The following is a 57,262-nucleotide window of genomic DNA, read 5'->3' as shown; positions in this document are numbered from 1 at the left end:
AAATGCGCGGCCAATTCGGGGCAAATCGGAAGGCAAGACAGGGGGTCGTCGCTACCGCAGCGGAAATGGGTAATTCGCCTTTGAAAGCGAGTTCATATTATGGCAGGGCCATATATGCCCATCCTTCAGGTCGCGGTGGCGGAGACAAACCTGCTGATCGGCAGTCAGCTTCGGATAGTGAACGAGTAGGGAACTTGGAAAAGGCTAGTGGGCGCGAATAAAACTGGGCGCGTAACCGGATCATTACTAGGCTGTTCCGGCGACCACTTTTCAATTTGGCGAGACAGCGAGTGAGTGGGGCAGTTATTCGCTCCACTCGGCGGTGAATAAAGGGGCTGGGCGGCCCTGGCTTCGCTGAAATCTCTGTGGGAGGACCACGGAACTATTCAGCAATAATTGGGAGCCTCCTCGCCCGAGATTCCCGGCTGCGGGTGGGCGCCCCCCGGCCGCGATCCTTAGTGGGGCCGGGGATCCCAAATCAGGCGCAAACTTCCGCAGTTTGCTTTGGCCGATCATTTCGAGCGGCGTCCCCTCGGAGTAGGCGGCGTCGAGACGTTTCTGGATACCATCGCGCATCTGCTCGGGGCGTAATGTCCTGCCCGGTTCGATTCCAGCTCGCAACCGGGAACAGTGGATCGGTACAGTTGCAGGCATAGTGGGCTTGCCTTGCTCGGCGCACCGGGCGGCGCTGAGCTGGTGGCCAGGGCCGCGGCTTCCTGGTGCGACTCCTGATAACGACGGATCCATTCCGCCTTCGCCGGGCCCGTCTCGGCATCGTAGCTCTTGCCGTAGTGCAGCGCGACCCATTTCGCGACGGCATCCTGGCCAACCGGTTCGCCGCTGATCCCCAGGATTTCGCACACCGTCCGGAACTATGTCCTGCGCAGAACTATGTCTGGTCACAACGGCTCAGGCGGTGACGCAGGACATGCTGGTCAACTTTACCGAACATAGCAATCATCCTTGTAGGGCATTCCGCCCGCAAGGAGAACATCTTGGAACCGACCATTGAGGGCGCGATTGCGCTCGCTCGAAGTGCAACAGGACCGCTGTCACCACACCTCGAAGCATTCATCAATTCATTGATCGAACAGCAATACTCGGTCATAAGCGTGCGCGCAAGGTCCTGGCACGCAGCGGTTTCCGATGCTTGGCTCGCCGAGCATGGCGTCGGCCTAACAAACGTGAGCGATGCACACATCGACTAATTCCATCGCCGTAGCTATCGACCACGAAGCGACTGCCGGGCTGCGCCCGCGCAACTGGGGCAAGCTGCTGCGCGTGGCGCAGCGCTGGCACGACCGCGAACTCTGCGAGCGCACCATCCACGCCATCACCTGCGCGCGTGCCGATACGCTGGCGGGCGATATCGACGCGTGGAAGGCCATCGCCGCCGATGCGCCGGTCAGCCGGCAGTCGGCGCTGGCGCAACTGCTGGCTGCGGCACGCTATCGCGCGCCCGCTAGCGCGCCTCGCTGCAAGGTACTGCTGGTTGCGTCCGCAGCCGATCGCCTGGTCGATCCGATGTGTTCCACACGCATCGCGCAGGCCTGGGGCGCGCCGCTGCTGACACACCACTGGGCCGGCCACGACCTGCCCCACGACGATCCGCAGTGGCTGTGCGACGCCGCGGCCCGGGTCATGCTAGGCGTCGGCTAAGGCCTGCTCGACCGGCATGGTGCTGGTCAACAGCGACGCGGCGGCATCAAGCCGCTCCGCCGAGCCGAACAACCGCGCACTGATCAGGCCGGTCTGCAACGCGCCATACACCGCTTGTGCCAGTTGCGGCGCCGGTTCCAGGTACGGCGTCTCGCGCTGTGCCGCGGCGCGCTCGAACAAGTGTGCCAGCCATTGTTCGTTGAAGCGGACGTAGTCCTGCATCACCGCGCGTACCGCCTCGGGCAGCGCCAGCACGTCCGCCGACAGCATCGCGACCAGGCAGGCCTGGTCAGTGCCGGCGCCCGCACGCAGTGGCGCCAGGTACTGCCGCGCCTGTTCCGCCGGGGGCAGGCTGGTGTCGATGGCGCCCAGGCGCCCCTGCATGCGCGTGCTGTACTCGCGCACCGCTTCCAGCACCAGGTCGTCCTTGGACGGGAAGTAATAATGGATGCTGGAGGTCTTTACCCCGACCAGTTCGGCCAGGTCGCGGTAGCTGAAGCCGTTGAAACCCCGACGCCGGATTAGCACCAGCGCATGTTCAATCAGCTGCTCGCGTACGGATCGGGTTTTCATGGGACCAGCTCCTCGTCTTGCCGGCAATTCAGGCCGGCAGCGTTTGTGCGATCAGCGTAATGAGGGACCCGCTTACAAGGCAAAGCCCCACCCATCCGCCCAGGATCAGCGCAGTGTCAAGCCAACGCACGATCAACTCCTTGAGTCGGGCCGCATGCTGGCGGCCTGGCAGATTCAGATGGCCGGCACCAGGCCGGCCGGCTCTCACGCGATGGCGCCGTCGGTGTACGGGTCAATGCTGCGGCCCGGTTCCGACGACACGCCGCTGCGGTCCAGGCCTGCAACCGTGCGGGCACCGTCGGTGTACGGGTCAGCCTTGCCGACACGTGCGTCATCGGTGTACGGGTCGAAGCTGCGGGCCGGTTGCGAGGACACGCCGCTGCGGTCCAGGCCTGCCACCGTGCGCGCGCCGTCGGTGTACGGGTCGAAGCTGCGGGCCGGTTGCGAGGACACGCCGCTGCGATCCAGGCCTGCGACCGTGCGCGCGCCGTCCGTGTACGGATCGGGCTTGCCGACGCGTGCGCCTTCGGTGAACGGGTCGAAGTTGCCGGTACGGGCGCCTTCGGTGAAGGGGTCGAAATTGCCGGTGCGGGCACCGTCGGTGAAGGCATCCGCCTTGCCGACGCGGAATTCATAGCCGTACTTGTCGCCGGTGAAGGTGCTGTCCTTCACGCCGGCGGCGTTGGCCACGCCACCAGCAAAGGCGGCAGCAAGGGTGGCGGCGGTGATCAGGGTCTTGGCGAACTTGGCATTCATGATGGGCTCCTGGGGGCGATGTTGTGAATCGCGTCAATCGGTATCAGTGGCTGTGGCAGTCGCTTTCTTCATTCCGCATCTACTAGTAGATAGATAACCGGTCCTGAAAAAATGACCTCCTTCGGTCATGCAATGGGATCGTCGCTAAGCCGCGCTTTGTTGCTGCTTGGTGGCGCTGCGGCGCTTCCATGCCCTGAATACTATCTACCACTAGGTAGATAGTCAAGGAAAAAGTTTTCTAATCGACCGGATTAGGGACCGCAGCGTCCCTGCTATCTCTTTGTTTTTATTGCGTTAATTGAGGGACGAAGCCGTGGCCCGCGAGCCGGATCGCGCCCGATAAAAAAGCCGTCATGCAGCGTAAGCCACATGGCGGCTTTGAGCGCGCCACTGATATGCGCGAAAAACTCAGCCGGACACGGCCGCCATCAAAGTATCGGCCGCGGCCTCGACCCGATCGGAAGTCCCGAACAGCCGCGCCGCGATCAGTCCGCTCTGCAGCGAGCCGAACACCACTTGCGCCAGGCGCGGCGGCGGCACCGGGAACGGCGTGCTGCGCTGCGGTTGCGCGCGTTCCAGCAAGCTGGTCAGCCACTGCTCGTTGAGCAGGAAAAAACCCTGCAGCAGCTTGTGCACGGATTCAGGCAGGCACAGCGTCTCGGTGGACAGCATGCCGCACAGGCAGATCTGGTCCGAACCGCAGCTGGCACGGAATGGCGCCAGGTAGATCGCCGCCTGTTCGGTAACTGGCAAGGTGGTGTCGATGGCGCGCATGCGCTCGGACATGCGCGCGCTGTACTCCTTCACCGCCTCCAGGACCAGGTCGTCCTTGCTGGGGAAGTAATAGTGGATGCTGGACGTCTTGACCCCGACCAGTTCCGCCAGGTCGCGGTAGCTGAAGCCGTTGAAGCCACGGCGTCGGATCAGGACCAGCGTGTGCTCGAGCAGTTGCTCGCGTACGGATTGCGTTTTCATGAAAAACAGTTTATCTACGCGAAGATAGACGCTCAAGTCGAAATGCCCCGAGGCTCGGGTAATTCCCTAGCAATCGGGGCATGTGCTTTAGCCAGGCAGGACCTGCGCGGCGAAGGTGATCATCGAGCCACTCGTCACGCAAAGCACAAGCCATCCGCCAAGCAGCAGGATGCTGTCACGCAAACTCATGATGGACTCCATCGGGCAGCGCTCACCGGGAGCGCCACCGTAAAGGGTTGGGCCGCCGGCCTCAGGGCCGGAAGCGATCAGGCCAGGGCACCGTCGGTGTACGGGTCAGCCTTTCCTACGCGTGCACCGTCGGTGTACGGGTCGAAGCTGCGGGCCGGTTGCGACGACACGCCGCTGCGGTCCAGGCCAGCGACGGTGCGGGCGCCGTCGGTGTACGGATCAGCCTTGCCAACACGCGCACCGTCGGTGTACGGGTCGAAGCTGCGGCCCGGTTGCGACGACACGCTGCTGCGGTCCAGGCCTGCAACCGTGCGGGCGCCGTCGGTGTACGGGTCGAACTTGCCGACGCGCGCGCCGTCCGTGAACGGATCGAACTTGCCGGCGCGGGCGCCTTCGGTGAACGGGTCGAAGTTGCCGGTACGGGCACCGTCGGTAAATGCATCCGTCTTGCCGACGCGGAACTGGTAACCGTACTTGTCACCGGCGAAGCTGCTGTCCTGCACACCCGCGGCTTGCGCGACACCGCCGGCAAGCGCGGCGGCAAGGGTGGCGGCGGTGATCAGGGTCTTGGCGAACTTGGCATTCATGGTGGGCTCCTGGATGGCGATGTTTCGGGATCGCGTCAATTCGGTATCAGGGCTTCCGGCAGGTCTCTTTTCACGATCGCATCTACTAGTAGATAGACGTTCGGGGCTAAAAAAAGACCACCTTGCGGTAATGCAATGGGATCGCCACTTATCCGCCCGTTCTTGCTTGCTGCTGGCGGTGCAGCGGTTCCATGGACTGAATGCTATCTACTACTAGGTAGATAGTCAAGGAAAAAGTTTTCTATCGGTGTGATAGCGGCCGACTAAATGTACGGCGTCACTCCGCATAAACCGGCTACAGATGCTCGGGATGAACTTTCCTTCACCCGCGCGCCCGCAGCCTGCCTGAAGGGAAGCCTTTCTCGCCCAAAGTTCATGTCCGCAGCCCACCAACCAGACTCGCCTCCGCCCGGCTCCGCTCCACCGCGCACCGCTGGCATGCCGCCGCCGCGGGGGTCGCACTCGCGACAGGTGTTGCGCGGCATCTACCGGGTATGTCCTCCCGGACATAGCCGGAAGAGCCCCCGATCCAGTCGACCGCGTCACCCCCGTTCACCTCTTCGTCGGTCAGCACCTGTGGCCAGTCGTGCACAACAGTTTGCGCAGCCGCGGCGAGTTTGCGCAGCGCCTCCAGCCGCGATGCTTGAACGACGACCCAGCCAGACGTGCTGATACTGGCGTGTTCGATCTCTTTCAGTTCCATCTGTGCCTCCACAAATCGTTTGTTGGTGGAGTCCATCCTATGGATCGGCCGGGTACCCGCGCAAACCCGCCACGTATCCGACGCACCTGATGGTGGGAACCTGATCCCGATGTGAGTAGCTGCGCCCCCGATCGTACCGATGCCGACACTGCCGTTAGGGCTGCACGCCGAGCCGCGCGCCCAGCTCATGCGCAGTGACTTCGGGTAACTACGGTCTGCGGGGATGCAGGGGGCTCCTCAGAAAGGCGAAGTCGAAGGGTCAGGTTTGGCGGACAGCGTCGATTCCGGTGAGGCCGGTTGGCCGGACCTGTTGCAGCAAAGGGTGAGCGCATCGGGGGCCGCGCTCTTGGAAGCGCTACACGCGCTGCCGCCACCTAGTGACCGCGCCGAGACCTGGCGCGAAGCGAGCATGTTTCGCAAAGGCGGGTTGCAACGAAATATTTGCAGGGTTTCCGGCGCGATAAATAGGCTGGTTTTGTCGATTAAACCACCGGGGAGTCCCCATGCAACCTATGTACCAAACCCAGACCTTCGCCCTTGTCAGCTTTCTCCTTATCGCTTCGACTGTGGTTGCGCCATTGGCGGCATACCTCGGTAGCCACCTCAAGCAGATGCTTGGCGAGGGTGAGGCATTCGAAGGCGAGCAAGCGGCCCACGTTGTTTCCGCCTTTCTATTGGCGCTGCTGACAACGGTTGGGTACTGCGCCGAGTCCGTCGCGCCGCCGGCCTGGGTAGGTGGGTTGTGCGTGGCCACTGCCTATTCGCCGGTTCTCTGGATGGTCGCACGGGCAGTCCGCAGTTCCCGCACCACCTCCACGCGCCGACCGCTTGCGGCGCTCTGATCCGTCGGGTGGCCCGCTGCGGGCGGCACCTCCCTCATTCACACAAGAAGATTCCTGCGATGACGACTGTATTCGAGAGCCACGGGCGGGCGTGCCCGAACTGTGGCCGTGACGATGACCTTCGCGTTGGCCACCTCTGTCGTACAACCCATGCCGGGCGGCGTCACCCTCCAGGGCGTCTCGGCATGGGATCCGGATGCCGACATCACCTGCGACTACTGCGAGCATTCCGGCTCCGTCGCCACGTTCAGCGGCAGGAAGGCCCACTTGGCGAACGAGTTGCGCAAGCTGCGTGACCTCGTCGAGAGGACGATGTGGGATCACGTCTACAACGAGCGGGAAGGGATCATGCCCGGCCCGGACTGCGAGTACACGGCGGCGGTTGCCGGCATCGACGCGCTGCTGGCAAAGCCGGCGGCCGTGGATCCTCAAACCTGCACGGGAGGCTGATCGTGAGCGAGACCTCCTCAATTCGATGCGCCACGCCGCGGTGCGTTAGCGAGATCCAGCAGTTCGGCGAGCGATACCACTCCATCTACCCGGTGTCCGTTGCGCCTGACCACGTTGCGGGCGCGACCGACCATTGTTCCCGGTGCGGGGGCTTTCGCGTTGCCGGCGGCTGGTGTCATGTGTGCAAGTGTTGCGGCACTGAAGTCCAGCCCGGCGAGCTACGCGGGTTGTTTGTCCCCCACCGGTGCCCAGCCTGCGATGCCGCACTTGTGGCGGAGCAACGTGCAACGGGGCAGATCTGCCGAGGCTGCAAGACAGTGATCGCGTATTGCTGCTGTTGAGAGCGCAACTGGAATCCCTGCAGCGCCGTACAGTCGCGCGGACGACGTCGGCGCCCATCCCAACATAGATTGGCTGTTGGAGGAGCGGCAGCAACTTCAGAGCCGAATTCCAGGCAGCGCACATGCTGCTAGGCAAAGCGGGAGGCTTTTCAAGGCCAACGCCTCATCGCCCAGGCCAGCGATAGCCGTGTCGGCCAGCGGCATGGGCAGGGGCGGCAAAGGGAGCAGCAAACCCAGAGGCGGGAAGCCCGTGGGGTTTGCGGGGTTCTACGGCAGATTGGTAGTTTGACTGTATTACTCATAAGTCAGGAACTTAGCGGACAAATGGTCTATGCTTGAGCGAAAGTCATTGAAGGGAGCGCTCATGAAACGGGACGGTCGCAGCCTGGCTCACAACACGCTTGAAGAAATGCGCATCCTGGCGGTGCAACGCATGGCCGAGGGGGAGCATCCGGATGATGTCGCGGCATCGCTTGGGATGAATCGGTCGTGGGCGTACAAGATTCGCGCCCAGGCGCGCGGCCGTGGTGTACGGGCGCTGCGCTCGACCAAAGGCACGGGTCGCCCGCGCACGCTCACGCCCGCGCAGGAGCAGCGGGTGCTGCGATGGATCAACGGCAAGAATCCGATGCAGTACGGGTTCGATTTCGGGCTGTGGACGCGCAACCTGGTTCGCGAACTGGTGCAGCAAAAGTTCGGCGTGACGCTGAGTCTGGCCTCGATCGGCGCAATGCTGGCACGCCTGAACCTGACGCCGCAAAAGCCGCTGCAGCGCGCTTACCAACGCGATCCGGAGGCAATCGATCGCTGGCGGCACGACACGTATCCGGCCATTGCCAGGCAGGCTCGTGAGCAGAAGGCGGATATCTTCTTCTGGGACGAATCGGGCTTTCGAGCTGACTCGGTGCATGGCAAGACCTGGGCGCCGCGCGGCGAAACGCCCGTAGTCGAGCGGCCGGGCCAGCGGCAAAGCATGAGCGCGGCGTCCGCCGTCAATTCGAAGGGTGCCTTCTGGTTTGCCACGTACGAAGGCGGGCTCAGCGGTGAGTTGTTCGTCACGCTGCTCAAGAAGCTGATGTTCAATCGAAAGAAGGCGGTACATCTGATCGTCGACGGATTGCCAGCGCATAAGAAAGCCATCGTCAAGGACTACGTTGCCAGTACGCAAGGAAAACTGACCTTGCATTTCCTGCCCGGTTACGCACCGGACCTCAATCCGGATGAGTTAGTGTGGAGTCACGTCAAGCGCAGCGGCGTCGCGCGCTCCCCTTTGCAAAAAGGCGAAAAGCTGGGCCCGCGAATTCATGAGCAGCTTGCACAAATTAGACGCAGCCCGAAGCTCGTGCGCTCGTTCTTCAGGCACCCATCTGTCCGCTATATTTCTGACTTATGAGTAAGTCGGCAGCCCGAATAACCGTTACGTCAGGGGGCGGCGACCAATTTGGTCAACAACAAGAAGAAGATGAACAAGAACACGATTTGCTCGGCGGTGCTCGCCACAACCGTCTTTTGGTCGGGGGTCGCCGCCGGTGCGGCCGCCGACGTTCCGCTGCCAGCGGCTCAAACCCCTGAAGCCTTTGCCTTCCGCGCTCCGCAGGCGAGCGTGCCGGAGCCCACCTATGCGGTAGGATCCGGTCACCTCGCGTTGTTCAGGGCAGTCAACGCATTGCGCCAGAAGCTCGGTGTAGGGCTGCTCGCGCAGGATATGGCGCTCGACACCGCCGCCCAGGCACACGCGGTCTATCTGAATACGCACGCAGCACAACCAAACGCCTGGCGACCAGGGCTTCTATGAGGCCACACCGCTGCTGCGGGCGCGCAAGGCCGGTGCCGCTGCCTCCCAACGGGTGGGCGAAGTCGTCGGGGCAGCACGGGGGCCGAACGACTTCATCACCGTGTACGTCTATACGCCTGAGATGTACCCCACCAGCGTGCGCGCGCTGGGCTGCGGCGTGGCCGGGATCTGGCCCAAGTTCGCCGCCATCATCGGGCCCATGGCGGTGACCCGGCTGATGGGCGACGGGCATGTCGACGTCGCGTTCTACGCGCTCGCGGCGGTGCCGCTGGTCGCGGCGCTGGCGGTGGCACTGTTTGGCATCGAGACGCGCGGCAAGGTGCTGGAAGAACTGGACGCCTAGCGCGGCGGAGCAATTTGTCCTTGTTCGGGGGCCGGCACCCGGTGCAAACCGGGGCGTCCGGCCCTCGGCCCGTGCGCTTCGATCTCAATCTTATCTTATCTGGCATTGTCCAATGAGCCAGAAGCGAACGATGCACGACGACGGAGGCGCAATTAATGTGGCCGACGGCGGGGGCGACATCGTCAAGACAATGAAGGCGACCGAGCTTCGATATGGGCGTGACTGGTTGAGTGCAGTCAGGCTTGTTTGCTGACTGGCCTGGCTTGCAGTTCTCCGACGGCAGTCTGTTCATCAAATCAAGATGGAGCGCGGAATTTGGCTGATCCTTGGCGTCCAGCGAGGGGGCTGGCCGAAAGTACGGTCTGCAGTCGGGCTACAGCACTCTCGACTTCGACCACCTTCCCCAGCTCGACGCCGCGTTCAAGCCCAGAAATCATTGCAGAGAGGACCGCGCGCGCTTCGAAGCGGGCGAAATAGGAAGGCGATTCCGGGTCGATGGGCGCCGTAACGACTTGCTTCCTGCCGCTGAGCGGCTCACTGAAAGTTGCACATCGTCCGCAACTTGGCGGTAATCAGTCACTCGCTGGCGACGCGCGAATGCCCGTTCATAGCATAGCTTTCCGGTCGCTACGTGCACCGCGCCGACCGATAGGCGTACGCCGTTGCTGTTGAGGCGATCGAAATCCACCAACTGCTCCAAAGTGGCCTTCAGGGCTGAGGTGTCATACAGGCTCACAGCTTCGGAAACGCTTCCGAAGGCGAAGAGCGGCATGCGAGGGGTAAAGAAGCCAGGGCGTCGAATCATCATTGACTGCCAAGCACTCACCAGGCTTGCCCATTGGCGGTTGGGGATCGACATGCCGTCCCACCCTCCGATCCCCGAGTCGGCCCCTTGTCGCCAGAACTCGTGCAGACGTTCTGTGTCCCGTCCAGGGGGGGCTGCCGGCGATGATCGCGCCGGTAATGGCGCCGACCGACGTGCCTGAGATCCATTCTGGCGCGATGCCGGCTTCCTCCATGGTTTGGAACACGCCTGCTTGGTAGGCGCCGAGCGCACCACCTCCCTGGAGGGTGAGAGCTATCCGCCAGGACTGCGCGGAAGCGAGTGGTTCGTCCCCACCTCCGGGAGAAGTTATGTAGTCTGCCATTGCCTTCCGAACCCCCTGGGAACCGTGATACGAATATAGACCTTCCCGGGTCAGCAAGGGTCGCAGGATGCCGGTGGGATCACCGTGCCGGACGTGTTCCCAAGCGATTCGAGTTCCTCCGCGGATCGGTCTACTGCAGAGGTAGGGTTCTGCGGTTTGACAAGACCGGAGCGAATGCGGAGGAGGGCCGCCTTCCTCTGCGGCAGCCGGATTCGACATGCGCAGTAGGCATGCGTCGTGAGCCGACAGCGTCGGCACATGGCTCCAGGCGCAGAGCCGGAATCGCTATTCCACATGGGCATAACAGATAGTCCGTGGAACGCGCTTCCGCCGGTTTTGGCCTGCAGATAGTCTTCGAGGCGTACCCCTTATCGAAACTGACAGTTGGCGAACGCGAGTTTGCGTAAGGGGAAGAGTAACGATGACATGGAGCTTGTGATGGGCGTGCGAAACAAAGTGGTGGTGGCAGGAGCGAGCGGATTGATCGGCGTTGCCGCCATCGAGTCCTTTCTGAATGCGGGCTGGGATGTGGTCGGTATTTCCCGACGCAAACCGGTGCTTCCGAGCGGTCGGGACTTCGAGTTCGTCTCGGTTGACCTGCGCGACGAGAAGGCATCGAGGGAGGCACTTTCTGGTCTCGGCGGCGTCACGCATGTCGCCTACGCCGCGATCTATGAGAACGCCAAGGATCTCGTGGGGGGCTGGTCGAATGCCGAGCAGATTGAAGTCAACAATGCGATGCTGCGCAACGTGGTGGAGCCCCTTGTGGCCGGGAAGTCGAGCCTGAAGCATGTGTCGATCCTGCAGGGCACGAAGGCGTATGGCGTCCATCTTCATCCGATCGCCGTGCCGGCGCGCGAGAGCGATCCTCGCGACGATCATGCGAATTTCTTCTTCGACCAGCAGGACTATGTCCGCGATGCGGGTGCGAAGCACGGGTTCACCTATACCGTGCTGCGGCCGCAACTGGTGACGGGTAAGACGCCGGGTGCTCTGAACGTGCTGCCGGCCATCGGCGTGTATGCGGCGATTCGGCGCGAGAAGGGCGAGCCGTTCAGCTTCCCTGGAGGCCCGGCCTTCGTATGGGAGATGGCGGATGCCGACCTGGTGGGCAAGGTGATGGCGTGGGCTGGACAAGCTCCGCAGGCGGCGAACGAGATCTTCAACATTACCAATGGAGATGTGTTCGCGTGGCGGCATGTCTGGCCCGCGCTGGCCAAGACGCTTGGCGTGGCAACGGGTCCGGATGAGCCGATGAGCGTGGCTCAGTACATTCGGGACAACGCTGATGTCTGGGCGAAGATCGTGGCCAAGCACGGTCTGGCAAGCGGGGATCTGGCGGCCTTCGTTGGTCAGGGCGACCAGCACGCGGACTTTGCGTTCGCCTATGGTGCCTCGGCCGGTCCGGTTGCCTTCGTCAGCACCATCAAGCTGCGCAAGGCTGGCTTTGGCGAGGTGGTTGACACCCGGGACGCGTTCAGCGACGCGCTGCAGTTCTTCATCGACCAGAAGCTGCTGCCGCCCGCGGTCTGACATCGGGTCGCCTGCTGCGCCACGCAGTGCGTTCCAGCGCCGGGGCGCGGGAACGGGAGTATCGGAGGGGTACCGGCGTCGGTACCCCCCTTGAATCCCAGAAGAGCAGAAGTTGGCGAGAATCCCCCACGATTGCAGATGCCCGGCGATGCCGATCCCGTTATTGGTCTCGCCACGCGGCGTGCGTCCACGGACAGACATGAAGTCTGGATCCGGAATGATTCCTGAGTTCCTTCGAACAGCTATCGGCCAGCCTGGCCCGCTTCAGCGGTGCGCGCGCTTGATTCGCACGCAACTCCTGGTTACAGCAGTTGCTGCCGTGGCGGCAGGCAGCTTGGCCAACGTTAGTGAGGGGCAAGCCGCGCCATTGGCGACTGTGCCTCTGGTCTTGCTATATAACAGCAGAGGTGCGCTGCAACCGCTGGCGAAAGCTGACGGGAAACCGATGGTGGTGAACCTCTGGGCTACCTGGTGCCCCCCTTGCCGCGCCGAGATGCCGGCGCTGGCACAGGCGCAAAAGGAACACCCGGAAATCAACGTTGTCTTCGTCAATCAGGGAGAGTCGCCAGAGGTGGTGCAAGAATTTCTGGCTGAGACTCGCGTGCATGTCCGGAACCTTATGTTTGACGATCACCAGCTGCTTGTGCGTGCCGTAGGCGTGAAGGCATATCCTGCCACGCTGTTCTACGATGCCCTGGGACGCCTCGTGAAATCCCACTACGGTGGCTTCTCGCGGACGACGTTCGAGGAGGCGCTTCGAGCGGCCTTTCCGACGATATCTGGCGGCTGAGGCGCACCGAACCGGTCTCAGTCTCGAGATTCGCGGCGATTGCGGCGGTACGAGATCCGCATTTCGATGTGTCCGGCGCGTCCATGGATCAGCAAATCAACCCTGCTTCGCCGAGCACGCTCGGTGGCGGCGGAAATCGCTTCGTCCTGCTTGCGAAACATCTCGCGCTCTCTGGCCCACGCTGTCTCGACAGTCCATTCATCGCGAGCTGGTACCACGTAGATATTTGCGGACATGATTCTCAGTATCTCGTCGTCCGGATTGGCCTTTCTCGGCTCACCGTTTCGTGCCAGGCAGGAACGCGGGTCCCTGAGGCGTAGGTACGAACTGATCCGCGGAGGCGAATCAGTGGAGTGGATGAATGGTCCTCCGTAGTGGGCGGCTGGCAGTTGGCGAACCGCTTTGCCGTTGCCCCGGGGCCAGGTCCGTCGGGGCCCTGCACGGGTGAGGTTGTTCAGTTGGAAGTCTAGACTTTTTTGGCGGCCGATCGAGAGCCTTCGCCACTACCGCCAGCGATTCGGCACGCGGCTCCAATGGCTAGCCGACGGGGCTGCGCGACAACCCGTCGGCACAACCGGCGAGCTCGCTCGCCAGCAAATACCCTGAATAGAAATAGCGAACTCGCCGGGCAACATCGCGGTGGACTTGCCCGCCGGTACCTCATGCTACCGATTCGAGGACTCGGTCGATTTCCGAGCGCGAGGTCTGACGTTGGAGCCTCTCGCTCAACTGCGCCACAGCGAAATAAAAAAAGCGCGCGTCTTGGCGGGAAGGCTCGGCTGTGAGGCATACATGACGTTGACGGGGATTGCCGGGGACTCATATTCGCGCAGCACAAGCTCCAACTCTTGGTTTACCACCGCAGATGTAACTTGGTGCGAAAGGACGTGTGCCAGACCCATCCCACCGAGTGCGGCCTCAACTGCTGCGTCGGCTGTATTGACTGAAAACCTCGGGCGTATTGCAACGCGGAGGGATTTGCTGCCACCATTTTCTGCGAACGTCCATGCGGGTTCCGAAGGTAGCGAATCCATGTCGATGCAATCGTGGGTCGCGAGATCGCCCGGCACCAGTGGACGGCCGCGGGCATGGAGATAGGTTGGGCTCGCGCACCCGACCCTGAAAACGCTGCCAACGCCCGTCGCTATCATGCTGCTGTCGGGTAGCTTGCCGATCCGTACCGCAACGTCGATGTGATCGTCGACCAAGCTTAGGATCTTGTCCGACAATAGCAGTCGCACATGAATTTCTGGAAAAGCCGTGAATTCCTTGATCACCGGTAGCACGTGGAGCCGACCAAAGAGCAAGGGGGCTGTGACAACGACATCACCGCGCGGAACGCCGTGCCCCTCCGCGGCCAGTGTCTCGGCCTTGGCAGTTTCCGAAAGGATTTCCTTGCACGTAGTAGGCAGCGCCCACTTCAGTCAGCCTCAAGGAACGCGTTGAGCGTTCGAGCAGCCGCGCATTAAGGTAGCGTTCGAGTCGAGAAACCCGGCGGCTCACCGTGGCGAGCGGGATTCCGAGCTTGCGGCTCGCGGCAGAGAACCCTCCCTCGTCGACCACGGTGGCCAGTACTTTCATGGCATCTAGTCGGTCCATATGCATTCGTGCTTGTCAGTCGCAACGTGGCGATCCTTCTTCTTTCGAACGGGAAGGAACAGTATTGAGACCGGGTGTCTTTCCGCGCCTTCCGCCGTTGTGGCGTTGACAGCGGAGAGGCGGGCGGAACCGGGGTGGGCAGAACGGATGTCGCGTGCCTGTCTCCCCGGCGGTGGCGTTAGTTTGCCGGGGGGAAGTCCAAATCCGTGTCATTGACTCGATTGAATGTGTTAGTGAACACCGTTAGGGCGATGGTCAGCGAGATGTCAGCGAGTTGGGTATCGGTGTATCCGGCGCTGCGAATGGCAGCGAATTCGCTCTCTTCAATGGTCCCGCTGGTCTCGTTGATGACGGACACAAACCGAATCAGTGCATCGCGCTTGGCGTCACCTGTCGGACGGCCCTTGTGGATCTGGCTGACGGTGTCGGGGGACAGGCCCACCATTTTGCCCAGCATGACGTGCGCCGCAATGCAGTAGTCGCAGCCGGTATGCTCGCTTACGAGCAGCTTGATCGTCTCGAGGTCTTGCTTGCTCAGGCTGCCAGAGGCGAGAGCGCCTTCGGCGTTTAGTACTGCTTGCAGTGTCGCCGGTGCGACATGGCCTGCGGCAGCGAACAGGTTCGGGACACTACCACCGGTCAATTTCTTGACCTGGGCATAGACTTCTGCGGTGGCACCAATTGCCGAATCGACTGCGGGTACGGAAAGCGGCTCATCATTGACTCCTGTGGAGGTCGGTTTAGGAGTCTCTACGCTTGCGTGGCGAGCTTGTAGAGTCCATTTATTATCAATAATGTGCTTCAAAGTATCGCTTTGGTCTGGATGTTCTCCTCGGAAGATTGATCGGTCACGTTGCTCCATGTCATGACCGTGGTCGGTCGGCGCGATGTCTTGTGGGAGTGCTACGGCTGGCCGTCTATGAGGGATCTCGACTGGCGGGAGTCGACGCACATAGCGCACGAGGGCTCCGAGGTGATTCCACTAACGAGCCCGCAGGCATCGCCGTGCTTGGGGTGCCATCGACATTGGCCTGATACGCGGCTCGATGCTGACGACACGCCAGCTGGACACCAGGGATTTGTCGGATGCAGAGGCCTCACCTCGCCGTCTCGGCAACCTGTAACGAGCCCGAGACACGACGGTCCGCTCCGAATTTTCGGAAGCGCCGCAAGGTGTCGTGCGTGACATTCACGAGCCAATTCCAGGAACGCTTCGAGCATGCTTCTGACGATTTGCAGCTTGCGATTCGAATGAGCATTGCAGCGAACACATTGCGGCATTCCATGATGGATAGGGCGGTGGCTAAGGCGGTTGGCTATCGGCCCGTCACAGTTCTCCTCCACCTGCGCCGGTATGAATACGGGCTGGGCACTGGCGCGGGGCGTTGGGTCGCCCCCTCAATTGGAAGAACGAGTAAAGGCAGTTACATCCCATAGTCGCCTAACCAGTTACCGCCGAAACAAAGACGGCGAGCGGGCCGCCCCGAGTGCTCCCAAACTGGCCCCGACTGACTAGATAACGTCGTCGAATAACTGTAATTCCACTTGGGAATACCGACCCTTTGGTGTGTGGCGCAGCCGATACATTGACGCGCCAGTTTTCGATGGTTGGGTTACCTTGATCTTGCTACAGTAAATTCACCGCCTTCCTCGTGAATTGCAAATGTGCGGAACGAGGCGGTCACCAAGAGATTTCCAGCATGGAGTGACATCATGGATGCCACAGACCGCAATATCCGGCCGCCGCAAGACGACAGATGGAACCAAAGGTTTCCGGTCCTGACCTCAGAACAGATTGCAAGGATGGGCCGGTACGGGTCGGCACGCAGTTTTCCTGCGGGACACGTTCTATTCCGTCAGGGTGACAGAAACATTCCCACGTATGTCGTACTAAGCGGATCTCTTGCGGTCGAGCGTGGTAACGCTGTCGATTCCCATAGTTTGGGCACTCGGGGCCCCGGTATGTTCACGGGCGATATCGGTTCGCTCGTGGGACGCGCGGCGGTTGCGACGGTCTGTGTGGAGACGGACGCCGAGTTGCTCGTGATAGAGCCAGAAGGTATGCGCACGCTTGTGATCGCCGAGGCAGATCTGAGCGAGATCATCATCCGTTCGTTCATTCTTCGACGGGTTTCGTTTATGGAAGACGAAACGTCCGGTGGCGTCGTAGTCGTCGCCTCCAAACAGACCGCGGGAGCATTGCGCCTCAGGGAGTTCCTGTCGAGGAACAGCTATCCTGCCTTGTATCTGGACGTCGACCAACACGTCGAGGCGCAGGCGCTAATGGCGCGCTTCCGAATCACCACGGACGATCTGCCCGCGGTCATCACGCCAGATACGGATGTGCTGTGTCGGCCGTCGAACCGAGAGCTTGCCGACGCGATTGGACTGAGTCCCGAGCCATTGCACGGCAGGCGCTTCGATCTGGCTGTGGTTGGTGCTGGCCCCGCAGGTTTGGCGGCCGCTGTCTACGGCGCATCCGAAGGTCTTCATGCTGTCGTGTTCGACTCAACGGCCCCAGGCGGGCAAGCGGGAACGAGTTCGAAGATCGAGAACTACTTTGGTTTTCCAACGGGAATATCAGGCAGGGCGTTGGCGGGCAGGGGGCTGGCGCAATCACGAAAATTCGGCGTGGAAGTTGCAGTGCCGGTCGCCGTTGCCGCATTGCGAACCGCAGGCAAGGACTTCCTCCTCGAAATGGACAACGGCGAATGCGTGAACGCACGCGCCGTTGTAATCGCAACTGGGGCCCGGTACAGGAAGCCGGACCTGGCCAACCTTGCGGGCTATGAAGGAAGGGGCGTGTATTACAACGCGTCGTTCACGGAGGCGACCTACTGTGCAGGTGAGGAGGTCATCGTGGTCGGCGGGGGAAACTCTGCAGGCCAAGCAGCTGTGTTTCTCTCGGGACACGCGCGGCACGTGCATATTTTGGTTCGGTCGAAAGGGCTGGCGGCAAGCATGTCGCACTACCTCATCCAGCGTATCAACGCGTCACCCCGCATCACGCTTCACGTGGAAACGGAGATCGATGCCCTAATTGGTCAAGGACGGCTAGAAGCAGTTCACTGTCGGAGTGCTCGGGGTGAGGGGCGCACCTTCGACGTTGCTCACGTCTTTCTGTTCCTTGGCGCCGAACCTTGTACTGGCTGGCTTGGTGACTGCGTCGCCCTTGATGAAAAGTCTTTTGTCCTCACTGGAGCGCAAGTGCCGGAGTCGCGCTGGAAACTTGAGCGCCCACCTCTGCCAATGGAGACCAGCTTACCAGGAGTGTTTGCGGTCGGTGATGTCCGAAGCGGTTCGGTCAAGCGGGTAGCAGCAGCGGTTGGAGAAGGTGCCGCCGGAGTGCAGGCGCTCCACCTGTATTTTGCATAGTCGGTTGGGCGAAACCGGCATCTGCGTTTGGTGGAAGGGATACTTATGTATGGATGGCAAAAAGGCGCCGCTTGGCCTAGCATCCCGAGTGGCTCGCAGTAGCGGGTTCTTTCATCACTGGTTGAGCCCGCCTATCGGCGGGCTCTTTTTTGCCAGGTAGGCGACTCAGTATGCGATATCGTAGGGATGATCACACGTTGGGTTAAGGAAGCCCAGTGCGTCCTGGAGGAATCCGACAAAGGTAGCTTGACGTCGGAAGGGGCGGTGTTCTTCGGACGCTGCCTAGGAATTCTTGCTGAACTCAGAGATGCTCAAGCTGAGCTGCAGGCGTCTGCTGGTGGTTCGAACGGGAAGCTAAGGATTGGCGCGCCCGTTGGTTTGGGGAGGGCAATATTGACTCCCCGGTGCTAGAGTTCCAGCGCCGTTGTTATGACGTCAGGATTGAGATGTTCCTGTCGGACGCCTTGGCTGGTCTTGAGGATATGGGGCTTGACTTTGCAGTTCGCATCGGCGAGTTGGTCCCGCACCGGTTGGGAAAATTCCGCCTAGGAACCACCAGATGGGTTGCTTGCGCCAGTCCGGAGTACCTTCGTCAGCGAGGCGCCCCGAGATTCCCGGACGATTTAGTAGAGCACGATTGCGTTGCTTATGTTTCTCCGGCTTCCGGGCGGCCCCATGACTGGCAATTTTCACCTGGGAAGGATTCTTGGTCGTTCAAAGTTGGGAAGACTGCTCGGCAGGTGCTGGATCATTGCGACGCGCTCGGGGATGCCGCCGTGGCCGGCGCGGGAGTCATCTATCTGCACGACTACGCGGTTAAGGTGCACCTCGACGACGGCACTTTGGTTCGAGTGCTCGAGGATTTTCACACGCCAGGAAGGTCCATTCACGCCGTCTATCCCGCTCAGCGACCCCTGTCTAAAATGAGTGAGACTCTTGTCCAGCATGTGATTTCGCGCTTGGACCGGCTTGCGGCTGGCCCGCAGAAATACCGACTGGTTTGCACGATCGGATTCCCGAATATCCGACAGCGACCGGCGCCGCCGTGTTCTAGCGGCGCCGGGGAGTTACCGTGGTTAGACTTGCGCCAGGCCGCCGTCTACGAAAAGCTCGATTCCGGCAACGTAGCTACTATCGTCGGACGCGAGGAAAAGAGCGGCGGCTGCCAGCTCCTCCGGCCGACCGACGCGGCCGAGCGGGGTTGCAGCGGCGAACTTCGCTCGAAGATCATCGGCTTCCGCAGGCGTTGATACCTGGCTTTCGATGATAGGCGTGTCGATTGCGCCGGGGCTGATTGCGTTTACCCGGATCCCCCGCCCCTTCAGCTCGATCGTCCACGTCCTCGCCAACGATCGGACGGCCGCTTTCGCCGCGCTGTAGGTATCGTGCGCGGGGATGCCCATCACGCCTGCAACGGAACTCGTGAGAATGACGCTGGCGCCATCCTTCAGCAAAGGAAGGGCCTTCTGGACGGTGAAGATCACCCCCCGAACGTTGACATCGAAGGTCCTGTCGTAGTGGTCTGGTGTGATCTCTTCAAGGGTCCGGTGTTCGATCGACCCGGAATTTGCAAAAAGGATATCGATACTGCCGCGCGTGTCGCGGACCGATGCGAAGAGCCGATCAAGGTCTTCGGCCTTGGTAACGTCCGCCTTGATGGCGGTGACATTGCGACCAATGTCCTTAGCCGCGCGGTCGAGCTCTTCCTGTCGCCGGCCAACGATGAAAACGTGGGCGCCTTCCTCGACAAAGCGCTTCGCCGTGGCCAAGCCAATGCCGCTGTTTCCGCCGGTAATGACGGCAGTCTTGTTCAGCAATCTGTTCATGGGGAACTCCTTATGGATTGTAAGGTGATTTGAAAACTTGGCTGTAGGGTAGGGTGTGCCAAGAAAATTAGGCTGCGGGGACGAGCGCCTCAACCTTACCGATTGCCGTGCCAACGGCAGGCCGATGGTGCACAGCTTCGTACCAGCGCTTCACGTTAGGCGCGTCGTCAAGCGACAGATCAGGAAACCCTCGGCGCCAGACCCAGCCGAAGTGCGCGATGTCGGCGATCGAGAATTCGTCGCCTGCGACGAACTCGCGCACCTCAAGAACGCCGTCGAGAAGGGTTAGCTGGCGCTTGGCTTCCGTAACGAATCGATGTACAGCGTGCGGAACGGGTTCGGGAGCGAGCTTCTGAAAGTAGCCGGCCTGACCGAACGCCGGGCTTAAGCCGGACGCGTGGGCGAAGAGCTGCTCAAAGGCCCTAGCCCGTCCGAGTGCATCCCGGGGGAGTAGCTTGCCGTGCTTCTCAGCCAGGTGGACCAAAATGGCCGCGGATTCGCTTAAGACGAGTGTGCGGTCGGTATCGACAAGCACAGGCACCTTGCCGTTCGGATTGAGGTCTAGGAATTCTTCGCTTTTCTGCTCTCCGGCGCGCAAATTCACGGGGTTAAGTTGATATGGAACGCCGAGTTCCTCGAGGGCGATTGGTACCTTGACGCTGTTGGGCGTGGAGAATGCGTAGACGGTGTACATAGTTGCTCCTTGCTGGGGGAGTCGCGGTGAAGCCTAGAGCCGCACCGGCGGATACTGCGATCGGGCTTGGTACAGCACTACCCGTGCCGTGCAGCCTTCTCCAGGACGGGATAGATCTCGGCAGGATCGGGACGCTGGGTGTAGTCGGGATTGACCTCTGAATAGACCACCACCCCGCTCTGGGCTATGACGTAGCGGGCCGGCATAGGCAGGGTCCAGCTAGGGTCGGCGTTAAATGCCGGGAGATCGTTCCTGAGCGTTTTATACAGTTCGATCAGGTAGTCAGGCAGGTTGAAACGCAGGCCAAATGCCGCCGCGACCTCGCTTTTTGCGTCGGTAAGTACGGGAAATCCAAGCTGATTGATCCGCACGGATTCACGGCTGTTGACGGCGGTCTGAGGCGAGATGGCGACGATGTTTGCGCCCAGGTCCTTCAAGCGCGGTAGGGCCTCATTCAAAGCCTGGAGCTCAATGTTGCCGTGCGGGCACCATACGCCCCGGTAGAAAGTCACAACGAGCGGGCCGCGGGCTAGCAGGTCGGCCGACGACATGGTGTTGCCGTCCTGATCGAGCAGTCTAAATTCGGGGGCCTGATCGCCTGCTTTGACGGCACGCGCCGCTTGACCACTGGCGATTAGCTCCGCCGTAGCGCGTTCCATAATCGGGTGCACCTCAGGAGGGACCCTGAAGGGCGGCTTTCCGGCCTTGAAGTCGGCCCTGAATGCATCGAGCTTGTCTTGCAGCGACATGATGGAGTCCTTCTGTGGCCTGTCGCCCGGAAGGGCGATAACGGGGTCCGTCTTGAGGACAATAGTCGGATATCGTGATCGAACTGGGTAGGCGCCCGGGACGCATAACAGCCATGCCTTGCGGGAATATGCTTACCTGGCGGCCCACACGATTCTCGCGATGCGCATCATTCGCCTGATCAGCCGCACGCTCGTCGAGCCGCAGCGTTGGCGACTGGATCGCTTTAACCTGGTTCGGGAAGCGGAGCGAAGTTGAGCGGACGGGGCGTGTTCGGGAAGCGAAAGACGACAGATCCTGACCAGGCACAGGTCTACGCTAAGAGAGTAATGCCAACGACAGTGAAAGGCTAGCAAAGCGACCATGCGTCGCTTTGCTGACTTGCTCGCTGAGCTTTGCCGCCAGCAAAGCGTGTCTCTCGATTCCTGGGATGTCCATATGCCCAGTGGGAATAACTGTTAGTCCCGGAAGCGCCTTCCAAGCTGCCGTTAGTCGGACTAGGCTTCCAAAGATCACATTGAATGCTGCCGGCCCATTGTGCGGGCCGCGGCGCGGTCGAGTAGTTGCTTGCAGAAAGCGGCGCAAGCTCAATGATAGGTCCGCGCAAGTGCTTTGCGCCGGGACCGCACAGTCGAGATTGCTGTCTTTGCTCCAGAGAGACGGGCGCAATGGCGAAGCAACGTGAGGAGAGCACATGGGAACAGGGAAAGCCATCAGGCGTACTGCGCTGATTACAAACGGACTGGGCTATGCCGGACTTCCGGCAGTGCACGCCCTGCTTGGCGCCGGCTTCAAGGTACTGGTGCAGGAACATCGGGCTGACGACCCGAGTGCGTGGTCGACACTTCTGAACGAGCACCCCGAGGTGGTGAAAATCACGGAATCCAACCCGCCGGCGCTAATTGAGGCGGCCTGGGAGGTGACAGGCCGGGTCGACGCGATCGTAAGCAACGATCACTTCCCTGCGCCTCAAATGCCGGCGGTGTCCGTATCCCTCGGATTCTTTCGGGACACTATCGAGGCGCTTGTCGTAGAGCCGTTCTCACTGATTCAGTCCGCCGCGCCAAGGCTGAGGAAGCAGGGCGGGGGCAACGTGATCTTCATTACTTCCTGTCGCACCCGCGCGCCGATCGGAGGTGCCACAGTCGCCGACGCCGCGAGGGCAGCCGCAAACGCAATGGTGAGATCCGTGGCGTTGGAATTCGCCGCAGAGGGAATAGCGATCAACGCGATTGCTCCAAACTTTCTCTATAGCGAAGCATATTATCCACGCTCCATTTTTGTGGAACACGCGCGCGGCAGAGAATACATCGCACAGCAAGTGCCCGCGCAGCGAATGGGGCGACCGCAAGAGATTGGGGAGGTGATCTCCTTTCTGGCGACAACCAATGCGAAGTTTTTGACAGGGGCGATCATTGATTTTGCTGGGGGATGGCCAGCAACGCCTCCTAGACCAATGGCGGTCTAGACCTTTGTTGCCACGCACGGCACGATCCGGATAGTGATGGTCGGGTTATGTCAACTGCACTGCAAATCTTTTAGCGGTCTCGGGAAAGATACTCCAAGGGAGGGCTTCCCTCCGCGACGGTTCGGAATTCGTAGAGCTTCGACGGGTCCTTGCCTTCCGTGTAGTGATTGCAGCGATTACACCAGGCGAACAGGACTGCTTCGTTGCCCGATACGCGCTAACCGTCGTAGCGGGGGCGCCGCAGTCAAAGCATGTCTTTGAGAACGGCTTTGCGTCGAATTTCTCGATGAGCACCCTCAGGTCATTGCGGAGAGCCGCGTCTTCGGCCCCCTCGAGGACAAGCTTCGCAAACGACGCGTGGGTCAAAAGGACTTCTTCAGTGGATTTTCCACTGTGCTCGCCAAAACTGATATCCATGGACTGTATTTGTTCCTGCGTGCGGTGGAGGACTGCTTCGTTCTCATGGCCGCGGTTTGCCGGCCAGCATCGCGCGGTTGCTGCCTCCGGTGTGAAGGTCAGCAGGCATGCATCGTTAGCCGACCGACGTTGGAACATGATTCCAGATTCAGGGCCGGGATGGCAATTCCGAACGGGCATAACACATAGTCCATAGGCCACGCTTCCGCCAGTGCGACCCAGCGGCTAATCTTTGACGTGTACCCCTGTATCGTGGTCCGCCGATGGCGGAGGCGAGGCCAGACGGGCCAGATTGCCTCGCACTCGGGCACGAGTTTGCGTAAGGGGAAGAGTAACGATGACATGGAGCTTGTGATGGGCGTGCGAAACAAAGTGGTGGTGGCAGGAGCGAGCGGATTGATCGGCGTTGCCGCCATCGAGTCCTTTCTGAATGCGGGCTGGGATGTGGTCGGTATTTCCCGACGCAAACCGGTGCTTCCGAGCGGTCGGGACTTCGAGTTCGTCTCGGTTGACCTGCGCGACGAGAAGGCATCGAGGGAGGCACTTTCTGGTCTCGGCGGCGTCACGCATGTCGCCTACGCCGCGATCTATGAGAACGCCAAGGATCTCGTGGGGGGCTGGTCGAATGCCGAGCAGATTGAAGTCAACAATGCGATGCTGCGCAACGTGGTGGAGCCCCTTGTGGCCGGGAAGTCGAGCCTGAAGCATGTGTCGATCCTGCAGGGCACGAAGGCGTATGGCGTCCATCTTCATCCGATCGCCGTGCCGGCGCGCGAGAGCGATCCTCGCGACGATCATGCGAATTTCTTCTTCGACCAGCAGGACTATGTCCGCGATGCGGGTGCGAAGCACGGGTTCACCTATACCGTGCTGCGGCCGCAACTGGTGACGGGTAAGACGCCGGGTGCTCTGAACGTGCTGCCGGCCATCGGCGTGTATGCGGCGATTCGGCGCGAGAAGGGCGAGCCGTTCAGCTTCCCTGGAGGCCCGGCCTTCGTATGGGAGATGGCGGATGCCGACCTGGTGGGCAAGGTGATGGCGTGGGCTGGACAAGCTCCGCAGGCGGCGAACGAGATCTTCAACATTACCAATGGAGATGTGTTCGCGTGGCGGCATGTCTGGCCCGCGCTGGCCAAGACGCTTGGCGTGGCAACGGGTCCGGATGAGCCGATGAGCGTGGCTCAGTACATTCGGGACAACGCTGATGTCTGGGCGAAGATCGTGGCCAAGCACGGTCTGGCAAGCGGGGATCTGGCGGCCTTCGTTGGTCAGGGCGACCAGCACGCGGACTTTGCGTTCGCCTATGGTGCCTCGGCCGGTCCGGTTGCCTTCGTCAGCACCATCAAGCTGCGCAAGGCTGGCTTTGGCGAGGTGGTTGACACCCGGGACGCGTTCAGCGACGCGCTGCAGTTCTTCATCGACCAGAAGCTGCTGCCGCCCGCGGTCTGACATCGGGTCGCCTGCTGCGCCACGCAGTGCGTTCCAGCGCCGGGGCGCGGGAACGGGAGTATCGGAGGGGTACCGGCGTCGGTACCCCCCTTGAATCCCAGAAGAGCAGAAGTTGGCGAGAATCCCCCACGATTGCAGATGCCCGGCGATACCGATCCCGTGATCGGCTGGCCTGGCCAGTTTCAGCAGTGCGCCGCTCGCGACTGCGCCTGCCCTTTCGCTGAAGTATCTTCTTTAGGACTCGAGACCTGAATCGGCCGGAAATTATTGGGATTCAGAGCCGTCCTCGCCGAATTCTCCCCATATAAAAAAACCCGGCGCTTAGCAGGCCGCTGAAGTACTCGCTGCAGACAGGGCAAAGCTTCCCCCTGCGCGACGCACATGCCTCGTATTTTTCATAATCCGGAAGCCGGGCGTCATTTCATCGATTTTCACGCGGTTTGATGCCCATTTTTGGCTTCCTTGCTCCCATTACAGGCCCTGCGGACGGACTTGTCCTAGCGATCACATCCGCACGAGGTTGTAAGCGGCCATGCTAAGTACAAACATCTGGTCGACCTTCTTCAAGCCGCGCACCATCACCTGACGCATGCGCCCGACCGTCTTGACCCAGCCGAAGCCCTGTTCGATCAGCTTGCGCTTCTGCTGCGAGATGGCATAGCCGACGCTGCGGGCAATCTCATCGGGCACCGCCGAGCGTCGCCCTGAAGTGTTTTGCGCCACGTGCGGAGTCACCTTCATATCAAGGCAGGCTTGAACGAACTCCTCGGCGTCGTAGCCCTTGTCCGCGCCCACGGTAACTTCGACGCCCGGCTCGTTAGCGACCTGCCGGGCGTCGTTGAGCATGGCCTTCGCGGCCTCGCGCTCAGCATATCCGTCGGCTTGGGTCACCACCGCGCTTACCACCAGGCCGTGGCGGTTGTCGCTCAAGGTGTGACCCATATAGCACAGCTCACTGGCGGTCTTGCCCTTGCGATAGAGCTTGGCGTCCGGATCAGTCTTGGACTGATGCGTCTCGTTGCTGCGCTTCTCTCCTTGGAAGCCGCCGGTGCCACCGCTGTCGCTGTCAGCGCCATCGCCGCCGTCCTTGCGTACGAAGCTCTTGTGGCCGGCCCAGGCCTTAATCATCGTGCCATCCACGCTGAAGTGCTCTCCCGACAGCAAGTTGCGCTTGTGCGCGATGGCCAGCACCTCGTTGAAGAACGTGATCACTGCATCGTGCTGGATCAGCCGTGCACGGTTCTTGGTGAACACCGTTGGCACCCAGACTGCGTCGTCCATCGACAGGCCGATGAACCATCGGAACAGCAAGTTGTACTTCGTTTTGCTCCATCAGTTGGCGTTCGGACCGGATGCTATACAGAACCTGCAGCAGCATCGCGCGCAGCAGCTTCTCCGGCGCAATGCTCGGGCGTCCGCCCTTGATATCGGCTTCGTACATGCTTGCGAACAGCCGATTCATCTTCGCCAAGGCCTGGTTGACCATGGTCAGCGGCCACTTCCATGTCGATTCTTGTTTAGCTGCGCTGCGCCCTTCGTGGCGGAGTGCTTTTCAACAGCCTGCTTCTATGATGAATCGGAAGGCAAGAATTTTTACGCAAATTGATCCAACTTCCTAATCTAGCTCGCGCTTACCGCAAGGCGTCTGTCGCTGTTGTTCACCAGTTTCAAAGTTCCCGGTCATCTTTACGTGAGATTTCGACGTCCCACCAACTTCTATCCGCTGGTATTTGCCCAGCCCAATCCTGCATGCGCGTTGCGCTAAGGCGACCTTGATGCGAGAAGCCCCATCTAGTAGTGTCGGTTGCGGTTGCAACCAGCAGGCTGCACGGGCTTGTCTACTTCGAACTGACTTGCGATAGGACGGACAGGAACAGCTAATGCGAGCGTTGCCGCCATTCCTTCAAACTGCTGCCACTTGGCCGGCTGAACGTTTTAATCCTGTGGTCTTGCTGTTTTTCAGAAGCGCTCCCTCGGGTAGGATTCCATGCGTCAGATAGCGCCACAGAGCGATGACCAGCCGTCGCGCCACCGCGACTATAGCGATGCGCTTGCCCCGCTTGTTCTGGCTATTTCCTTGGGTGCGCTGCACGTACCACTGCGCCATCGCACTGCCGGGCTGATAGCGTAACCAGAGCCACGCCATTTCAATAAGCAGAGAACGCACGCGCCGGTTGCCCTGCTTACTGATCCCCTGGTCGACCCGGCTCTGGCCGCTGTCGTACGGCTGCGGCGCCAAGCCGACACAGGCGCCCACCTGCCGGCGGTTGTCAAAGCTGCGCCAGAACAGCTCGAGCACCAGTCGAGTCGCGCCGACCGGGCCGACCGCCTTGAGCCGTTGCAGGTCGGCAATGCGTTTTTGTGCGGGTTCCGGCAATTGCCTGACCAGGTCTTTTTCCAGTGCAGCGAGTTGCTGCTGGGCTAAGGCCAAGCGCTGACACTCCCGGATCAGCCGCGCATTCAACTGCGCAGGGATTGCCGCGCCGTCGTAGCAGGAAATTTCTCCCTTTGCTAGCCGCTTTGCGATATCGCCTTCGACGTCTTGCCAGCAACCCACTGTTCGCAGCAGCTTGCGGATCCGGTCGCGGTGCTGTAGCGCTTCTTTTTGAAGTTCACCCCGGTCGCGCACCAGGTGCCGCTGGGCTTCGGTTTCAACGCCCGGTACGCGAATCACGTGCATGCGGTCATGTTCGCCGCGCAGCCAGGCGCGCAGGCACAACACCAGCTTGATCGCGTCGAGTCGGTCGGTCTTGGCCCGCCGCGCGTGCCGCTCCACCGGGATGCTGGCGGGGTCGCAGATCACTACTTCGTATCCTAGCTTCGATAGCGCCCGCTCGATCCAGAAGCCGTCCTGACCAGCCTCGTACAACACGACGGTGCGCACGGCAGGGCCAAGTCCCCATTTCGTCTTGATCTTCTCGATCGCTTGCATCGCTTCGTCCAGGCGGCATGCCGGAACTTTTGCAGCTACAGTCTGGATCGCAGGCTTCTCCCGCTTGCCGTCGTGCAGGGCGATTTTCCAGGTGCTGTTGGACAGCTCCAGGGCCACTGCCAATACATCTTCTCCGGGCATAGAATGATTGATACGGGTCGGTTGCATGACGTGCTCCAAGGTGAATGGGTCGCACCTTTACTTTAGGATCGCTTTGCGTGCGTTACCGACCCGCCTTCATTCATAGGATCTAGAAAGAGATGCAGGGGGCCAAAGGCAATCAACGCCGTTGGGTATATCACCGCCAGGGCCAGCATATTGGGGATATTGCGCCGTTGCATTATCAGGCTGGCAAGCGCGGACATACTCCCGGCAAGAACGAATAAGGCATCCCCCAGTATTCCATCGGCCGTCCACTCGCCGAGGACGGTGGCGGCGGCCCCGAGAATTCCGATTCCGCATATCACCACAAATATCGCAATCGCCTTACGCAGGGGAAGCGCGGTACCTCGCAGCCAACTCGCGCCAAGCGCGCAGGCAATGAACATGGCCGACGCGGGCGCTGTTGCCGTGTGAACGGCCGGAGCAATTCTGAGTGCCGTGAAAAGCATGGTCGCGGGCGCTGGGCCCATCAAGACGAGGAGAAGATTCCATAACTCAGAGCCCACCTTTTCGAAACAAGCAAACCTCTCAACCTCTCGGCGGAGGCGCCGTGTCGGAGATTTTTCCTGAGGAGATCGGGGGCGGAATTGCCAGGCGACGAGGCGATCGTGACCTAGGCATTTTGGCCGCGCCAGCAAGTTATTGGTTCGGCTGGAGAATCCGCTGGCGCACTTGGAGATCCCGGGGTTCCCCTGAACCGACGCTGGCGTACCGAACCGAAACCGGTTAGCGACCGCTCACAGCAGGCATCGCGTCAACCGGTTCCGGTCCGATGGTCCTGAATTAGATCGAGGACTTGCCGATAGACGCACCCCCGTCAACAAAGAGCGTCTGCCCTGTAATGAACGCAGAAACCTCCGAGAGCAAGAACTCGATTGCGGCCGCGATTTCTTCGGGCTTGCCGAAACGATTCATCGGAACAGCAGAGAGAAAGCGTCGTTCGCCGGCACTTCCTGGGGGACTGTTCTTTCGGAACAGTTCGGTCTCGATTGGCCCTGGGGCAACCGTGTTAACGGTAACCCCGGTCGTAGCGAGTTCAAGTGCCCACGATCGCGAGAAGCTGATCAAGGCCGCCTTGGCGGCAGCATAAGAGGTCCGTTCAAATGCGCCCAGGACAGTGAGACTAGAGATGTTGACCACGCGCCCCCATTTGGAGTCGAGCATGTTTGGCAACACAGCCTGCATCGCCTGCACCGCCGGGTGGAGGTTGGCGGTAAGGACGGCGTCGAGATCCTCAATCCGCACCTCGCCGATCCGTTGTGGCATCACGAGACCGACGTTGTTAACCAGCCCGTCGAAGCGAATCGCACGCGTCAGCTTCTCGAGCGTCGCGGCAGTTTCCTCGCGATCGGACAAATCGACCGACACCAACTCGCCTGGAAACGAAGCGTCAGGGTTTCGTGCGAGTCCAACCACTCGGTGCCCGTTGCGGATAAGGCGTTCCGATAATGCGCGGCCGATGCCCTTGCTCGCGCCCGTAACTAGGAAGGTACGTGATGTCATGTGCTTTGCCTCTCGCAGTGGAAGTTGCTGGTTAGATAATCGGTTGGCACAATCAAGGAAGCAAGGCGGCTTGCTCGAATAACAGCAATTCCACACCGGAATACAGGACTATCCACACTTCGTGTTGCGTTGCGACTTCTTCGGAGGAGGTGGAAGCCTACTTGAGGCGGTCTAACGCATCTCCTTATACAGAAGTCATGACTCTTCCCGCAGTGCCTGAATGGTGAGCGCGGCATCCATGGTTCGCTGCATGCCGATCCAGATCGTCTTGGCGCCGGGCTCACCATCGCTCTTGCGCCCAAGGAACCCACCCAGGGAAGCCACCAACCGAATCATCTGATTGAGTGTGACTGGTACCTTCGGGCGGGCTTTTTTGGCGAGCACGTATGCCCCCCGAATCTCGTCGGCGTCGAAGAACAGTGACGCATCCAGATCCGGGCAGGTTCTGCCCAACCGCATCAAGCGGGCAATGCGCCACGCCACCACCATATACAACGCCAAGGCCCGCTCCACGCGATCCATGTGCGATAGCTGTAGCGCTTCGACCTTGCAGCCGGTCTTCAGGACATGGAAGAACATCTCCACCTCCCATCGGGCTCGGTACCAGTCGACGAGTTCGATGACAGCATCGGCGTCCTGCGCTTCTCGGTTCGTCAACAAGCGCCAAACCACTGGCTTGATGCCAGCGGGCGCTCCGATCTCCCTGGCCTCCACACAGGTGAGCGCCGCTCCAATCGTACCCGGCAGCTGCACACGTTGTGCACGTAGCTCCTGTTTGACCTCGCGCGCTTTCTGGCCTGCACGCCCTGGCAAGATAAAGGTAATTTCCCCAAGCACCGGGCTGGCGTCAACGCTATCCCACAGCTTGCCCGCCTCAGCAAGGTTGCGGTTGTATTGGCTGCGGATCAGCCAGTCAGCCGGCTGGCCAAGTTCCTGGGCGCGCGCCATCAGCTCGGCGATGTCACCCTCGCGGTCCGTCACATACACCAGCCTTGTCTGGGGCAGCAGCGCGGCTTGCTCCGCCACCCGTTCGTACCCCTCGATCCAGCGCACGCTTTCCTTGATCCCGCTGCGGTGGCCATCGGCGTCCTTCAGTTCCCGAGCCCACATCCAGGCATCGATCACCCCCAGCGGCTCCCGGTCTGGCGTCACCGCGTAGGTCGGATGGAGATACATTCCCCGCTGGGCTTCGTAGCTCAACGGCCCCAGCCCCTCCATTTCCTGGCCATTGAAGTTCAGCTCGGTGGTGTCAGCGATGCACAGCACCACCGGAAATTGCGCGGCCCTCGCTGCAGTGCGCTCCCAATGGGGCTGCATCACGTCCCGCCAATCGATCTGCTCATTGCCCAGAAACCGATACGCCCCAATGGTTTGCGACCAGTCATCGCACGCACCGGGAATGCTCGCCGTAGGCAGGGCCGCAAACCGCTTGAGCAATTCCTTGGCGCGCCGATCCCGCCGCGGATCACCAAGATCCAGACTCTCAAATTCCTCGTCCACCCATGCCCCCGACTCGTTGCTCATTGCCGCTCGAAAATCCGAGAGTAAACGCGAGTCTGCGGATGTTTACAACCCCTTTCCCCAGAGTTTTCGCGGCATCAGCTATCCCGCCCCGCTGCGGAGGCCGTTCTACTTCTGTATAAGGAGATGGGTCTAACGGGGCGGTGGCCGGTGCCTTTCAGCGTTGTCTTATGAATTCCTCTTGGGAATGTCTGTTATTCCCGAGCGTGCACTACTCGAATCCCTGCGTCGGCCGCTAGCATTCGCCCCAACGGACTGGCATTCTGGTCTCAGACAGCCCTCACACGACTGCTTGGGCAGTGGGGAGGAGTGAGGCACGCCTCGAAATGTGAGGAATTGCCCAGGTTGCGCGTCCAATACTGCTCGAGAAGGACGTCGGGAGCGAAGACATGGAAGTCAAAGGAAAGCGAGTACTAATTACCGGCGGGTCGAGTGGGATTGGGTTCGCACTGGCCCAGGCGTTAAGTGAGCGGGGGGCAAGAGTTTTTATTACTGGGCGCCGTAGGGCGGCTCTGGACCAAGCGCTTGCCTCATTGCCGTCGGCGCAAGGCGTGACAGCCGATGTTGGAACGCAGGCTGGGCGTATCCTCAGTCTCGACGGCGTCCACGCCGCGTTCGGCGGGCTCGACATCCTGGTCAATAATGCCGGTGCCGTTCGGGCCGGTAGGTTGGAGACCCTGTCGGAGGACGAGATTGCTGCGATGGTCAATGTAGATCTCCTGGCCCCTATTCTGCTTACGCGATCCGCCATCCCTCTTTTGCGCGCGAGCGGCGATGCAGCTGTGGTAAACATCTCGTCGGGAATGGGGCTGATCGGCGCCCCTTTCTACTCGGTCTATGCTGCGGTGAAAGCAGGAATAGCGCATTTCGGCGAAGCGCTGCGCCGCGAGTTGGACGGTGAAGGCGTACATGTTCTGACTGTGTACCCTGGTGGCACTGACACCCCGATGATGAAATCAAACAACGCCGGTGCATCGCTGGGCTTTGTACTGGAGCCGGCGGCTGCAGTTGCCGCCGCGACCGTTGACGGCCTAAACGCGGGCGCGTTGAGCGTTGTGCGTGGTGGGGAGGCGCGTGCAAACATGATCTCGCTGAACCGAGCCGACCCGGCAGCGGTCGACGCGCGGTTCCGGGCAATGAAAGCTGCGTTCGAGGAGGCGGTGCGTAGTCACTCTTCCCTCTAAGAGGGGCTGCCGGCGGTGTCCGCTTGGTCTCGAGGGTCGGGCACGCCGCGCGCTGTCTATCGTTCCCAGCGGCTCCGAGAGAGCTGGCAGTGGCATCCGGCAAAGCCCGGCGAGAAGGGGATGCATTGGGCGGTCGTCTGGCGCGGGATCTTCAGTGCGGGAATGTGATCAAGTGTGCCAAGGCTTGGCTGACCGAGACACGCTCGGTCCCGGACGGTGGTCCAATAAATCCGAAAATCCACCAGCATACGGACGCGCGGCATCAGCACGTCCGGACAGGAGTCGTTCTAGTTGCTCCGGCCTCAAGTGGCAATCGGGCTCTGGGGAGGCGATCAGCTCCAAGACTTGGTTAGGCGACGCTCCGGTGCCAATCGGCACGACTTGCAGGCTACTCGCGGTGAGCCTGGCAGCGGTTTCACCGCAGCCAGTACAGCATATGAGGTCGTCGTAGGCCGAGTAGGGGTTGAGCAGGCTCGCCCACACCGTCCGGCACCTCGACGCTAGTGCGGGAAGATTGTCAGCGCTGGGCGCAGATACGAAACAGCGCACGACGTACTTGGCGCTCATTTTGTGATCGCGTGGAGGCTGCGAGTATGGTTCGGCACCGCTGCCGCGAGCGTGGCGCTGAAAATAGAGGGCGGGCCGGCACAGGAAAGCAAGTCGGCAGGAAAGATGATCGCGGGTGTTTTCATGTGAGTGGCCTCGGTTTTTAGGTTTCCTTATGGGTCCTTCACCTCGTGTCGACCATAATAGACTCGCAATGTGCCAGCGCGGTTGACATCTTAGTATGTTCTGGGAACGCGTATCGGCAGGACGCGGGTCCTGGCCCGACGCTGCTGAGGGAAACGCCGCATAGAGTGTCTGCGCAGCGTCGGGAGACTCGAGGCACGGGGAAGCGGGAATTCATACCATCGCTGCCGTCGCAAACCAAAGGCTTCGACAGAACGCGTGAGCGTCTCCCGGGCGCCTCTCGCGTTCTACTGGTGCACTCTTTGGGGACGGTCCTGTTCAGAAGAATACGATCGCCTGCCCGTTTAGTCTCGGATGAGATACGGTCGTGCCAAGGAATAGACCAGTGTTGCAGTCAAAAGCGACTAGCGAATCCCGAGCTACACAGTAGAGCCGGTTGCCCTGTCCGAAGCGTAGTCCTCGGGGGCGGTGAAAAGGGACATCGCCCGGCGGAGAGAATGGCCGAACTAGCTTCCGCCGGGCTTTTTTTCTTTTTGAAATAGTTGAGTATCTGCGCATGCCGATTCTGATATCAAGCGCCTCCGGATCCAACGGCGACGCCTATTGGAAGCTGCTTCTTGCGTTCTCAGCAAACGGTGCTTACGAAGGGATCTTCTCGAACGACTCGCGTATTGTCACGACCCCAGAGGGATGTGCGTAAGTCACGATGGCGAATTGCTCTACGTCAACAGCGGCGACGATCGGGCATTAGCCCTTGATCGCAGCGGCTCGGTTAGGCTCGACACTGGGAGAATCCCTGGACTCAACCCAGGTGGTGCGGTAATGGGTCCTGGTGGGCGCGTTTTCGCCGGCCTGCGTGGCACCAAGACAATTGGGTGGTTCGGACCGGGCCTTGACTGAGGTCCAGAGCTTTTTGCCCCCGCAGGTGTCGTTCCATATCCACGTGGATTCGTTTCGCAGCCAGTGGCGAACTCTTTCGCGCCTCTGGCATAGGTCCGGATGGTAATGGAACAAATGCGGTGGCTTGCTTCATCAACGATTCCAGCAAGGTGAAACGCCTCGTCCTGGATGAGGAGATGAGTCCGCTTGACCTCCGCGATCGGCCCAGATGGGCATATCGTGGTTTCTAGTGAATTTCCTTCTGGAGCGTCCGACGCCAGGGCAACTCTGAGGCAGTATGAGCATTGCTCCCGTAGAGCCACGAACTTAGCCAAGAGACCTTCGTTTCTAACGGGGGTCCCTTGAACAGGTTCTAATCGGATCAGGCCGATGCGCCGACGGGGTAATCTGTATAGCCCCGGGCGTCACCGCCATAAAACGTCGATCGGTCGTACTTCGCGAGAGGGATGCCGTTCCTCAGGCGGGCCGGAAGGTCGGGGTTCGAAACAAACAAGCGGCCGAAAGCCACGAGGTCGGCGCCGCCATTGGCAACGACACGCTCGGCTGTCTTTGCGGTGTAGCCGCCCGCGACGATCAGTACGCCCTTATACCAGCGGCGGATCTCGGCGGACGAAACAGCAGTCGGCTGGTCGCCAATGTCATCGATCCCACGTACGCGGGGCTCGATGACGTGCAGATATGCCAGGTCGTACTTGTTCAGATGCTCGGCAACGAACTTGAACGTAGCGTGAGGGTCGCTGTCCGACATCGTGCCATAGGTACCGCTGGGCGACAGGCGAACAGCAACTTTGTTGGCACCCCAGACAGATACAACCGCATCGAGCGTGTCAAAAAGGAGTCGCGCCCGGTTCTGGATGGATCCACCGTAGGAATCGGTACGGTGATTTGTTCCGTCCAACAGGAATTGCTCGAAGATGTAGCCGTTTGCGGCGTGCAGCTCGATTCCATCGAAGCCGGCCTCCTTCGCGAGAATTGCTCCCCGACGGAACTGTTCCACGATCTCGGGAACCTCGTCGGTTTCGAGTGCGCGCGGTAAAATCAGCTCTGCTTCGGCGATGTTGCCGTCCTTGTCTCGAATGGCGGCGTGCTCCAGGGACAGTAGGGCAGACGGGGCGACTGGAGTTACGCCCCCGGTATTCGCAGGGTGAGCTTGGCGGCCAGCATGCCACATTTGAACGAAGATCCGTGCCCCCTTTGCATGAACGGCGTCGACGACGCGCTTCCATCCTGCTATGTGCGCTTCGGTGTAAATGCCCGGGGCTTCCACGTACGCAATGCCCAGTTGCGAAACTGCCGTTGCGTCAGTGATAAGCAGACCGCCAACGGATGCCCGCTGGGAGTAGTACTCGACCATCAGGTCGCCAGGGACATTGTTGGCTTCCGTGCGCATGCGGGTAAGCGGCGCGAGAACCACGCGATGGCCAAGATCGTATCCTGCAACTGAAGTGGTGCTAAAAAGCTTTGTCATTTCCTCTACCCGAAGAATGTTTGAAGGTGAACAAATAATGGTCTGCAAACGGCCCCGGCAGTAGGGGTGGCTCGGCAATAACAGTCATTCCTTAGGGGAATGAAGCAGTCTCGGGGGCTCTACACCGCGAGGTATGCGAACGAACTGACGGCGAAGCGACGTCGCGAAGGGTGGAATTGTGTCGGGTCACCTGTGGCGTCGTGAGCTTGCGGGGACTCCGTGCGTTCAATAGAATGCGCCGGAGTATCTTTCTTCAAAACCATGAGCTCGCAAAAAGACTGGCTAAGCCGATTGCTGGACATCATGACCGTCACCGGTCGGTTGGATGTGCGATGTGCATATGGGGCACCATGGCAGGTCGCGTACGAAGAATCGACGAACGGAGAACTCTATTACCACGTGATCTTGAGCGGCGCTGCCTTGTTGGAAACGCCTGGTGCAGATGCCCCTGTTACCTTGCGAGAAGGGGACTTGGTCCTTCTGCCGCATGGATCCGCCCATGTCCTTCACGACGGGAGCGGCAAAGCAGCAATGCCAACGCGTGAACGCGAGGACACCAATGTGAAGGTCAGCGAAAACGCGGGCCTGGAAGACCGCCTGGACATGTTATGTGGGCGTTTTTTTGTCGCGCCGCCTCATGATCGGCTGGTGCGCCATTTCCTTCCCGCGGCGCTCGTCGTGAGCACACGCGAGCCGGAGGGATCGGACGAAACGCGCGCGGGCCTCGCGGATCTTATGGCGCTGATGCGGGCTGAGTCACTCGGCAATCGCCTTGGGGGCGGCGCAATGCTGAACGCATTATCGACTGCCTTGTTTGCGCTCACGATGCGTTTGGCGTCGGAGTCGGACCGGGCCCCCACTGGGCTGCTTGGGCTCGCGGGGCATCCACGTCTCGCACCTGCGATATCGGCGATATTGAACCAGCCTACATTGCCGTGGACTGTCCCTGAACTCGCGGAGCTGTGCAATATGTCGCGGGCGACGTTTATGCGCCAATTCCAACACAGTCTCGGACGCACGGCTCACGAGCTTCTCTTGGCCGTTCGTATGAGCCTAGCGGCAAACGCGCTCAAGAACCCCCTCACAAAAACCGAAGCGGTAGCGGAGGCCGTCGGCTATCAATCCGTTGCGGCGTTCCGCCGAGCATTTACGGAGCAGTTCGGGATGACGCCGGCGAGTTGGCGCCGTAAGCTCGGATCCCAATCGTCGAGCAACGAGGATCCGAGTGAGGAAGCGCCAGTAGATAACGTTGGATCCTTATAGGCGGCGCAGTCATGGCGAGGCGAGGTTGTCCGATCGGACGTGCGCCTCGCTTGCTTTTTGAGTGTCGAAAGAGGCGCTCGGGTCCCGGGTCTCTGTGACTCCCTACGGACCCCTATCGTGCGCCGCGAGCGCGCACGAATCGACACTGACGCCGTCATGCGACCACCGCCTCAAGTGTCAGAGGCATCACTGACGATTGCCGTCATGATTCCTATCGAGAATAGAAGATATTCCCAAGCCTGCCTTCATTCGCTGGCATCCCCGCGCCATACTGCTTGGAAAGCCGCGCAGCCCATTCCGTGCCGCTGGAAACCCGACGGACTGTTGGCGCCAGAACCAGTTAGCTTCAATCTTGAGCATGAGCAGGGACACCTTTCCCTTAGAAGTATTCCTAAAAGCGTTTGCGACGCTCCCCGACGGTTTGGCGTGGACGATGGAACGCGTAACGGAGTCGATGATTCGGACGCTGGCGGAGCGAGAGCTTGGCGAGAGCGTATGGCTATTTGGTGCGGGATCTTTGATGTGGAATCCGGGCATAGCGTTCGAGCAACGGCACGTCGCGATCCTAGAGGGTTACCGCAGAAGCTTCTGCCTAAGGATGATTGCCGGAAGAGGTAGCAGCGAGTTGCCGGGCCGCATGCTGGCACTCGAGCCAGGGGGCGTAACACGTGGGATCGTGTACCGCTTGCGAGAAGATCTCTTGCACGATGATTTACTCTCCGTATGGCGACGTGAGATGGTTCTTGGATCGTATACGCCGCGGTGGCTCACGGTGACCCTTGAGGACGGGTCGCGCGTCGCGGCGATTGTTTTTGTGGCGAACTCCGAGCGTCCTCATTACGAAACTAACTCTTCCGTTGATGCGGTTGCCCCCCTTATCGCCAGAGCCCGTGGTCCTGTGGGAAGTAATGCGGACTATGTATGCAGGTTGAAGCATACTTTGGACAGCGACGGCATCGTTGATTCATACGTCGACGAGTTGCATCGCGCCATTCTTCTGCATCGCTGAACATGGTGAGGGGGCATGCCACCCCGCACTCCCGTGCATCTGGATTCCTAACGTGGGCGGCTGGAGGAAAATTGTCGAGGAGCTCAAATGCGCAGGCTTCGCACGGTTAAACCCCTGCCCCGGGAGGAGGCGCTCTCGACTAGAAGACAAAGATGCACCGCTCGCGTCAGGTCGGGGGTTGTGCAAGGCGCCGGGCGCGCGGTCAGACCGCCTTGGCCGCTCGTTTCGGAGCGGAATCCGGTGGTTTAGGCGGAGCGAACACTTGTCGGGCTAATCAAAATACAATGGGTCACTTTGCAAGCTATTGGGGAATGCTTGATGGACCGATTCAGCGCGATGGAGACTTTCGTAAGCGTTGTGGAGGCGGGAACGTTCTCCGCTGCAGCTAAGCGGCTCAATTTGGGGCAGCCTGCGGTTTCAAAATCGGTTGCGCAACTCGAGGAACACCTCGGCACGCGCTTACTTTTGAGATCAACACGTGGCCTTACGACGACGGACGCAGGGCAGCGCTTTTATGAACGCGCTAAACGCGCACTCGAGGAAGCCTGCGAAGCCGAGCAAGAGGCCAGGGAGGCTTCGGCGGGTCTCAGTGGGCGGCTGCGAGTTTGCGCGGCTGTGACGTTTGCGCGACTCCATATTCTTCCCGCATTGAAAACGTTTCTGAACGATCATCCGAATCTCGAAGTTGACATTGTGCTGGACGACAGGAACATCGATTTGCTTGAAGAGGGGATCGACGTTGCACTTCGAATGGGCTCCCTAAACGACTCCAATATGACGGCCAGGCGGATCGGGAAAAGTCCGCGCCTTGTGGTTGGCACGCCTGAGTACTTCGCCGTTGCTGGCGTCCCTTCGACGCCGGCTGATCTCAGTGGTCATCAAGCAATTATTTACTCGCAGCGAGGGGGAGGGGAATCCTGGTCTTTTAGCCAAGGAAGCAGAGAGGTGTCCGTCGTCGTGTCTGGCAGGGTACGAGTAAGCGCAGCTGAAGGAATCCGGACAGCGGTTCTCAGTGACATCGGCCTGGCAGTTGCTTCAAAATGGATGTTCTCGCCGGAGCTTGCTGAAGGAAAGGTTCAAGCCGTACTGACCGATTGGGATCTACCACCGGTTGATCTATGGGCCCTGTTTCCATCGGGAAAGCTTGTGCCCTCCAAGGCGAGAGCGTTTGTGGCGTTTGTGGAGTCGGTCTTGGCCACCGATCAAGGCGCTTCTCCGTCGCCGGCTACGGTATCGCGGACGCCTTGAGTCGGCCGGCTCGCGCTTTTTAGGGGGGCGCTTGCGATGGTCTTCATAAGTGGGGAGGTCGCGAGTCATGGGAAACCGTAGAGCCGTCCAGGATTTGTCACCAAGATTCGCCTCCGCATGCCGGGGTCGGGTGCCCATTCAGCCAGCTGGTTCAACAACCGTCCGGTGTCTGGCACGCGAGTCTGGGACACGTGTGGCCAGTCGTTTCACCACAGCATGCGGTCGGTAAGCGTCCGACCAATACCGTCTGGCCGTTGAAGCGTCGATAGGATAGGCACAATAGGTCCCCACCAAGCAATAGGTGGGGACCTATGTCAGAGTCTGCTAAGGATCAGGATGGGTTACCGTAGGGAGCCAAGGCGTAAGCGGCTGGGCGAAGCCGTCTTGACAGTGTATGGCAGACACCGTCGCTGGCGTGAAGGCGAGCGCCATGATCCGAGCAGGACAACGGGCGGCCGCGGTCATGAGCTTGGTGCGCTCGGCACAGTTGAATGGACTGGCTTTGGCGATGGCCGATCCGTCTGGCACTTTTTGCCGTTGGCCGATCATCCAGGCATGCAATGCATCGTAAACGGTCAATTTACCGCACCGAACTGATCGTCGTTCGCGATTAGGGGCGAGCATGCCTGCACTGCAGCGATCATGGTCGATCGGCAGTGTCCGTAGAAGTGCGTGTGGGTCGAGCCGCATGCCTATCTGCTCCAACGTGCTCACCGGGCTGCCACAGCGCGCGGCGGACGCTGACATCAGCGACCTAATGCCGTTCAACTTCGCGAAGCGGCAAGCCCAGGCGAACGCCACCTGACGCTATGGCTGCGCGCCGGTGCTGAGCCGGCGCGCAGCTCGGATCCGCATGCGTACCTGACGGACGTGTTGACCAGCCTGCCGACCCAGCGCGCTAGCGCCATCGGTGAACTGCTGCCGCACCGTTGGACGCCTGCCGCCTGCCGTCTCCTGAAACCACCTGCACCGCAATGCGGTGGATTTCCGCCTCGGGATCAATGAGTTGGCTGCCCTGGTCGAGCAGTCGATGCAGCTTGATCCCTTGCGCGACGGATCCCGCTGCACGGCGTCCACGTCGATACCGTCCAGCAGCCAGTGCAACTGCTCGGTCGTCAGCTCGGACCCGCAGGTCAGCGTCGAGCCGGAACATCAACGCGTCCCAACGCTTCGATCATCGCCTTCACGAGCGCAACGTCCTGCCCGCCGCATTCGAGCTCGACCGTCACGCCGTTGGGCAACCGCGCCATCAGCAGCGCCGGCAGCGGCGATGGTTGGGTGGAGGCAGGCGCTTGGGCCGGCAGACGTTCCAGCGCCACCGGCGATTCCGGGACGCGCGTTACGCCGCTAACCTCGACGACCGGTACGAACGCTGGCAACGCAGATTCCGCACTATCGGCCGCAGCGGCTTCATTTGCCACTTGGTGCAGCCGGATCCACTTGCGCAACTGGTTCGTATTGATGCCGACCTTGAGCGCCATTCCCGATATCGATACCCCAGGGGCAGACACGCCTCGACCAGTTGGCGCTTATCCTTCGGGTCAAAGTCTCGCTTTCCGTTGGAGCGAACACGGATCACCCTCAGCGGCGGAACTTCACATTCGTTGTACATCATGCTTGCGTCCGCAAATCGTGGTTGCGGACGCAAGCCTGCCCACTCTCAGCCGCAAAAGCTAGGTGGGCTTAATTTCGCGCTTACAATGCATCGGCCACGGTACGCGCCTTCTCCTGACGCACGCACCGCCGCCCCTCTGGGCTGAGTGTCGCCACCTCGGGCTCAACGTCGTAGAGCATGCCGATGTACGCCAGCGCCTGACCCGCCACCTCGCTTTTATGGTTGGCATGCAGTTCGTAGAACTTGCGCCGGGCATGAGCGATGCGGCCGAGCTCGATCACGTCCGCGCCGAAGCTCGCCTCATAGCCCGCGTAGTCGGGGCGGTTGCTACGGCCGCAGCCCGATATCGCTACCGGACCGCAGCCGTTGCCTAGGCTCAGGCGAGGGCGCCGTTAGAGTAGACGTCGCGGTTGGTCACACGGGCGCCGTCGGCGTAGACGTCGCGGGCGCCGATGCCGGCAACTAGCCCGTCGCGGTTGGTCACACGGGCGCCGTCGGTGTAGACGTCACGGGTACCGATGCCGGCAACTAGGCCATCGCGGTTGGTCACACGGGCGCCGTCAGTGTAGACGTCGCGGGCGCCGATGCCGGCAACCAGGCCGTCGCGGTTGGTCACGCGGGCGCCGTCGGTGTAGACGTCACGGGTACCGATGCCGGCAACCAGGCCGTCACGGTTGGTTACGCGAGCGCCCTCCGTGAATACATCGCGGTTGCCGATGTGCGCACCTTCGCTGAAGGCATTGCCTTGGCGGGCGCCGTCGGTAAAGGCGCTTCGTTGGTCTTGCACGCGATAGGTGTACCCGTAAGCCTCGCCGGCGCTATGGCTGGCAGGGGCGGCGTGAGCCGCACCGGTCACGAAAGTGGCGGCGAGGGCGGCGGCGGTCAGGATGGTCTTGGCGTTCATGATGCTCTCCTTACTGTGGGCCGTCGATCTCGGTATGTGTTTGGATCGCGTTGGCCGATTTTGCTGCGATGCAGTCTTTTGTGACACTATCTACTAGTAGATAGATGTTCAGGGTTAAAAAAAAGACCGCCTCCGGTACTGACAAACAAATCTCTGATGCTTGGACTTTGCTGAAGGTCGTTCTGCGTTGCCATCGGTGAGTCGTCCGTGAGGCTAACTATATCTACTAGTAGATAGAATGCAAGGAAAATTTGGAAGAATTTTGGTGTCCGGTGTCGAGGTTTTGCTCTAAAGACCTAGGCGTAATTACGCAACCCGTTGAATATTATAACTTTCGTTCTCCACCCTCTTGCGGCGAATGAACAAATCTTGCCTTGCTTGGTTGGCGAGGGGATCGAAGCCTGCGGTGCCCAAAGAGGCTCCGCAGGCAATGCCCGCTTAGTTACCCGATGTCTGCGCGCCGTCGTCGGTGTCTACCTTTTGGTCTGCACAGGGCTGGAACTTTAGCTGATAAGTCGGGGATACCTTGGCGTTGCGCAAAAGGGCGGGGCCTGGTGTTGAGGGCAACTCGACGTTTGCCGTGACGGTCCGGACCGAACAGTAGAGCAGCCACCGATGTGGGTGTTCTCTATTTACTGGCTGCGTGAGCGAGCCGAAACGCGCTTGCTCCCGAGACACGCCTTCCTTCTAGTGCCTTCTAGCCGCGTCATCCGAAGTGACTGACGCGTTCTGTTTGATCCTTTTGAGCATTCAATCGAGAGTTTGCGGCCTGCCAAATATCAAGTTGGCGACGTACAGTTAGGCCTACCAACACCTCTTCAGGAGCTCAAAATGATTCTGCCGCATCAGGAACGTGGCCGGAGCCACCGGGGCAACGCGACTCGCATCAAAACCCTCGTGAGCTTGTCTCTCGCCGGCTTTTCGGTATTCGCGTTTGGCTCGGGTCCAGCCGTTGCCGCCGAAACCCAGGTAACCCAGCAAGCATCGCCGAGTGCGCGACTCTTTGGGGAGGCCGTGTCTTCGTCCGAGGGCGCCCGCACCGTCCGCATCAATCCGCAGGTCAAGGCGGTGGCGGTGCGTTCGGGAGAGACCATTCGCTTCGACTTCGGCTCCACGTCCGCCGCATGGCAGTTCGCGGCACGCCCCGGAAACACCGCGGTTGAGCTTGGCACGCTGTTTCCGGAGATTCCGGAAGCCAAGGGTGTTTGGGCATACCAGAACGGATCCAGCAGTTTTGCCGGCGGTCGTTAAGGCCGCAGTGTCCAGCGTTTAACCAATCCCCGTCGTGGCGCCGTCACGTTTTCGGCTGCCGTGGATGCGACGGAAATTCACATGTCAGGAGTCAATCGTGAACCTCAAAACCAATCTGGTCGTTGCAACCGCGCTGTTGGTCTACCTTGGCGCTTCGGGTGGCACTGCCTTCGCAGTGCAAGGCGATCACCCGTTCGAGAAGAATGCCCGCGCCAATACGATTCAAAACCTGGGCGGCACGACGAGCCGTTCGGTCCTGGATCGACGCGATCCGTACAGGGATGACGCTCGGACGGTGACCGAACGTCGGGATCCGTACACGGACGGCGCGCGCACGGTGACTGAGCCGCGCAACCCGTTCTACGACGGGGCCTAACGCTAACCGCTTGAACCTGGCAAGTCGATCAGCGGGACCGGATCCGGATGGGGATCGGAGGCTGCGCAGGGGAGGCCAACCCTCCCCGACGTTGCTCTCTAGGCGTGACGACTTGTGAATCCAAATAGCTATCAGGAGTTACACGAAATGGACGCGATCATTCATAAGCTAAACAAGTCGTCGTTGTTTGACAACGATCTTGAGTATCCCATTGTGCGGGCCGCAATGGTAATCATGTTCTTCTTCTTCGGATATCAGAAGTGGTTCCAGTATGAAGCCGAAGTTCTGATCCCGTATATCAGCAACGGTCCACTGATCTCGTGGATGTATCCAGTGTTCGGTGTCCGTGGGGCGAGCTTGTTCCTGGGCGTTGCGGAGTGGACCTTCGGTGCGCTGATCTTCGCAGGATTCTGGAACAAGAGGCTTGGCATCCTGGGCGCCTTGGGTTCGGTGGGGACGTTCATGGCGACGGTCACCATCATCCCGTTCATGCCTGACGGCTGGGCCGAGTCGGCAGGTGGCTTCCCGGCGATGATTGGGCCGGTGGCGTTCCTGATGAAGGACGTGGTCCTGCTGGCGGTGTCAGTGTATCTGCTGAAGGAAGACGTACGACGCCAGGCGGTGCTGTCCCGACTGAGTGCGGCTCGGGTGGCCGCATAGAGCGCGACAGAAGAGGACGACGCCGGCGCTTCGCACATTGCGATCGCCGGCGTCGTGCCTCAGTAGGCAGCAGGTTCGATAGCAGGAAGCCCATGCTGGACTCAGCATGCATCCATCCCTCGATGCCTGGGTCGTTGTCTGCGAAGAGGATAGGGCACACTAAACGCTGAGTCTCATCGCTGCCAGACCATCGACACGCAAGTTGTCAGCCCAGGCGAGGCACGCAGATTATCGACGTGTTGCGCCGCGGCGGCTGTGGCCGCTCGCGGAGCAGATGCCGCCTGCTGTGTGATGTCTCCCAGGAATAGCTGATATTCCCACGCGCCTTGCTACGCAAACGCATGCGCCCGTTGCATGATCAGTTTGAGCGTGCGCCAGGCTCGAAACTCGGTAGTCCTCCTATGGAAAGTGGTGACCAACCTGAATTTGGGCCGGTGCCGGACGCCGCATCGTTACCTTAAGCTGGGCGGCATACCACGACGGCGCGAACCGAAAGATGATGCGAAGGATTCAGAAACATGGACGATCAAACTCAAGCTCGCATAAGCGCCATTCTTGAAGTCCCGTTTAACCAACATTTGGGTCTCATACTCGACGAAGCGGGGGCTGGTGAGGCACGCGCCCATTTCGATGTCGGGCCAGAACACCTGGCGTTTGGCGGGCTACACGCTGGGGTGCTCTATTCCTTGATGGAAGCTGCTTGCCTCTTTGCACTGTTGGACTCGTTGGATGGATCGGAACATGCAGTGACGCATGACCTCCATGCCTCGGTCATGCGCTCTGCACGGATTGGCGAGCGATGCGACCTTATAGCTAGAGTGGTCCGGCGGGGGCGAACGTTAGCCTTCGTAGAGGCGCGGGGCGAGGTGGGGGGGAAGGTCATAGCCGCTATCCAAGTCACGAAATCGATCGTCAAGCCTGGGGCGGCGTGACGACGCGCCTGTGCACGGTCAATCGCGTCGATGAGATGTCAGATGGCCTGCCCTAAAAGCTGCCAGCCAACGAGCGGCGGAGAAGGGGGCACTCTAGGATGCGCCATGTATGCGAGCGACGGCACCCCCGAGTGCGCGGGGTGCCGCTTCTAACCGCTCGACGGCCGGTACAGGCGGGTGGGTCCGTCAAGCTGCGTCTACATGGTCGGCCTGGGCGTCTCGAAGGCTGAAACTTACCGTGCCGCCATGGACCCTCAGGCCACGGCATGCTCCGGTTTGGTCCATTCGTTGCCCTTCATAAAGGGGTCCAGAGGCGTTTGGACAATGTGATTCGTGTAGTTGCTCAGTACTTTGGTCGCAACACCCAATACGACCTCCAGGGCGTTTCGGCGGGTGTACCCTGCGGAAAGGAAGTCCTGAACGTCTTTCTCGGTCGCCGCGCCGCGTTGTTGAACGACCGTGGTTGCAAACCGGTGCAAGGCTTCGAGCTTCTTGTCGGGTAAAGTCTTCCCGCCCCGTAGTGCGCCGATAGTGTCAGCGTCCATGCCTACCATCTTGGCGAGTGCACTGTGCCCGGCCATGCAGTAACGGCAGTTGTTCTCGAAGTTGGCGGTCAAAAAGACGACCTGCTGCTCCTGCGGGGTCAATGTGGTCTTGGCAAATAAGTCCCACAGCGCTGCATATCCCTTGAGGAGTTCGGGCGCCTCGGCCATGTAGGCGTGCAAGTTGGGGAGAAATCCAAACGCGGCGGTCGCGCCCTTGAGCGTCTCTTTCGACTCAGCCGGCGCGGAGTCGGCAGTATAGGCTTGGAAAATGGACATTTCGTGTTCCTCCGTCGATGGATTGAACAAAGGGATGGTCGCTAACCTTGGAAGTTGCGGCTACCGTGGGGCGAGGCTTGCCGCTATGCGTTTGAAACGAATCCCTCTGGGTGGCCGGACGAAATCAGATCCCGGCTAGCTATTCATACTAGGCGCGTCGCAGCCGGAATGCATGGATAGGGACAGTCCGGAGGGGAAGAATTTGCCGCTCCCAGACTGAGCGGATCTCGACACGATTGGGGGAGCGCGGGTGCGTTACCTTTCTCGCGCTTTGCCGGCCTTTGCCGGCATGGTCACGCGCGCCGTTGAAGTCCGCCTGGAAACGGCGCACGACATGCCTCTTCACATGGAAAGGCGCAGCTCTGCTTCAGCGCTAGCCCGAACTTTGGCTTCTCAAATAGCCGGAATCCGCATCAGCAGTGGGTTCCGGCTATTTTTTGAGGCTATTATGTAGCCATGTAAATTAGTATTTATCTATTGTGTTTCGGTAGCTTTGTGCTTGAATAGGTGTTCATGTATATCGAACACGTCCCGAACCGCAACTCGCCCCCCGCCATCCTGCTGCGCGAGTCCTATCGCGACGGCAACACGGTCAAGAAGCGCACCCTCGCCAATCTCTCGTCGCTGCCCGCCGAGGTCATCGAAGGCTTGAAGGTGCTGCTACGCGGTGGCGTCGCGGTGTCGTCCGCCGATGAGGCCTTCGTGATCGAGCGCAGCCTGCCACACGGACACGTGGCCGCCGTGCTTGGCGCGGCGCGCGCCTGCGGCGCCGAGCAGTGGTTGTCCTCAGCGCCGGCCGCGCTGCGCTCGGTGGTGATGGCACTGCTGGTGGCGCGGGTGGTGTCCCCCGCGTCCAAGCTCGCCACGCATCGCATGTTGCGCGACGAGACCGCGACCCACTCGCTGTCGCGACTGCTGAAGTTGGGCGACGTCGAACTCGAGCAGGTCTATGCCGCGCTCGACTGGCTGGGAGACGCTCAGGAAGGCATCGAGAAGCGGCTTGCCAGGCAGCATCTGAGCGGCAGTACGCTGGTGCTCTATGACCTCACTTCCACGTGGGTGACGGGACGCTGCTGCGAGCTTGCCGCCCACGGCTACAGCCGCGATGGCAAGCGCGACGATCCCCAGATCGTGTTCGGTCTGGTTTGCACGCCTGAGGGCTGTCCGGTGGCAGTCGAAGTCTTCGCTGGCAACACCGCCGATCCGGCAACCGTGGCCTCGCAGGTGGACAAGCTCAAGAATCGCTATGGCATCGAGAAGCTCGCGTGGGTGGGCGACCGGGGCATGCTCACGCAGGCGCGCATCGACTCGGTCTTGCGCCCGGCTGGCCTGGACTGGGTGAGCAGCCTGCGCGCGCCGCAGATGGCCGCGCTTGCTCATGAGAAGGGCCCCTTCCAGCCCTCGCTGTTCGATGAGCGCAACCTGCTGGAGGTGACCAGCGAGGCGTTCCCCGGCGAGCGGCTCATCGTGTGTCGCAATCCGCTACTGGCCGAGGAGCGCAGCCGCAAACGCGAGGCGCTGCTGCAGGCCACCGAAGCCGAGTTGATGAAGATTACCGACGCGACCACGCGTGCCCGCAACCGCCTCAAGGGCACCGAGGCGATTGCCCTGCGCGTAGGCCGCGTCATCGATCACTTCAGGATGGGCAAGCACTTCGAGCTGAGCATCACCGACTCGAGCTTCACGTGGGGGCGCAAGGCCGAACAGATTCAGCAGGAGGCTGCACTCGATGGCCTGTACGTGGTGCGTACGAGCCTGCCGGCAACGGACCTGTCAGCTGAGGCGGCCGTGACGGCCTACAAGGGGCTGGCAGTGGTGGAGCGGGCCTTCCGTTCGCTCAAGACGGTCGATCTGCAGGTGCGCCCCGTGTTCCATTGGAACGCCGCGCGCGTGCGCGCTCACGTCTTTCTGTGCATGCTCGCTTATTACGTCGAGTGGCACATGCGCGAGACGTTAAAGCCGATGCTGTTTGACGATGAATACGTCGAGCTTGCGCGTGCGGCCCGGCCTTCGCCAGTGGCCAAGGCACGACGCTCGGACCAGGCGAAAGCCAAGGACGCCACCAGGCTTGGCGAGGACGGCTTGCCGGTGCACAGCTTCCGCACGTTGCTCGATGATCTGGCCACGCTCGCGTACAACGTCTGTCACACCCCCCTGAACCCGCAGGCAAAGATCGTCATGATCACGCGGCCGACCCCAGTTCAAGAAAAGGCCTTCCGCCTCCTCAACATCAGCCCCGTCGCCTGTACCCAGTAATCGACTCGCTCGCGAGCACATAACCGCGAGGAATCAAAGCGTTATGCGCGCCGCGTGCTCAAAGTTCGGGCTAGCGACATTCGCGATTGCGTATGCCGATAAGGCGACGCGATGGTCGATTGCGAAAAGACGCCCGAACAACGGTCATCGGTCAGGGCCGCCCTGCGAGCCGCAGTCAGGTCGCCGCGAATGGCACCGCAACATCACCTGTGCTATCTGCGTCGATGAAACAAGCCCGTTGCCCTCCGCAACCCGTTTGGCCGGGCAACCGGGGCGTCGGCTGTCGGTTCCGGAACGCAGCGTGGCCTGGCCTCTCCCGAAGAGAGGCCAGGCGCCGAACTATCTGTCGTCGATATCAGGTCGATATCAGGCCGCCAGCTTGGGCGCGGCCGGGAAATCCACCGGCACCCGCGTCGTAGCATGCAGATAGTTGGTCACAGTCTTGTCGCCGACCGCAACGATCGCGTCAACCAGGTTTGCCTTGGTCCAACCGGCGGCGAAGAACGCGTCAACCAGCGACTGAGTGGCATGGCCGCGGTTCAGCGCGATGTCGCGCGTCAGGCGGGCCAATGCGTCCAGCTTCGCGTCAAAGCGTGCGGAGCCCGACCGGATTTCCAGAATCTGCTCGTCCGTGAAACCGTTCTTCTTGCCGATCAAGGTGTGGGCGGCAAGGCAGTATTCGCAATTGTTGACTTGGCTCACCACCAAGTTCACGACTTCGCGAGCCTTGCCGGTGATGCTGCTGGGGCTATTTTGGAACGACAGGTAGCTACCAAGCGCGTGTTCTGAATGCGCGAGCGTCGCGTACAGATTGGGAACCACGCCAAGGCTTTTCTTCAGGTTGTCGAAGATCGCTTGGTTGGTCGGAGACACTTCTTCGCGGGTCGGGACGTTGATCGTAGTCATTTTGACTTTCCTAGAGACGAGGCGGTTGTTCAATCGGCAGAAGGCGCGCCATCAGGCGACGATCCCAGAGCCAACGAGGCAGCGGGCGGCGGTCCAGCGTTTCCGTGTTTGTGGCGCCGTTCGCTTAGACAAACTATGATCCATTCCCCATCGGATAACTAGGCGGTGTATGCTCATATCATATATTCCAACCGGGAATTATTATGGACAAGCTTCAGGCGATGAGCACTTTTGTCCGTGTTGTCGAAGCCGGGACCTTTTCGGCGGTGGCGCATGAGGCCGACGTCACGCAAAGCGCGATCAGCAAGCAGGTTGCGGCGCTTGAGGCGGAACTTGGGGCCAAGTTGCTGGTGCGTACGACGCGCTCGCTGTCGCTCACCGAAGAAGGCGAGCGCTATTTTGAGCAAGCCCGAAGGTTGGTGGCGGAAATTGCGGAGGCCGAAGGCGCGCTACGTCTCGGAGAACAGCAGTTGACGGGATGGCTACGGGTGGCCGCATCGGTCGGTTTCGGTCGGCTCAAGCTGATGCCGATTGTGCAAGCGTTCCTCGCTAACCATCCGAACGTTAAGATCGATTTCCGTCTGCACGATGGCGCCGTCGATCTCGTTGAGCAAGGGATCGACGTAGCGGTGCGGATTGGTGAACTGTCGGACAGCAGTTTGGTGGCCAAACGCGTCGGTACCACCCGCCGCGTGCTGGTGGCGCACCAAAAGTACCTCCGGAACTTACCAAGCGGAATGCGGCCACCACAAACGCTGGAGGATCTCAAAGCGCACAACTGCATCATCTACACTGAAACAGCGTCGCGAAGCGCCTGGAATTTTGTCGCTGGCCCGGGCGCGGATGAGCCTGCCGGCGCCGCACGGGTAATACAGGTGAAAGGAAACCTCCAGACCAATAGCAGTGAAGTCATGCGCGCTGCGTTGCTGTCTGGGATGGGGATCGGTTACTCACCCACTTGGCTGTTCGACGAAGAGCTCGCAACTGGTGGGTTACGGCAGTTGTTGCCGGAATGGGAAACGGTCCCCATGCCAATTCATCTTGTCACTCCGCAACAACGTAAGCATTCAGCGAAGGCGAGGGCGTTTGCTGAATTTGTGGCAGCTCAGTTGGGCAACACGTAGTGCTGGTTGAGGGAGGGGACTTTGCCCGCGATGCATTGCCCCTACTCCCGACGATGCGCTGAGGCCTCGGATCTGGCTACCGAAGCGAGATCGTCGATGTAACCAGCATATGTGTTCCACACGCCGTCCTTCGTCAATTTCACGTCACGCATCGAGACGCAGCCGTAAGCTAGTGTAGCGTTCTGTTCTTGATGGAACCTATATGAATTCGGCGTCTCCAATGCTCTACTGCGACCACAACGTGGAGAGAGCGAGTGCGAGTTGCCCCCGAGATCATGTTGACCGACGAGGAGCGAACCAAGTTGACGAGGCTGGTTCGGTCAAAGCTCACGAGCGTGAGGCTGGCGCAGCGCGCGCGCATCGTGCTGCTGGCCGCCAACGGAATGCAGAACAAGGACATCGCCGAGCAGTTGGGAATCGGACGCGTGCAGGTGTCGCGTTGGCGTGAGCGGTATGCACAATCGGGGCTGGCCGGTATCGAACGCGACTTGCCGCGCGGTGCGCCGCCGGTGAAGGTGGACACGGCGCGGCTGGTGGAACTGACCACGCAAAGCAAGCCCGAAGCAGCCACGCACTGGAGCACGCGCAAGATGGCCGCCGAGTTGGGCGTGAGCGCCAGCACCGTCATGCGCCATTGGCACGCCCACGGGTTGAAGCCGCACATCGTGCGCGGCTTCAAGGTCTCGCGCGATCCGAAGTTCGTCGAGAAGCTTGAAGACATCGTTGGCCTCTACATGTCGCCGCCCGAGCACGCGCTGGTGCTGTGCTGCGATGAGAAGAGCCAGGTGCAGGCGCTGGATCGCACGCAGCCCGGCTTGCCGTTGAAGAAGGGGCGTGCGGCCACCATGACGCATGACTACAAGCGCAACGGCACGACCACGCTGTTTGCCGCGCTCAACGTGCTCGATGGCCAAGTCATCGCCCAGTGCCAGCAGCGCCACCGCCATACCGAGTGGCTGAAGTTCCTGCGCAAGATCGACCGCGAGACGCCCAAGGACAAAACGCTGCATCTGATCGCCGACAACTACGCCACCCACAAGCATCCTGCGGTGCAAGACTGGCTGGCCAAGCATCCTCGATTCAACATGCACTTCACACCCACCTCGGCATCATGGCTGAACATGGTCGAGCGGTTCTTTCGCGACATCACAACCGAGCGACTTCGCCGCGGCGTATTCACCAGCGTGCCGGAACTGGTCGACGCCATCAACGAATACATCGCTCACCACAACACCAACCCCAAGCCGTTCATCTGGACCAAGAGCGCTCGCGACATCCTACAGAAGGTCATTCGCGCCAACCGCCGCTTAAGTTCCAAACAGAATGGAACGCTGCACTAGCGAGGTAGGCGTTCGCGCTGTTTCCGAGAGCGCCTGCATTGCAGTGTTGGCTGATTAGGCCGCTTCCTCTGCGATGAGGAAGCGCTTTGGGTTCTTACCCAGCCAAGCCGGTGTACGACCGCGACCGGACCACGTTTTGCCGGTTTTGGGATCCATGTACTTGGGCGGCAATGGGGATTTCGCCACGGTGTTACCGCCATCCTTCGCAGGCCGCCCGCGACGACGCTTTGTAGCAATATCGAGTCGGAGCCGGCCAGGAAAACAGCCTGCCTTGGCAGCCTGTTGCGCTGCAGGCGCGTGAACACCCGGTCAGCCCAGAGCGCTTGATCGGTGCGGCTGCTGGATAGCCGCGACTCATATGGCTCCACTACGTCGTCTGGGGCGACCAGGCCAAGCTTCGCACTCAGGATCGCCCAGGCGAGCTGGTGGCGCACGCAGTAGGCCACCGAGAACCTGAAGAGAGCGCCCTGATAGAGCTCGCGAGCCGGGGCTGCGTGGTCCAGCTTCCTGCCACAACAGGCCACGAGGACCAGCGTGTCGGCAGACGCTTCCGCGCGGGGCGGGCAGTCGAGAGAGAAGGACATGTCAGGGATTGCCGTTAGTGGAGCGATCAGAATGGCAAGTCGGCCTACACCCACGCAAACTGGTCCAGCGACACCCCGCGTTCAAATTTATTGAGCCTCTCTTCGCCGTAGGAATAATGTGGAGTGGTACGCAATTCGGAATAAGCGGCTAGCCCGCCCCAAGCGAACGTCCTTCAAAACCATTGAACCCACGCTCACTTTAGCTGACTTGAGTTGCGATTATATTTGCGAGTACCATGCTAAAACGAAAGAAAAAAGGCGCCTATTTGCGGCGCTTCCTCGAGGTCTGCTGAGACCCGATCCAGCCGGAGTCAATTCCATGCCGTTCGTTCTCCCCGCCGTCAAATCGCCATCGACCAATGAAGGGGAGCAGCGGCGTCCGACGCCGGCAGCAAGTCCGCGATCGTTCAGCTTTTTCGCTCGTCCGCCGGCCGCCGCACCGGCCAATGTGGCGCCGCCGAGCAATACCACGCCGACAGCACCGAGTGGGGAACAGCCGCGTGAGAGCACGGCTGCGCCGGCGCGGCAGCCGGCGCCAAAGCCTGCTGCTGTCTCCGGCCCGCCCCGGTTCAGTTTTGGATCCGCCCGCACAGCGGCGACACCGGTTCAGGCGGCGCAGCAAACTCCGCAGGCCGCGTCCTTCGGCACTGCGGCCACCCCGCGGGCCACCGCAACGGCTAGAGCAGCGGCATCGGCCAAAGGCTTCAGCTTCGGGTCGACCTCGCTGCGCCCCGCTGCCCAGGCAGCGCGAACCTACACCGATCAGCAGCGCGCGATCATCGAGGCGCAAGCTGACATCGTAGTGGCGGAGGCATATGCCGGCACCGGAAAGACCACCACCGCCGTTGGCTTTACCGAGGCGCGCCCCGACCTGCGGACCTTGTACCTGGCATTCAATCGCGCCAACGCCAAGGCCGCGCAAGGCAGGTTTCCAAGCCACGTTACCTCAATGACTACGCACGCCCTTGCGTACTCCGTGCTCACGCAGGACCAGCGCTCGCGTGTGGAAAACATCTGGAAGCCGGCGACCATGCGCAAAGACATGGCCGTCATCGGCCTCGATGTCCGGTACCGCGAGGCGGCTATCACCCAGCGCATCCTGGCCAGCTTCTTCGCCAGCAGGGATGCTGAGCCGACTGCAGCGCACGCCGATGAAGCGCGTAAGGTCCTGAATGCACAGGACTTCACGGTCGAGCAATGCGTGCGATATGCGAACCGCGTTTGGGGTGCCATGAAGGACAAGAGTGGCCGGATCACGATTCCGCATGACGCCTACCTGAAGATGTTCGTGCAAAGCAAACCCAATCTGGGCTACCAGATGCTCGTCTTCGACGAGGCACAGGATGCAAACCCCATCACGGCTCAGCTGGTCGAGTTGCAGCGGGAGTTCGGTACGAAGCTGCTGTACTTGGGAGACCGCCACCAGTCGATCTACGCGTTCCGCGGCGCGACCAACGCCATGGAGGGTTTGCCTGCGAACGCCACGGTGCTGCCGCTCACTCAGTCCTGGCGCTTCGGACCGAAGACGGCAGGAATTGCGAACCAAATTCTTTCTGAGCTGAAGGGCGAGACCAATCAGATCGAGGGCCTGGGCAGTGACGCACCCTGGCGCGAGGGCGCGCCGTATGCGTTGCTCTCTCGTTCCAACGCGGAGCTGATCAAACAGGCAGTTGCCCGGCGGGGCCGCGGGGTGCACTGGGTTGGCGGGATCGAGGGTTACAAGGTGCACATCCTCGAGGACGCGTGGCGCCTTCGCTCCAACCAGCGAACCGATATCAGGGAGCCATTCATCCGGGACAACTTCACGTCCTGGCAGGAGTTCGAGGATTACGGCGAGGAGACCAAGGATCCTGAGGTGAAGATCCTGGTTGAACTGGTCGACCAGTACCGTCATGAGATTCCGCAGCTCGTGGCGGAACTGCGCGCCAACGAGGAGAAGAGCGACAAGTTCGCCGACTTGGTTGTCGCCACGGGACACAAGGCAAAGGGCCTCGAGTGGGACCAGGTGAAGCTTGCGGACGACTTCACCGTGCTCGAGAAGGCGGAGCAGTCCATGGCGGACTTCGGTCGGATCGGCGCGCAGGAGGCAATGCGTGACGATGGCACTGATCAAGAGCTCAACCTGCTCTATGTGGCGGTCACGCGCGCGATGAAGTCTTGCCAGCTCAACACCGAGACCTTGGCGTGGATTGCGGATCTACCCGCGCATCGACAGCGGCGGGATGAAGCGGACATGAGGGTGGCAGCAGCCGCCCGACAGCGTCTCGGCGCCGAGGCCGTGAGAGTGCGCAGGGAGATCCTGGAGGTGACGGACAACGCCTTCATCCACCTGACGCCGCCCCGATTCTAAGTTTCTCCGGGGGCGCCTGCCAGCCCGTCGCCCCCGTTTTCAACCCACCACCACCCATCCACACCTGTTCGAGGGAGATTAGATGACCACGCTCACCATTCTGCAGAACGCTGGCGGCATGCATGCCCACGCCAACCAGATCCTGGCCGGCACGTTCGGCGCGATCGACACCACCGGGAAGTTCCACATTGACCCCGCGCTGGTGCCCGCCTCCTATTTCTTCTCTCTGATGCGCAATGGTGTTGCGGTGCAGCCCGGCGACGTGACCACCATCGAGGCCGGCGACGCCGTCGTCAACGCAGTAAAAGCCATGTTGACGCATAGCCTGGGCGAGCGCTGGCAGGAGGCATACACGCGCGCCGGCCAAGTCGCCGCCCGCCGACCGATTCCGGGCAACGACGTAGCGCAACTCACCGACGGCGTGACGCCTGCTGTCGCGGGCCAGATCCAGGCAATCACGAGCTCCCCGACGGTGATTGCGCAGGCGCTGGCCAGCGAGGGCGAGATTGCGGGCGAGGGCGTGCGCCAGGCTCTGGAGGGGTTTGCCTGCCAGCCGTTCGAAGTCGGTGTCGCGCTGAAAAACATTCGCGTGGACATCTGGCGGGAGGACGAACACCCGGATAGCGAAGACCGGCTGGATGCGGACGATGAGACGATCTACCGATTCCTGGAGCAGCCCACCGATGAGCACTTTGCTGTATCGACCTCGGCCGATGCCGTTACGGCTGGCTGGTCGGACGAGCGATTCTCCCCGGTTGTTGCCCTGGCAAACCCCGCCCCTGCGATCAACGCTGGCGGTGCGAGCGACGCCTATGCCGATGTCGGAGCGACCATGCGGGTCATGGCACGCAGCGCCGAAGAGGCCGCAGAGATCGCGGCGGCCGTATTCAGCAATCCGCAGCTGCGTCACATGTTCGTCAACAACATCAATTTTGCCGCGGACCAGATCTACCGAGTCGACCAGGCGCCGAATGATGGCGAGTGGGCCGGGCAGACCGCAACGGAAACCGCTGACGACGTGATCAATCGTGCACGGGAGCGATCGCGCGAAGGCGGGTGGGGAATCTAAGCAGAAAAAAAAGAAGGCGCCCGGATGAGCGTCCTAAGCAGAAAGCCCGGGCTCAATCGGGCTCGGAAGTGGATCGCAGTATAGCACCATATAATTCGGCGTAGCGTATCAACACGAAGTTCAAAGATATTTTTGAACCAATGAGCGCGCGAGCCAAAGAGCGATTGATGAAGATTCGGAAGGATCTGCGGTCGATGCCGGCCGACCTGCCGTCGGCGTTGATTGGCGATGGCGGGCACGCAGAAATTGGTACGCATGACAACGGGCCGCGGTACACAGATGCTGCTGTGCTCGCATCCAGAGGTGCGACTGCCTCAGTGGGTGCCGCGGCCGGCGGTAAGGTGGAGGGCGCAGCGCGAACGTCATTCCGTTTTGGTCAGGCGGCAAAAGCCACCGAGCCGGCGCAGGAGCCGCCTATGAGCGCTGATGCGACGACCGCCGCGGAGATCCCACGTATCGGAGCAGATCGGCTGCCTGGCGCGCGGCCAAGCTTCAGCTTTGCTGCACGTCCGCCGGTCGCGCATAGCGCCGCGAGGGACGCCCGGCCGGCCGAGCACTCGTGCGACAGCGGTTCCGCCGAGGGGCAGTCGCCGCGAGCGGGGGCCTACCTGGAAGCCAGCGAAGAAGTCACAGAGGTTGGCAACTTTGAGGCGCCGCCGGCGTTGGAGGTGGACGATCTCGATGCACCATTTAAGCAGGCCGAGTCGGCGGGGACGGTCCGTCGCGCGCGGTTCGACGCGCGTGTGGCTGCCCGCAATGAGACCTCGCCGCCGGCGTACTTTGGCTTTCAGGGCCGCGGTGAAGAGGGCGGGAACCAGCCCTGCGGCATACCTGGGAGTGCGTTTATCGGATATCCGTCCGACCTTCCGATCGGGACGGCCTTCTCGCGGGCCGTTTGGGCACGCGCAACACGTCAGGCGGGGCCGGAGCACGCAGTTGTTGAGATTCGCACGGCCCACGGCGGCGCGGCGATGGTCGTGGTTCCCTGGAGCCAGGCAGGCTCTACCCACGGAAGCAACTTCAGCCCGTGGCCCGAGATCGACCGCGCACTGCTCGTTGAGGTCCAGCATCGAAGCTACGCGGAGCAAGGCTATCGGAGCGTCCGGGTCGGCACCGCTGGTTTCCACAAAGAATTGGGGATTGTGGAGATCGCGCGGCCCGATCTCGCCGCGCTCAAGCGTGAGTTGGGCGGGGAAACCGACCGCGTCTTCTATGCAACGGTGCAGATTGCGGCCGATCCGGGTTCACCTCACTCCCCCGGTCAGACCGAACGGGAGTTCTGGGTAGTGCTCTCGGAGGATACGGTCCGCCGCCTGGCAGCAAGGGGGTATCGCCAACAGATCGAGCCGAGGCAACGCACCCTTGGCATCTGGCATAACGGAATACTTGCTGCCGGCGGCCGTCCGGAGCTGCGGCTCGCCGACGAGAATGCTGGTCTGCAGGCATTGCCGCCTGCGGCCCCGCCGAACCCGGCGCCGGGTTCATCGCTCGATGCCAAGTGGTCGGAGGCGGAAGGCGACTTCGTGCTGGACACCGTCGAGCGCCTGCTGGCCGGCGGGACTCCGACTATCCAGGCGGAGGAGGCCGGGATATGGGAATTGTATGAGCACCGCAGGGTGAAGCTGGGCCTGCCGGAGTCGGCACGGCCGGCGTTCCTGCAAGAGCCATTCAATGCCGGCGCGCAGTGCCCTGATGCACCGTCACCTGGTGAATCCAGTGTGGCTCCCGGTGAGATCCGCCGGGTCGAGGCCACCGGCGAGCTGCCGGCCAATTCAGAGGGTGACGATGTCGTTGCCGAGCCGCCCCGGAGTCCTCGCTTTGCGTTTGGCGGGCGACCGCGTAGTTGAGGAGAGAGTAAATGCCAATCGATTTCCGAGCGCTTCTTGATCCCGCGAGGATCCGCGAAGCCGAAGCCATACGTGCGGAGCAGGAACGGGTGCAAGCTGCCCGTGACGCCAGGATGCGAGCCGCCCTCGCTGCGCTTGGGCACGCGGAGGTGGCGAGCCGCCTGAACGAAGCCGAATCCAGGTTCGTGCGGCAGGCAACTGCAAGGTGGTACAGCTCCGGATACCTGACCGAAGCGCAGACGAATTGGGTAATGGATCTGGCGGGCCGCAACAGCCTGATATTGCTGGATCCCGCCGGAACGTACGTCCTGCATGATGTGAATGGATATATCGTGCGATCGGAGAGCCGATCCGGCGGCTCGATGGTGGTGGTGCCCGACGTCGACACACTCGTCGAGCACGCCAAGGACGCGAGCTGGTCTGATCGAGACATCGGCGCCATTCAGCAGCGATGGGGCGGGCGGCAAACCAGGCTACGCACGTTGGGCGATTCAGGTTCGGCGCAGCCGGGCAGGCTTCGACTGAGGACTCTCTTTGCCGCCAAGAGCGCCAAAGAGCTTGAGCATAGGAAGCCAGACGATGAAACAGGCTTTGACCGTCAACATGCATGTCGCCGACATGAAGCGTGCTCGCTCGGCGGCGGACCGGCTCGGAATGGGGTTTGGAGGAATACGTCCTGCTGTGCGCGCACCTGATAGGTTTCCGCAGTACTCGAGGGGCGGAAGACCATTTGAGGTACCGGCTGGGGTCTGCAAATACCGAGAACTGGAACGAATCGGGGTTGAAGTGCGTGCGAAGGAATCTACGAGCAGGTGGCGGCCTGATGGCCGTATTACTCATGGGAACCGCCCTGCTCAGCGCTTGGGGATTGGGGGCCCTTGAGACAGACAGAAGGGCTCCAAGCGGGCTTGTTCTGTGCCGGCTTGGTGCTGCGTTACCTAATCTAGAGAGGCGCCAGCAAGCGGGGGACTGGGCCAACCACGTGCGACCTTGGCACGCCGGGCTGTCCAATTCCACGAGGACAAAGCCACCTCTGGCGCGCTTATGGAGCGTTCTTCTTGGCCTCTCTACTATCGCAAGCGGCTTGT

General features: G+C 61.0%; 51 protein-coding genes and 8 pseudogenes (1 of these 59 cut by a window edge). 30 read left to right on the top strand and 29 right to left on the bottom strand.

Annotated elements, in window-relative coordinates; genetic code table 11:
• The 3 genes from K307_RS22265 to K307_RS22260 form a co-directional block, all read left to right on the top strand.
• Positions 1–221: the final stretch of a hypothetical protein gene (locus K307_RS22265; RefSeq protein WP_230625998.1), read on the top strand. It extends 1,078 nt beyond the left edge of the window; 221 of the gene's 1,299 nt are visible here — the last part of the coding sequence; its start codon lies beyond the left edge, outside the window; its stop codon occupies positions 219–221.
• Between the two features lie 774 nt (positions 222–995).
• Positions 996–1,208 (top strand): hypothetical protein, encoded by a 213-nt coding sequence (locus tag K307_RS47935; RefSeq protein ID WP_155301248.1) that lies wholly within the window; start codon positions 996–998, stop codon positions 1,206–1,208.
• Positions 1,192–1,659 (top strand): alpha/beta fold hydrolase, encoded by a 468-nt coding sequence (locus K307_RS22260; RefSeq protein ID WP_230625996.1) that lies wholly within the window; start codon positions 1,192–1,194, stop codon positions 1,657–1,659. Before K307_RS47935 ends, K307_RS22260 begins: the two co-directional genes overlap by 17 nt.
• Here K307_RS22260 and K307_RS22255 read toward each other — a convergent pair.
• From K307_RS22255 to K307_RS22235, 5 genes are all read right to left on the bottom strand, one after another.
• The gene (locus K307_RS22255) at positions 1,645–2,232 is read right to left on the bottom strand and encodes a TetR/AcrR family transcriptional regulator (protein WP_042878229.1); all 588 of its coding nucleotides are present in this window, start codon (positions 2,230–2,232) and stop codon (positions 1,645–1,647) included. The two genes, K307_RS22260 and K307_RS22255, sit on opposite strands and share 15 nt — an antisense overlap.
• A gap of 204 nt (positions 2,233–2,436) precedes the next feature.
• Positions 2,437–2,988: a hypothetical protein gene (locus tag K307_RS22250; RefSeq protein ID WP_042882860.1), complete on the bottom strand. Its 552-nt coding sequence runs from the start codon at positions 2,986–2,988 to the stop codon at positions 2,437–2,439.
• Positions 2,989–3,396: 408 nt separating this feature from the next.
• Positions 3,397–3,963, bottom strand: coding sequence for a TetR/AcrR family transcriptional regulator (locus K307_RS22245; RefSeq protein WP_042882858.1), 567 nt, complete (start codon positions 3,961–3,963; stop codon positions 3,397–3,399).
• Positions 3,964–4,229: 266 nt separating this feature from the next.
• Entirely contained in the window at positions 4,230–4,739 is a 510-nt protein-coding gene (locus K307_RS22240) for a hypothetical protein (protein ID WP_042882856.1), read from the bottom strand.
• A 373-nt stretch (positions 4,740–5,112) separates the two neighbouring features.
• Positions 5,113–5,442 carry a hypothetical protein gene (locus tag K307_RS22235; protein ID WP_042882854.1) on the bottom strand — a complete coding sequence of 110 codons (330 nt, stop codon included), beginning with the start codon at positions 5,440–5,442 and terminating at the stop codon, positions 5,113–5,115.
• A 503-nt stretch (positions 5,443–5,945) separates the two neighbouring features.
• On the opposite strand from K307_RS22235, the gene K307_RS22230 reads away from it, so the two are divergent.
• The 5 genes and pseudogenes from K307_RS22230 to K307_RS22210 all read left to right on the top strand — a co-directional run.
• Positions 5,946–6,284, top strand: a complete 339-nt coding sequence (locus K307_RS22230) for a hypothetical protein (protein ID WP_155301247.1) — start codon at positions 5,946–5,948, stop codon at positions 6,282–6,284.
• A 108-nt stretch (positions 6,285–6,392) separates the two neighbouring features.
• Complete coding sequence (locus tag K307_RS22225) at positions 6,393–6,734, top strand: hypothetical protein (RefSeq protein WP_155301246.1); 342 nt, start codon at positions 6,393–6,395, stop codon at positions 6,732–6,734.
• A 705-nt stretch (positions 6,735–7,439) separates the two neighbouring features.
• The gene (locus K307_RS22220; RefSeq protein WP_042875959.1) at positions 7,440–8,468 is read left to right on the top strand and encodes an IS630 family transposase; all 1,029 of its coding nucleotides are present in this window, start codon (positions 7,440–7,442) and stop codon (positions 8,466–8,468) included.
• Positions 8,469–8,516: 48 nt separating this feature from the next.
• Positions 8,517–8,870, top strand: a complete 354-nt coding sequence (locus K307_RS22215; protein WP_042882848.1) for a CAP domain-containing protein — start codon at positions 8,517–8,519, stop codon at positions 8,868–8,870.
• A 91-nt stretch (positions 8,871–8,961) separates the two neighbouring features.
• A pseudogene (locus K307_RS22210) lies at positions 8,962–9,213 on the top strand (MFS transporter); the annotation flags it as partial.
• Positions 9,214–9,646: 433 nt separating this feature from the next.
• On the opposite strand, the gene K307_RS49690 reads toward K307_RS22210, so the two are convergent.
• A complete protein-coding gene (locus tag K307_RS49690) occupies positions 9,647–10,072 on the bottom strand; it encodes a hypothetical protein (RefSeq protein ID WP_230626083.1) in 426 nt (141 codons plus the stop codon).
• Between the two features lie 88 nt (positions 10,073–10,160).
• Positions 10,161–10,361 (bottom strand): annotated as a pseudogene (locus K307_RS51130) (patatin-like phospholipase family protein); the annotation flags it as partial.
• 426 nt (positions 10,362–10,787) lie between these two features.
• On the opposite strand from K307_RS51130, the gene K307_RS22205 reads away from it, so the two are divergent.
• On the top strand, positions 10,788–11,894 hold the full coding sequence (locus K307_RS22205) for an SDR family oxidoreductase (protein ID WP_230625988.1): 1,107 nt from the start codon (positions 10,788–10,790) through the stop codon (positions 11,892–11,894).
• Between the two features lie 217 nt (positions 11,895–12,111).
• Positions 12,112–12,684 carry a TlpA family protein disulfide reductase gene (locus K307_RS22200; RefSeq protein WP_051975099.1) on the top strand — a complete coding sequence of 191 codons (573 nt, stop codon included), beginning with the start codon at positions 12,112–12,114 and terminating at the stop codon, positions 12,682–12,684.
• 17 nt (positions 12,685–12,701) lie between these two features.
• Here the strand turns inward: K307_RS22200 and K307_RS46375 are convergent, their stop codons facing one another.
• From K307_RS46375 to K307_RS22190, 4 genes are all read right to left on the bottom strand, one after another.
• Positions 12,702–12,920 (bottom strand): DUF2188 domain-containing protein, encoded by a 219-nt coding sequence (locus tag K307_RS46375; protein ID WP_230625994.1) that lies wholly within the window; start codon positions 12,918–12,920, stop codon positions 12,702–12,704.
• A 489-nt stretch (positions 12,921–13,409) separates the two neighbouring features.
• Positions 13,410–13,970, bottom strand: a complete 561-nt coding sequence (locus K307_RS49680) for a LysR substrate-binding domain-containing protein (RefSeq protein ID WP_230625992.1) — start codon at positions 13,968–13,970, stop codon at positions 13,410–13,412.
• Positions 13,971–14,010: 40 nt separating this feature from the next.
• Positions 14,011–14,265, bottom strand: a complete 255-nt coding sequence (locus K307_RS49675) for a helix-turn-helix domain-containing protein (RefSeq protein ID WP_230625990.1) — start codon at positions 14,263–14,265, stop codon at positions 14,011–14,013.
• A 196-nt stretch (positions 14,266–14,461) separates the two neighbouring features.
• The gene (locus K307_RS22190) at positions 14,462–14,965 is read right to left on the bottom strand and encodes a carboxymuconolactone decarboxylase family protein (protein ID WP_051975158.1); all 504 of its coding nucleotides are present in this window, start codon (positions 14,963–14,965) and stop codon (positions 14,462–14,464) included.
• Between the two features lie 1,031 nt (positions 14,966–15,996).
• Here K307_RS22190 and K307_RS22185 point away from each other — a divergent pair.
• Entirely contained in the window at positions 15,997–17,658 is a 1,662-nt protein-coding gene (locus K307_RS22185; protein ID WP_051975098.1) for an FAD-dependent oxidoreductase, read from the top strand.
• Between the two features lie 404 nt (positions 17,659–18,062).
• Positions 18,063–18,605: pseudogene (locus tag K307_RS51125) on the top strand (substrate binding domain-containing protein); the annotation flags it as partial.
• 129 nt (positions 18,606–18,734) lie between these two features.
• Here the strand turns inward: K307_RS51125 and K307_RS22175 are convergent.
• From K307_RS22175 to K307_RS22165, 3 genes are all read right to left on the bottom strand, one after another.
• Positions 18,735–19,484 carry an SDR family NAD(P)-dependent oxidoreductase gene (locus K307_RS22175; RefSeq protein WP_042882842.1) on the bottom strand — a complete coding sequence of 250 codons (750 nt, stop codon included), beginning with the start codon at positions 19,482–19,484 and terminating at the stop codon, positions 18,735–18,737.
• A 67-nt stretch (positions 19,485–19,551) separates the two neighbouring features.
• Complete coding sequence (locus K307_RS22170) at positions 19,552–20,178, bottom strand: glutathione S-transferase family protein (protein WP_042882840.1); 627 nt, start codon at positions 20,176–20,178, stop codon at positions 19,552–19,554.
• A 77-nt stretch (positions 20,179–20,255) separates the two neighbouring features.
• The gene (locus tag K307_RS22165; RefSeq protein WP_042882838.1) at positions 20,256–20,927 is read right to left on the bottom strand and encodes a peroxiredoxin-like family protein; all 672 of its coding nucleotides are present in this window, start codon (positions 20,925–20,927) and stop codon (positions 20,256–20,258) included.
• A gap of 692 nt (positions 20,928–21,619) precedes the next feature.
• Here K307_RS22165 and K307_RS22160 point away from each other — a divergent pair.
• Positions 21,620–22,393 (top strand): SDR family oxidoreductase, encoded by a 774-nt coding sequence (locus tag K307_RS22160; RefSeq protein WP_042882836.1) that lies wholly within the window; start codon positions 21,620–21,622, stop codon positions 22,391–22,393.
• 759 nt (positions 22,394–23,152) lie between these two features.
• The gene (locus tag K307_RS22155) at positions 23,153–24,259 is read left to right on the top strand and encodes an SDR family oxidoreductase (protein ID WP_230625988.1); all 1,107 of its coding nucleotides are present in this window, start codon (positions 23,153–23,155) and stop codon (positions 24,257–24,259) included.
• Positions 24,260–24,763: 504 nt separating this feature from the next.
• Here K307_RS22155 and K307_RS22150 read toward each other — a convergent pair.
• The 5 genes and pseudogenes from K307_RS22150 to K307_RS22130 all read right to left on the bottom strand — a co-directional run.
• Positions 24,764–25,745, bottom strand: a pseudogene (locus K307_RS22150) (IS5 family transposase); the annotation flags it as partial.
• A 417-nt stretch (positions 25,746–26,162) separates the two neighbouring features.
• A complete protein-coding gene (locus K307_RS22145) occupies positions 26,163–27,359 on the bottom strand; it encodes an IS110 family transposase (RefSeq protein WP_051975097.1) in 1,197 nt (398 codons plus the stop codon).
• A gap of 35 nt (positions 27,360–27,394) precedes the next feature.
• A complete protein-coding gene (locus tag K307_RS22140) occupies positions 27,395–27,739 on the bottom strand; it encodes a hypothetical protein (RefSeq protein ID WP_155301245.1) in 345 nt (114 codons plus the stop codon).
• A gap of 397 nt (positions 27,740–28,136) precedes the next feature.
• Entirely contained in the window at positions 28,137–28,856 is a 720-nt protein-coding gene (locus tag K307_RS22135; RefSeq protein WP_042882832.1) for an SDR family oxidoreductase, read from the bottom strand.
• A 195-nt stretch (positions 28,857–29,051) separates the two neighbouring features.
• Complete coding sequence (locus tag K307_RS22130) at positions 29,052–30,380, bottom strand: IS4 family transposase (protein WP_042875593.1); 1,329 nt, start codon at positions 30,378–30,380, stop codon at positions 29,052–29,054.
• 386 nt (positions 30,381–30,766) lie between these two features.
• On the opposite strand from K307_RS22130, the gene K307_RS22125 reads away from it, so the two are divergent.
• A complete protein-coding gene (locus tag K307_RS22125; protein ID WP_042882830.1) occupies positions 30,767–31,561 on the top strand; it encodes an SDR family NAD(P)-dependent oxidoreductase in 795 nt (264 codons plus the stop codon).
• A 563-nt stretch (positions 31,562–32,124) separates the two neighbouring features.
• Here the strand turns inward: K307_RS22125 and K307_RS50400 are convergent.
• The gene (locus K307_RS50400; RefSeq protein ID WP_268989218.1) at positions 32,125–32,253 is read right to left on the bottom strand and encodes a hypothetical protein; all 129 of its coding nucleotides are present in this window, start codon (positions 32,251–32,253) and stop codon (positions 32,125–32,127) included.
• A gap of 1,259 nt (positions 32,254–33,512) precedes the next feature.
• Positions 33,513–34,619 (bottom strand): alkene reductase, encoded by a 1,107-nt coding sequence (locus tag K307_RS22120; protein ID WP_042882829.1) that lies wholly within the window; start codon positions 34,617–34,619, stop codon positions 33,513–33,515.
• Positions 34,620–34,880: 261 nt separating this feature from the next.
• Between K307_RS22120 and K307_RS22115 the strand changes: the two genes are divergently transcribed.
• From K307_RS22115 to K307_RS46365, 3 genes are all read left to right on the top strand, one after another.
• Complete coding sequence (locus K307_RS22115) at positions 34,881–35,882, top strand: cupin domain-containing protein (RefSeq protein WP_051975096.1); 1,002 nt, start codon at positions 34,881–34,883, stop codon at positions 35,880–35,882.
• Positions 35,883–36,240: 358 nt separating this feature from the next.
• On the top strand, positions 36,241–36,891 hold the full coding sequence (locus tag K307_RS22110) for a gamma-glutamylcyclotransferase (protein WP_042882827.1): 651 nt from the start codon (positions 36,241–36,243) through the stop codon (positions 36,889–36,891).
• A 318-nt stretch (positions 36,892–37,209) separates the two neighbouring features.
• Positions 37,210–38,139 (top strand): LysR family transcriptional regulator, encoded by a 930-nt coding sequence (locus K307_RS46365; RefSeq protein WP_080745156.1) that lies wholly within the window; start codon positions 37,210–37,212, stop codon positions 38,137–38,139.
• 65 nt (positions 38,140–38,204) lie between these two features.
• Here K307_RS46365 and K307_RS49670 read toward each other — a convergent pair.
• A pseudogene (locus K307_RS49670) lies at positions 38,205–38,363 on the bottom strand (amidohydrolase family protein); the annotation flags it as partial.
• A 622-nt stretch (positions 38,364–38,985) separates the two neighbouring features.
• Here K307_RS49670 and K307_RS49665 point away from each other — a divergent pair.
• A pseudogene (locus K307_RS49665) lies at positions 38,986–39,144 on the top strand (transposase domain-containing protein); the annotation flags it as partial.
• Between the two features lie 128 nt (positions 39,145–39,272).
• On the opposite strand, the gene K307_RS22105 reads toward K307_RS49665, so the two are convergent.
• From K307_RS22105 to K307_RS22095, 3 genes are all read right to left on the bottom strand, one after another.
• On the bottom strand, positions 39,273–39,620 hold the full coding sequence (locus tag K307_RS22105; RefSeq protein WP_329955921.1) for an IS66 family insertion sequence element accessory protein TnpB: 348 nt from the start codon (positions 39,618–39,620) through the stop codon (positions 39,273–39,275).
• 214 nt (positions 39,621–39,834) lie between these two features.
• Positions 39,835–40,101 carry an IS66 family transposase gene (locus tag K307_RS22100; protein ID WP_419187171.1) on the bottom strand — a complete coding sequence of 89 codons (267 nt, stop codon included), beginning with the start codon at positions 40,099–40,101 and terminating at the stop codon, positions 39,835–39,837.
• 29 nt (positions 40,102–40,130) lie between these two features.
• A complete protein-coding gene (locus tag K307_RS22095) occupies positions 40,131–40,658 on the bottom strand; it encodes a hypothetical protein (RefSeq protein WP_042882823.1) in 528 nt (175 codons plus the stop codon).
• An 831-nt stretch (positions 40,659–41,489) separates the two neighbouring features.
• On the opposite strand from K307_RS22095, the gene K307_RS44490 reads away from it, so the two are divergent.
• The 4 genes from K307_RS44490 (at position 41,490) to K307_RS51120 (ending at position 43,877) form a co-directional block, all read left to right on the top strand.
• Positions 41,490–41,909: a CzcE family metal-binding protein gene (locus K307_RS44490; protein WP_051975095.1), complete on the top strand. Its 420-nt coding sequence runs from the start codon at positions 41,490–41,492 to the stop codon at positions 41,907–41,909.
• 97 nt (positions 41,910–42,006) lie between these two features.
• Positions 42,007–42,285, top strand: a complete 279-nt coding sequence (locus K307_RS22085; RefSeq protein ID WP_042882821.1) for a hypothetical protein — start codon at positions 42,007–42,009, stop codon at positions 42,283–42,285.
• Positions 42,286–42,432: 147 nt separating this feature from the next.
• A complete protein-coding gene (locus K307_RS22080; RefSeq protein WP_042882820.1) occupies positions 42,433–42,945 on the top strand; it encodes a YkgB family protein in 513 nt (170 codons plus the stop codon).
• Positions 42,946–43,463: 518 nt separating this feature from the next.
• Entirely contained in the window at positions 43,464–43,877 is a 414-nt protein-coding gene (locus K307_RS51120; protein WP_042882818.1) for a PaaI family thioesterase, read from the top strand.
• A gap of 254 nt (positions 43,878–44,131) precedes the next feature.
• On the opposite strand, the gene K307_RS22070 is transcribed toward K307_RS51120, so the two are convergent.
• On the bottom strand, positions 44,132–44,698 hold the full coding sequence (locus tag K307_RS22070; RefSeq protein ID WP_042882816.1) for a carboxymuconolactone decarboxylase family protein: 567 nt from the start codon (positions 44,696–44,698) through the stop codon (positions 44,132–44,134).
• A gap of 513 nt (positions 44,699–45,211) precedes the next feature.
• On the opposite strand from K307_RS22070, the gene K307_RS22065 reads away from it, so the two are divergent.
• Positions 45,212–46,954, top strand: coding sequence for an IS1634 family transposase (locus tag K307_RS22065; protein WP_042876642.1), 1,743 nt, complete (start codon positions 45,212–45,214; stop codon positions 46,952–46,954).
• Between the two features lie 366 nt (positions 46,955–47,320).
• Here the strand turns inward: K307_RS22065 and K307_RS22060 are convergent, their stop codons facing one another.
• Positions 47,321–47,860: a carboxymuconolactone decarboxylase family protein gene (locus K307_RS22060; protein ID WP_042882814.1), complete on the bottom strand. Its 540-nt coding sequence runs from the start codon at positions 47,858–47,860 to the stop codon at positions 47,321–47,323.
• Positions 47,861–48,063: 203 nt separating this feature from the next.
• On the opposite strand from K307_RS22060, the gene K307_RS22055 reads away from it, so the two are divergent.
• Together K307_RS22055 and K307_RS22050 are read left to right on the top strand one after the other, a co-directional pair.
• Complete coding sequence (locus tag K307_RS22055) at positions 48,064–48,984, top strand: LysR family transcriptional regulator (protein ID WP_042882812.1); 921 nt, start codon at positions 48,064–48,066, stop codon at positions 48,982–48,984.
• Between the two features lie 254 nt (positions 48,985–49,238).
• Complete coding sequence (locus tag K307_RS22050) at positions 49,239–50,324, top strand: IS630 family transposase (RefSeq protein ID WP_042875676.1); 1,086 nt, start codon at positions 49,239–49,241, stop codon at positions 50,322–50,324.
• A gap of 54 nt (positions 50,325–50,378) precedes the next feature.
• Here the strand turns inward: K307_RS22050 and K307_RS46355 are convergent.
• A pseudogene (locus tag K307_RS46355) lies at positions 50,379–50,564 on the bottom strand (H-NS family nucleoid-associated regulatory protein); the annotation flags it as partial.
• A gap of 17 nt (positions 50,565–50,581) precedes the next feature.
• Positions 50,582–50,908 (bottom strand): annotated as a pseudogene (locus K307_RS51115) (DUF6884 domain-containing protein); the annotation flags it as partial.
• A gap of 319 nt (positions 50,909–51,227) precedes the next feature.
• Between K307_RS51115 and K307_RS22045 the strand changes: the two are divergent.
• The 4 genes from K307_RS22045 (at position 51,228) to K307_RS22030 (ending at position 56,869) form a co-directional block, all read left to right on the top strand.
• Positions 51,228–53,258, top strand: a complete 2,031-nt coding sequence (locus K307_RS22045) for a UvrD-helicase domain-containing protein (protein WP_080745154.1) — start codon at positions 51,228–51,230, stop codon at positions 53,256–53,258.
• 82 nt (positions 53,259–53,340) lie between these two features.
• Positions 53,341–54,327, top strand: a complete 987-nt coding sequence (locus K307_RS22040; RefSeq protein ID WP_042875518.1) for a hypothetical protein — start codon at positions 53,341–53,343, stop codon at positions 54,325–54,327.
• Between the two features lie 167 nt (positions 54,328–54,494).
• Positions 54,495–56,174: a hypothetical protein gene (locus K307_RS22035; protein ID WP_155301244.1), complete on the top strand. Its 1,680-nt coding sequence runs from the start codon at positions 54,495–54,497 to the stop codon at positions 56,172–56,174.
• Positions 56,175–56,185: 11 nt separating this feature from the next.
• On the top strand, positions 56,186–56,869 hold the full coding sequence (locus K307_RS22030; RefSeq protein WP_042882808.1) for a hypothetical protein: 684 nt from the start codon (positions 56,186–56,188) through the stop codon (positions 56,867–56,869).
• Positions 56,870–57,262 lie beyond the last annotated feature (393 nt).

The organism is Cupriavidus necator A5-1, from assembly GCF_000744095.1.
GTDB lineage: Bacteria > Pseudomonadota > Gammaproteobacteria > Burkholderiales > Burkholderiaceae > Cupriavidus > Cupriavidus necator_A.
This window is presented reverse-complemented; position numbering and strand designations above follow the sequence as displayed.

Coding starts and splice junctions, on each gene's coding strand:
- K307_RS22260 (WP_230625996.1), top strand. CDS start 1,192: ATGCACACATCGACTAATTCCATCGCCGTAGCTATCGACCACGAAGCG.
- K307_RS22255 (WP_042878229.1), bottom strand. CDS start 2,232: ATGAAAACCCGATCCGTACGCGAGCAGCTGATTGAACATGCGCTGGTG.
- K307_RS22250 (WP_042882860.1), bottom strand. CDS start 2,988: ATGAATGCCAAGTTCGCCAAGACCCTGATCACCGCCGCCACCCTTGCT.
- K307_RS22245 (WP_042882858.1), bottom strand. CDS start 3,963: ATGAAAACGCAATCCGTACGCGAGCAACTGCTCGAGCACACGCTGGTC.
- K307_RS22240 (WP_042882856.1), bottom strand. CDS start 4,739: ATGAATGCCAAGTTCGCCAAGACCCTGATCACCGCCGCCACCCTTGCC.
- K307_RS22235 (WP_042882854.1), bottom strand. CDS start 5,442: ATGGAACTGAAAGAGATCGAACACGCCAGTATCAGCACGTCTGGCTGG.
- K307_RS22230 (WP_155301247.1), top strand. CDS start 5,946: ATGCAACCTATGTACCAAACCCAGACCTTCGCCCTTGTCAGCTTTCTC.
- K307_RS22220 (WP_042875959.1), top strand. CDS start 7,440: ATGAAACGGGACGGTCGCAGCCTGGCTCACAACACGCTTGAAGAAATG.
- K307_RS49690 (WP_230626083.1), bottom strand. CDS start 10,072: ATGTCGATCCCCAACCGCCAATGGGCAAGCCTGGTGAGTGCTTGGCAG.
- K307_RS22205 (WP_230625988.1), top strand. CDS start 10,788: ATGGAGCTTGTGATGGGCGTGCGAAACAAAGTGGTGGTGGCAGGAGCG.
- K307_RS22200 (WP_051975099.1), top strand. CDS start 12,112: ATGATTCCTGAGTTCCTTCGAACAGCTATCGGCCAGCCTGGCCCGCTT.
- K307_RS46375 (WP_230625994.1), bottom strand. CDS start 12,920: ATGTCCGCAAATATCTACGTGGTACCAGCTCGCGATGAATGGACTGTC.
- K307_RS49675 (WP_230625990.1), bottom strand. CDS start 14,265: ATGAAAGTACTGGCCACCGTGGTCGACGAGGGAGGGTTCTCTGCCGCG.
- K307_RS22185 (WP_051975098.1), top strand. CDS start 15,997: ATGGATGCCACAGACCGCAATATCCGGCCGCCGCAAGACGACAGATGG.
- K307_RS22175 (WP_042882842.1), bottom strand. CDS start 19,484: ATGAACAGATTGCTGAACAAGACTGCCGTCATTACCGGCGGAAACAGC.
- K307_RS22170 (WP_042882840.1), bottom strand. CDS start 20,178: ATGTACACCGTCTACGCATTCTCCACGCCCAACAGCGTCAAGGTACCA.
- K307_RS22165 (WP_042882838.1), bottom strand. CDS start 20,927: ATGTCGCTGCAAGACAAGCTCGATGCATTCAGGGCCGACTTCAAGGCC.
- K307_RS22160 (WP_042882836.1), top strand. CDS start 21,620: ATGGGAACAGGGAAAGCCATCAGGCGTACTGCGCTGATTACAAACGGA.
- K307_RS22155 (WP_230625988.1), top strand. CDS start 23,153: ATGGAGCTTGTGATGGGCGTGCGAAACAAAGTGGTGGTGGCAGGAGCG.
- K307_RS22145 (WP_051975097.1), bottom strand. CDS start 27,359: ATGCAACCGACCCGTATCAATCATTCTATGCCCGGAGAAGATGTATTG.
- K307_RS22140 (WP_155301245.1), bottom strand. CDS start 27,739: ATGTTCATTGCCTGCGCGCTTGGCGCGAGTTGGCTGCGAGGTACCGCG.
- K307_RS22135 (WP_042882832.1), bottom strand. CDS start 28,856: ATGACATCACGTACCTTCCTAGTTACGGGCGCGAGCAAGGGCATCGGC.
- K307_RS22130 (WP_042875593.1), bottom strand. CDS start 30,380: ATGAGCAACGAGTCGGGGGCATGGGTGGACGAGGAATTTGAGAGTCTG.
- K307_RS22125 (WP_042882830.1), top strand. CDS start 30,767: ATGGAAGTCAAAGGAAAGCGAGTACTAATTACCGGCGGGTCGAGTGGG.
- K307_RS50400 (WP_268989218.1), bottom strand. CDS start 32,253: ATGAAAACACCCGCGATCATCTTTCCTGCCGACTTGCTTTCCTGTGCC.
- K307_RS22120 (WP_042882829.1), bottom strand. CDS start 34,619: ATGACAAAGCTTTTTAGCACCACTTCAGTTGCAGGATACGATCTTGGC.
- K307_RS22115 (WP_051975096.1), top strand. CDS start 34,881: ATGAGCTCGCAAAAAGACTGGCTAAGCCGATTGCTGGACATCATGACC.
- K307_RS22110 (WP_042882827.1), top strand. CDS start 36,241: ATGAGCAGGGACACCTTTCCCTTAGAAGTATTCCTAAAAGCGTTTGCG.
- K307_RS46365 (WP_080745156.1), top strand. CDS start 37,210: ATGGACCGATTCAGCGCGATGGAGACTTTCGTAAGCGTTGTGGAGGCG.
- K307_RS22105 (WP_329955921.1), bottom strand. CDS start 39,620: ATGGCGCTCAAGGTCGGCATCAATACGAACCAGTTGCGCAAGTGGATC.
- K307_RS22095 (WP_042882823.1), bottom strand. CDS start 40,658: ATGAACGCCAAGACCATCCTGACCGCCGCCGCCCTCGCCGCCACTTTC.
- K307_RS44490 (WP_051975095.1), top strand. CDS start 41,490: ATGATTCTGCCGCATCAGGAACGTGGCCGGAGCCACCGGGGCAACGCG.
- K307_RS22080 (WP_042882820.1), top strand. CDS start 42,433: ATGGACGCGATCATTCATAAGCTAAACAAGTCGTCGTTGTTTGACAAC.
- K307_RS51120 (WP_042882818.1), top strand. CDS start 43,464: ATGGACGATCAAACTCAAGCTCGCATAAGCGCCATTCTTGAAGTCCCG.
- K307_RS22070 (WP_042882816.1), bottom strand. CDS start 44,698: ATGTCCATTTTCCAAGCCTATACTGCCGACTCCGCGCCGGCTGAGTCG.
- K307_RS22065 (WP_042876642.1), top strand. CDS start 45,212: ATGTATATCGAACACGTCCCGAACCGCAACTCGCCCCCCGCCATCCTG.
- K307_RS22060 (WP_042882814.1), bottom strand. CDS start 47,860: ATGACTACGATCAACGTCCCGACCCGCGAAGAAGTGTCTCCGACCAAC.
- K307_RS22055 (WP_042882812.1), top strand. CDS start 48,064: ATGGACAAGCTTCAGGCGATGAGCACTTTTGTCCGTGTTGTCGAAGCC.
- K307_RS22045 (WP_080745154.1), top strand. CDS start 51,228: ATGCCGTTCGTTCTCCCCGCCGTCAAATCGCCATCGACCAATGAAGGG.
- K307_RS22040 (WP_042875518.1), top strand. CDS start 53,341: ATGACCACGCTCACCATTCTGCAGAACGCTGGCGGCATGCATGCCCAC.
- K307_RS22035 (WP_155301244.1), top strand. CDS start 54,495: ATGAAGATTCGGAAGGATCTGCGGTCGATGCCGGCCGACCTGCCGTCG.
- K307_RS22030 (WP_042882808.1), top strand. CDS start 56,186: ATGCCAATCGATTTCCGAGCGCTTCTTGATCCCGCGAGGATCCGCGAA.